The organism is Agrobacterium sp. 719_389 (assembly GCF_900188475.1).
GTDB lineage: Bacteria > Pseudomonadota > Alphaproteobacteria > Rhizobiales > Rhizobiaceae > Agrobacterium > Agrobacterium radiobacter.
Genome location: NZ_FYEM01000001.1, coordinates 284849 through 340047, shown reverse-complemented (window position 1 = coordinate 340047; position 55199 = coordinate 284849). Strand labels below are relative to the sequence as shown.

Sequence of the window (55199 nt, the reverse complement as noted above, 5' to 3'; positions counted from 1 at the left end):
AAGATTTCGGCCGACGACATCTATCTCGAAGGCATCACCAATATCTCCAGCGAGGACATTCAGGCGGCCGCCGAACTCGGTTACCGCATCAAGCTTCTCGGCGTGGCACAGGTGACCGAATCCGGCATCGAGCAGCGCGTGCATCCGACCATGGTGCCGCTCGATTCCGTTATCGCCCAGGTGGATGGCGTCACCAACGCGGTGGCGATCGAATCCGACATTCTCGGCGAGTTGCTGATGGTCGGCCCGGGTGCCGGCGGCAACGCCACGGCTTCCGCCGTGCTGGGTGACATCGCCGATATCGCCAAGAGCCGTCCGGGCGCCCAGCAGGTGCCTGTCCTCGGCCGTCCGGCGAAATCCCTGTCGGAGTATCGCCGCGCCAAGATGAAGAGCCATGAGGGCGGTTATTTCATCCGCCTGACGGTGAAGGACCAGGCGGGCGTCTTCGCCTCCATCGCCACCCGCATGGCTGACAATAACATCTCGCTGGAATCCATCGTGCAGCGCCAGCGCGTGCATGTGGAAGGCGCGCCGCAGACCATCATCCTTGTCACCCATGCGACGATGGAAGATGCGATCCGCAAGGCGGTAAAGGCGATCAAGAACGAGAAATATCTCGTCAGCGAGCCGCAGGTCATCCGCATCGAGCGGACCTGAGACGCTTCATTATTTTGATGACACCGAGAGCCGTGCTTCCATATGGAGGCGCGGTTTTTCGTTGCATGGCTGCCCGTATCGCGCCGGTGGTCCGGCGCCCATAAAATTTGAGGGGAAGGCGTCGGAAGCGCTGGAAAACAAGGCGATTCGGCACTATGGTTAATTCTGTTCACCAAGCGAGGGAGGCGTGGCCGTGACATCGATCATCCTGTTCAAGGACAATAAGCGCGCTGGCGTTGCGGCGGCCCATCACCGGGCGCGGCCTCACAATGCCAATGACAATATTCGCACCATGGAATTCGACATGGGGGAGCATGAGCGCAACTGGTGTTCGCTCGCCGTCTTCTCTTTGCTGCTGCTCGTTGGCGCTGTCTCCATCGTCAGTCCGTTTTTCTCGATTTTTTCGGTGTGAAACCTCATATGCGCGTTTTTGCTTGAAAAACGCGCCACCGCCATTTAGCCCGTCTTAAGAGCGCGATCAGGCGCATGACAGGACGAATGGACAGGATGGCAATGATGGAGCCGGCCGATACCGTGGCCCGCGCATTTTTAAGCGTGGAGCGGTCGGCGACAGAACAGCGCTGGGTATCGCGGCTGGATCAGGCCGGGCAGAACCGTGCGCTGGCCATGTCCCAGATTCACGCCATTCCTGAACTGATCGCACGCGTTCTTGCCGGGCGCGGCGTGGGTGTCGATGACGCCCTGGCATTCCTCGATCCGACCATTCGTTCCCTGATGCCCGATCCGCATGTGCTGACCGATTGCGAAAAGGCCGCCGAGCGGCTGGTGCGGGCCATCGAGACAGGCGAGAAGGTGGCGATCTTTGGCGACTACGACGTCGACGGCGCTGCTTCCTCCGCTTTGATGTGCCGGTTTCTCGCGCATTTCGGTCTGACACCGGAAATCTATATTCCCGACCGTATTTTCGAGGGCTACGGGCCGAACCCGGCGGCGATGCAGCAACTTGCCGCCAATGGCGCGACACTGATCGTGACGGTCGATTGCGGCTCAACCAGCCATGAATCGCTGCAGGCCGCCAGGGACGCGGGAACGGATGTGGTGGTGATCGACCACCACCAGGTCGGCACGGAGCTGCCGCCGGCCGTGGCGCTGGTCAATCCCAACCGCGAGGATGATCTTTCGGGGCAGGGGCATCTCTGTGCGGCCGGTGTGGTGTTCCTCGTGCTGGTCGCCACCCTGCGCCTATTGAAGGACAGGCGGAACCGGCAGGCCTTCACACTCGATCTGCTCTCCCTTCTCGATATCGTTGCGCTTGCCACCGTATGTGATGTGGTGCCGCTGAAGGGCCTCAACCGCGCCTATGTGGTCAAAGGGCTGATTGCCGCGCGCCACATGAACAATGCAGGTCTTGCCGCGCTGTTCAAGAAGGCCGGGCTCGGCGGACCTGTCACACCCTATCATTTCGGTTTCCTGATCGGGCCGCGCATCAATGCCGGCGGCCGCATCGGCGATGCGGCGCTCGGCAGCCGACTGCTGACGATAGATGATTCCTCGCAGGCCGAGGTGATCGCGGAGCGGCTGGACGAGCTGAATCGCGAGCGACAGGCCATGGAAGCGGCGATGCTCGCGGAAGCGGAAGCGGAGGCTCTGTTCGAATATGGTGACGGCTCGGGTGCGGGCGTTATCGTCACCGCGCGGGAAAACTGGCATCCCGGCATTGTCGGCCTGCTCGCCTCGCGTCTGAAGGACCGTTTCCGCCGCCCGGCTTTCGCCATCGCTTTTGATCCCTCCGGCAAGGGCACCGGCTCCGGCCGTTCGATCAACGGTTTCGATATGGGGCGCATGGTGCGCGCCGCCGTGGAGGCCGGTTTGCTGGTCAAGGGCGGTGGGCATGCCATGGCGGCCGGTCTGACGGTTGAGCGCGCCAATCTCGGCAAGCTCAGGACCTTCTTCGAGGAGGCGGCTGCAAAGACCGTGAATGAGCTGGTGGAAAGCAGCGTGCTGAAGATCGACGGCGCCATCGGCGCCTCGGGTGCGACATTGCAGCTTGTCGACCAATTGGAGCAGGCCGGTCCTTACGGATCAGGCCACTCGCAGCCGATCTTTGCCGTGCCGGCGCATCGCCTGCGCGATGTGCGGCTCGTGGGTACAGCTCACGTCAAGATCACGCTGGAGGCCATGGACGGCTCGCGGCTGGACGGTATAGCGTTTCGCGCCGCAGAAGCGCCTCTGGGGCAGATGCTGCTGAATGCGCGCGGCAGGAACATTCACGTCGCAGGCTCCGTGGGCGCCGATCTGTGGCAGGGCCAGAGGCGCGTGCAGCTGCGCGTTCTGGACGCGGCTTTCGCGCCCTGAGAGGGCCTTCGCACACTTACCCTGAATTTTATGGAACACTGTCTCTGGCGAATGGCCGAGACGCGCCAATGCGTCTTCACGCGACGCGTTAAGATTTTCGTGCAGACTACTGATTTTTATGGAGAAGCAAGTGGCACGCCCTAGGGGAGTCGAACCCCTCTTTTCAGAATGAAAATCTGACGTCCTAACCGATAGACGAAGGGCGCGTGCGCTTGTGGTGTGGCGCCCTTATAGTCAGGCTCCCGTTGCTCCGCAAGCGGAAAAATTGATTTTTTTCGCTTCCTGACGAGTTTTTTTATGGAAGCCGGAACGGCTGTGGAAAACTGCGCCGGGACTGGCCAAGGCCTTGAAATTTCGCCGCTATCGCTTTGCGCCGGCAACGCCTTCATGCCTCGTGGAAGGCCCGGGGCGTGCTTTCCCAACCCTTAGCTGGCATCTGCTGCCCGCCAGAAAGAACCGACGTTGTGATTTGGCTGGAAGGGGAAAGGCAAGCCGGTCGATTTGCCCGCTGGCGCTTCATCCGGCTTGCCTTCCATCGGGGGGACAGCACTCTAACGTGTCGCCCGGGAATCGGTTCCGGCGCATCGATCACGCGTGACGAATTCGCGATCTACGAATCTGCTTTATATTTTTGAAGGGGAAGAACATGAAGGCAAGTGGCACGCCCTAGGGGAGTCGAACCCCTCTTTTCAGAATGAAAATCTGACGTCCTAACCGATAGACGAAGGGCGCGTGCGCTTGTGGTGTGGCGCCCTTATAGTCAGGCTCCCGAAGGTCTGCAAGCGGAAAAATGCATGATTTGACAAAAAAATGACATGGGCCGCCAGAAGTCCTGAAAAACAAGGATTCTTGTTTCGTAACAAATGGTTAAATGGTCGGGTTATGGCTATTTTAGAGGCCTGTTGATTTGGATGTGGGCTGTGAAACGACGACTCGGCACAAGCGTTGGCCGGATTGGAACCTAACGGCGAGGCAGTGATAAGGTAGAACACATTTGCCATCATCCTCGCCCCTGAGGCGAGGATCCGCTCTCTAGTCACCCATGGATCCTCGCCCCAGGGGCGAGGATGACGTTGGGTGTCGCCAACTGTTTCTGCAATAAAAAACGGGGCCGAAACGGCCCCGTTGGATGATGCGTTGATGGCAAAAGGTCTCAGTGCAGAATCTGGCTGAGGAACAGCCGGGTGCGCTCGTGCTGCGGATTGTCGAAGAATTCGGCGGGCGAGTTCTGTTCGACGATCTGGCCCTGGTCCATGAAGATGACGCGGTTTGCCACCTGGCGGGCGAAGCCCATTTCGTGGGTCACGCACAGCATCGTCATGCCGTCTTCGGCAAGGCTGACCATGGTGTCGAGCACTTCCTTGACCATTTCCGGGTCAAGCGCCGAGGTGGGTTCGTCGAACAGCATGATCTTCGGCTTCATGCAGAGCGAACGGGCAATCGCCACGCGCTGCTGCTGGCCGCCGGAGAGCTGGCCGGGATATTTATGAGCCTGCTCGGGGATCTTGACGCGCTTCAGATAGTGCATCGCCACTTCTTCGGCTTCCTTCTTGGGCATCTTGCGAACCCAGATCGGCGCCAGCGTGCAGTTCTCGAGGATCGTCAGATGCGGGAAGAGATTGAAGTGCTGGAACACCATGCCAACCTCGCGACGCACCTCGTCGATCTTCTTCAGATCGTTGGTGAGCTCGATGCCATCGACATTGATCGTACCCGACTGATGTTCTTCCAGCCGGTTGATGCAGCGGATCATGGTCGACTTGCCCGACCCCGAAGGACCGGCGATGACGATGCGCTCGCCTTTCATGACCTTCAGGTTGATGTCGCGCAGCACGTGGAAGTCGCCATACCACTTGTTCATGCCGATGAGTTCGATCGCTACGTCCGTTGTCGAGACGGTCAGTTTTTTTGCTTGGGTTTCTGCCATTTGAGCGTCCCTTATCGTTTATGCCCGGTGTCGAGGTGCCGTTCCATGAACAGCGAATAACGCGACATGCCGAAGCAGAATATCCAGAATACGAAGCCTGCGAAAATATAGCCAGTCATGGCGGTGACGGGCGTCGCCCAGTTCGCATCCGACTGGTTGAGTGTGACAATACCGAGCAGGTCGAACATGCCGATGATCGAGACCAGCGACGTGTCCTTGAACAGCCCAATGAAGGTGTTGACGATGCCAGGAATGACCAGCTTCAGCGCCTGCGGCAGCACGATCAGCCGCGTCTTCTGCCAGTAGTTCAGGCCGAGCGAATCCGCACCTTCATATTGTCCCTTCGGAATGGCCTGCAGGCCGCCGCGGATCACCTCCGCCATATAGGCGGATGAGAAGAGCGACACGCCGACAAGCGCACGCAGGAACTTGTCGAAGGTCCAGCCGTCGGGCAGGAACAGCGGCAGCATGATGCTGGCGAAGAACAGCACGGTGATCAGCGGAATGCCTCTGATGACTTCAATGAAGAGCACGCAGAGCATCTTGATGACCGGCAGGTTCGACCGTCGGCCGAGCGCCAGGAGAATGCCGAAGGGGAGCGACACCGTGATCCCGAAGAAGGACAGGATGAGCGTCACCATCAGGCCGCCCCACAGCTGCGTTTCCACCTTCGGCAGGCCGAAGACGCCGCCGATGAGCAGGAAAAACGCAATGAAGGGCAGGATGATGAAAAGCGTCAGCGCGTTGAGGCGCTTGAATGGCGCTTTTGGAATCAGCATCGGTATCAGCAGGATGGCGAACGTCGCCATGACAAGGATGGGACGCCAGCGTTCGTCGATCGGATAGCGGCCGAAGACGAATTGTCCGAGCTTTGCCGAAACGAAAGCCCAGCACGCACCGGACTGGCCGTCCGGCAGCGCGCCGCCCTGCGAGGCGGTCAGGCAGGCGATACGATCGCTACCGGTCCACACCGCATCGATGAACAGCCACTTAATGACCGGCGGCACCAGATAGGCGAGCAGGGCAAGGGCGATCACCGTCAGGACCGTGTCCTTGGGCGTGGCGAAGAGTTTGGTGCGCAGCCAGTGACCGAAGCCGACGGCGCTCGAGGGCGCGGGTCTGGCGTCCTCGATGGTCTGCCGCACGAAAGCGTGATTGCTTGTTGTCATCGTCATCTCTCCACCAGCGCCATTTTCGCGTTGAACCAGTTCATGACCACGGCCGTGAGCAGGGACAGCGAGAGATAGATGACCAGCCAGATCGCAACGACTTCGACCGCCTGACCCGTCTGGTTCAGGATCGTGCCGCCGACGGAGACGATGTCGGCGAAGCCGACCGCGACCGCAAGCGATGAGTTCTTGGTCAGGTTGAGATATTGGCTTGTCAGCGGGGGGATGATGATGCGCATCGCCTGCGGAACGACGATCAGGCGCGTCGTGGTGCTGGAGCGAAGCCCGAGCGCATCCGCAGCTTCCGTCTGACCCTTCGCCACGGCCTTGATGCCGCCGCGAACGATCTCGGCGATGAAGGAGGCGGTGTAGAAGGAAAGCGCCAGAAACAGCGACATGAATTCAGGTGCGACCACCGCGCCGCCCGAAAGGTTGAACCGCCCGGCAATCGGGTAGTCGAAGGTCAGCGGTGAGCCGAGCGCGAGAAATGTCGCAGCCGGAAGGCCGATGATGAGAAGTGTGGCCGTGATCCCGGTGCGGAACTGCTGACCGGTCTTTTCCTGTCTCGCCTTTGCCCAGCGGTAAACGAAAAAGCTGATGACGATGGCGACCACAAGGGCGAGCGGTATCAGCCAGGTGCCTTCGCCCCAAAGGGGCTTCGGAAAGAAGAAGCCGCGATTGTTGAGGTAGCTTCCCAGCGGAAGCTCCAGCGAATCACGCGCCTGCGGCAGGACGGAAATGACGCCCTTGTACCAGAAGAAGATGACGAGCAGGGGCGGGATGTTGCGGAAGATTTCCACATAGGCCTGCGCGAGCTTTGAAATCAGCCAGTTGCTGGACAGCCGGGCGATACCGACGATGAAACCGATGATCGAGGCGGCGATGATGCCAAAAAACGCAACCTGGATCGTGTTGAGAATGCCAACGAGCAAAGCCCGGCCATAGGTCGCGTCGCTGGTATAAGCGATCAGCGACTGGCCGATATCAAAACCGGCTCTTCCGTTGAGGAAGCCGAAGCCGGACGAAATGTTTGACCGTTGAAGATTGGTGATCGTATTCGTCACGATGATCCAGACGAAGGCGGCCAGGATGACGACTGTCAGGACCTGATAGAAAATTCCGCGTATGCGTGGATCGTAGATAAGTGACGACGCGCTTTGCGCGCGCGATCGTTGCGAACTGACCGCGTTGCCTGCCATAGGCACCTTTCCCTTTTATGTGCTCTTTGCGAGCTTATTTATATAATTTTAAAATGGAGGCCGGGCATTGCCCAGCCTCCTGTCATGATCTAGCCGATGATGGGGCCGATCAACGGACCGGCGGTGCGTATTGCAGGCCGCCCTTGGTCCACAGCGCGTTCTGGCCACGCTCGATCTTCAGCGGAGAGCCCGCACCGACGTTGCGGTCGAAGACTTCGCCGTAGTTACCCACCAGCTTGATGATGTTGTAGGCCCAGTCGTTGGTCACGCCGAGATCGGTGCCGATCTTGGTGCCTTCTTCCGTGCCGAGCAGGCGCTTGATGTCGGGGTTGGCGCTGGTCTTCTGCTCATCGACGTTTTTCGAGGTGATGCCCAGTTCTTCGGCATTGACCATGGCGTAGTGAACCCAGGTCACGATGTCGAACCACTGGTCGTCGCCCTGGCGAACGGCCGGTCCAAGCGGCTCCTTGGAGATGACCTCAGGCAGAACGATGTTGTCGTCCGGGTTCTTCAGCTTGAGGCGGATGGCGTAAAGACCGGACTGGTCGGTGGTGTAGACGTCGCAACGGCCGGAATCATAGGCGGAGGTTGCGTCGGCTTCCTTTTCGAAAACGACCGGGTTGTACTGCAGATTGTTGGTCTTGAAGTAGTCGGCGAGATTGAGCTCGGTGGTCGTGCCGGTCTGAACGCAGACGGCGGCGCCGGAAAGCTCGAGCGCGGACTTAACATTCAAGCCCTTCTTGGCGATGAAGCCCTGACCGTCATAATAGTTGACGGTACGGAAGTTGAAGCCGAGCGACGTGTCGCGGCTGATCGTCCAGGTGGTGTTACGGGTCAGAACATCGACCTCGCCAGACTGGAGAGCCGGAAAACGGTCCTTGCTCGAAAGAGCGACAAATTTAGCCTTTGTAGGATCGCCGAAAACCGCTGTGGCAATACCACGGCAATAGTCCACGTCGATACCGGACCATTCGCCCTTGTCATCGGGATTGGAAAATCCCGGAATGCCGGCGCTGACGCCGCAGGTGACGAAACCCTTGCCCTTCACATCCTGAAGCGTCGCAGCCGAAGCGACCGAGGCTCCTCCCAAAACTGCTGCGCCGATGGCGGCTGACAGAATTGCCTTTTTCATTTTTCCCAACCTTTGTTTGTTATCGTCACTTGGAAGAGGACCGGCATATTGTCTTGCCCCAGCTCCCCCTTCAGCGAGACCTTTTCGATCCGCTTTTTCTATCACAATCGCAATTGGCAGCGGGGTCAAGACATGCGGGCAATAATTGTGCCTATAAAACGGAATTTTCCAAATTTTGGTCGGGAAGTGTGCAAAGGGTGAAAATATAAGCATATTTTTGCGAAAATTTGAACTTGCACAGTATTTGTATACTTGTTGTATGCTCGCTTTCGGCGGATCAATTCACCCTGTTTGACAGAACCCTGCGGGACTTGACCTTGCGGTCCGCTCTTAGCATTGTCGCACGCGTCAATGTTCCTTCGAAAGCTGATCTGAAATGACCAAGACAAATGACCTGCTTTCCGCCGCAGGTGTGAATACGCGCCTGACCCATGGCGGCAACGATCCCGCGGACTGTTTCGGTTTCGTCAATCCGCCCATCGTGCGTGGCTCTACCGTGCTTTTCCCTGATGCCGAGACGCTTTCGACCGAAAATCAGAAATACACCTATGGCACCCATGGCACGCCGACGACCGATGCGCTGTGCAGTCTCGTTGATGAACTGGAAGGGTCTGCCGGAACCATTCTCGTGCCGTCGGGCCTTGCGGCGATTACCGTGCCGTTCCTCGCCTATCTCGGCGCCGGCGATCATGCGTTGATCGTCGATTCCGTCTATTATCCCACGCGCCGCTTCTGCAACGTGATGCTGCGGAAGCTCGGTGTTGAGGTGGAATATTACGACCCGGCAATTGGCACGGGCATCGAGGCGCTGATCCGTCCGAATACGAAACTCGTGCATCTGGAAGCGCCGGGGTCCAATACCTTCGAGATTCAGGATGTCCGGCTGATCACCGATATCGCCCACAGGCATGATTGTGTGGTGACGATGGACAATACCTGGGCGACGCCGCTTTATTTCAGGCCGCTCGATTTCGGCGTCGATGTTTCAATTCACGCCGCCACCAAATATCCTTCGGGTCATTCCGATGTGCTGATGGGCTTTGTCTCGGCCAATGAAAAGCACTGGAAGACGCTTTATCAGGCCAATACCAATCTTGGCATCTGCGTTACCTCTGACGATGCCTATCAGATCCTGCGCGGCATGCGCACCATGGGAATCCGGCTGGCGCATCACCAGAAAAGCGCGCTTGAAATCGCCGCATGGCTGGAGAGCCGTGACGACGTCGTTCGCGTCCTGCATCCGGCCTTGCCGAGCTTTGCCGGGCACGAACTCTGGAAGCGCGATTTCAAGGGCGCAAGCGGCGTCTTCTCCTTCGTGCTGAAAGCGGAAGAGGGCAAATACAAGCAGACGGCGGCTGCCTTCCTTGATGCGCTGACCTTCTTCGGGCTTGGTTATTCCTGGGGCGGATACGAATCGCTTGCCGTTTCGGTCTCGCTTGTCGACAGGACCATCGCCAAGGGCCCCTCGGAAGGGCCGGTCATCCGCCTGCAGATCGGGCTGGAGGATGTCGCCGATCTCCAGAAGGACCTCGAAGCCGGGTTCGCGGCTGCAGCCGGGGTCTGATTTCAGACCCCGCAGCCTCAGCCTTTCGCGTGATAACCGTAGAGCCAGTCGAAATCCTTCAGGAAGGCTTCCGTCGGACGTGTGGAAAACACGAAGTCCCGCGCGGTGCGGACCGGGCCTCGGGCATGGTAAGCAAAACGATTGAGAGAGGCCCGCTTGCGGGCCTTTTCTATGCGTGGCAGGCGCAGGGCCTCGAAAGCGGCAAGGGCCTGCGGCAGGGGCAGGGGGGCTGCAACGTTGCTGCCTGCCATGGTTCCCGCAAGTTCAAACGCATCCTCGATCGCCATGGCCGCGCCCTGAGCGGCGAACGGCATCATGGCGTGCGCCGCGTCGCCGATCAGCACCGTGTCACGGCCATTGTGCCAGCGGCCGGGGCCAGCCTGATAGAGCGGCCAGAAGGTGGGGTTTTCAGACGAATCGAGCAATCGGACGATGTCAGGGCTGAAGCCGCGAAACTGTTCCAGCATGAGGGCTTTCTGCCGCCCGCTCGATTCCGCCCGCCATGTCGCGCCGGGATCGGCGCCGAGCGCGATCGCGACGATGTTGAAGCCGCCGACTTCCTTCAGCGGATAGGCGACGATATGGCCGCCCGGGCCGAGATAGGCCGTGACGGCGCTTTTGTTGATGGCTGACGGCACGTCATTTGCCGTGACCGTGAAGCGCCAGGCCACATTGCCGGAGAAGGTGGCGGTGGGAGCGGAAGGCACGGCGAAGCGGGCCGCCGACCAGACGCCATCCGCGCCGACGATCAGATCATGGTCGCGGAAAGTGGTTGCGGCAATGATATCCGCTGTCGCGTTTTCGATGCGTTTTCCGAGATGCAGCCGGCAGAGCGGGTTGCGTATCACCGCCTGGAGAAGTGCGTTTTGCAGCGTCGAGCGGTGCAGCACACCGTAAGGTGCGCCCCAGCGGCTGCGGGCCACTGCGCCCATCGGCAGGGAGAGCAGCGTGGCCAGCGATTTTCCGGAGGCGAGTTCGACGCTGAGAGGTTCGGTCCAGCGCGCCTCGATATCAGGCAGTACCCCGAGCGTGTCGAGAATGCGGGCGGCATTGGGGGAAAGCTGCAGGCCGGCGCCGACTTCCGCCAGTTCGCCGGCCTGTTCGATGATATCACAGTCGATACCGTGCCGGGCAAAAGAAAGGGCAGCGGTGAGACCGGCGATGCCGGCACCGACGATGGCTACGGATTTTATGGGCATGGTGCGCCCCGATCAGAAAAGGTGGAAGGTCAGGCAGCCTTCACATGGAAGACGCAGCCCGGAGGATTGGTCTGCTCTGCCTTCAGCGACGGATTGTAGCGATAAAGGGTCGAGCAGTAGGAACAGACCTTCTCATTATCGTCGCCCATATCGATGAAGATATGCGGATGATCGAAAGGCACGGAAGCGCCGGTGCACATGAATTCCTTGACGCCGATCTCGATCATGCGGTGTCCGCCATCGTTCTGGAAGTGGGGAATGGAATGGCCGGCCATGTTCGTCTCCAAATGCAACATCGTTATCAAGCCGCCGCTGGTTTGCGCGCATCGGCTCGTCGTTGCGGATATGTAGCCTCAAACGCATTGCATCTCCATAAAAATCGTCAGCAAAACATGTTCAACATTGCTAATTCCTGCCATATGGTCCGGCAAAAAGGATGTCCTTGATGAATCTCAACACGCCGCAGTTTTCCGATTTTTCCCATGACGGCCTTCGCCTTGCTTATTTCGACGAGGGTGATCCGGCGGGCGATCCGGTTTTGCTGATCCATGGCTTTGCCTCCAGCGCCAATGTCAACTGGGTGCATCCCGGCTGGCTGAAGACGCTGGGTGAAGCGGGCTACAGGGTGATCGCCATCGACAATCGTGGGCATGGCGCAAGCGACAAGCCGCATGATCCGGAAGCCTATTATCCGCCCGTCATGGCCGGGGATGCGGTGGCGCTGCTCAATCATCTCGGCATCGCCGAAGCGCATGTGATGGGGTATTCCATGGGCGCGCGCATTTCAGCCTTCCTTGCCATGGCCCATCCTGAGCGCGTGCGTTCGCTGGTTTTCGGCGGGCTCGGCATCGGCATGGTCGAGGGTGTCGGCGACTGGGATCCGATTGCCGAGGCGCTTCTGGCGCCTTCGCTCGATGTCGTGACGCACGAGCGCGGCCGTATGTTCCGCGCCTTTGCCGACCAGACGAAAAGCGACCGGCTGGCGCTTGCCGCCTGCATCGAGACATCGCGGGTTCTCGTCACCCGCGAACAGGCGGAAAAGATCGATGCCCCGACGCTGATCGCAGTCGGAACGAAAGACGACATCGCCGGATCGGGTGCCGAGCTTGCCGCGATCATGCCGCATGCGCGGGCAATCGACATTCCCGGCCGCGACCACATGCTGGCCGTTGGCGACCGGGTGTTCAAGGCGGCGGTGCTGGAATTTTACCGCTCGCTTTGACCGGGGGCGGCAAGAAACGGTTTTTCATGCTGCATGAAGAAAAACTGAAGCCTTGCCGCCTTTAAAGTCGTCATTCGAATCCCATTTCTAATGCACGTCTTTTTCTGTATAAAGAACGACCACTGCAAACGAGGAGACCATTCATGGTCGCACGTACCGAGGCCCGTCAGCCCGAACAGCTGGCGATCGTCGATCCGATCTGGGGCAGCCTGCTGCATGAGGCGCGAAGCGCCGCAGCGCAGGACCCGCTGCTTTCCGCTTTCCTTTATTCGACGATCCTCAATCACCGATCTCTTGAAGAATGTGTGATCTACCGTATCTGCGAACTCCTCGATCATCCCGATATGCAGGCCGTGCTTCTGCGCCAGACCTTCCAGGACATGCTGGATGACTGGCCGGAATGGGGCAGCGTGCTGCGCGTCGATATCCAGGCCGTTTACGACCGTGATCCCGCCTGCACGCGCTTCATGGAGCCGCTCCTCTATTTCAAGGGGTTCCAGGCCATCCAGACCCATCGCCTTGCTCATTGGCTGCTGCAGAAGGGCCGCAGGGATTTGGCGCTTTATCTGCAAAGCCGCTCGTCGAGCATTTTCCAGACGGATATCAACCCGGCCGCACGCATCGGCAAGGGCATCTTCCTTGACCACGCCACCGGGCTTGTGGTCGGCGAAACGGCTGTCATGGGTGACAACGTCTCCATTCTGCATGGCGTCACCCTCGGCGGCACCGGCAAGGAGGGGGCGGACCGTCACCCGAAGATCGGCAACGGCGTGATGATTGGGGCAGGCGCGAAAATCCTCGGCAATATCGAGATCGGCAGCTGCTCGCGCATCGCCGCCGGTTCGGTGGTGCTGAAAGCGGTCCCGCCGAAGACCACCGTTGCCGGCGTGCCGGCGCGCGTGGTGGGAGAAGCAGGGTGTTCGGAGCCCTCGCGTCTGATGGACCAGCTTATCGGAGCCGATATCTGACCGGCCCTGTCGCGCTCTGATGGGCCGGCGTTTTCACGGTCGTCCGTGTGGAAGACGCGGATGACTTGCCGCTTTCACTTTACTTTGGCCTTTGTCCCATGCCAAAAGCGGGCCAACGCGAACCGCACAGGAGAATAGTGGTGAAAGCCGACGAAATCAAAAAACTCGACGCCTATTTCAAGCGCACTTTCAATGAAAAGATGATTGTGAAGGCGCGTCCGCGCAAGGACGATTCCGCCGAAGTGTATCTTGGCGAAGAGTTTCTCGGCGTCGTTTATATCGATGACGAAGACGGCGACCGTTCCTACAACTTCTCCATGGCGATCCTCGACGTCGATCTTTGATCGTCACCATCCGGTGACGGATGGAGTTTCGCATTAGAACAGTCGCCCGTGGTGGTTACGCCGCGGGCGATTTGTTTTTTCGCGGGCTTACCTGCATCATCAGGCGGTTTTCCGGCCGCAAGGTGACCCGCATCAGCGGCTCCGTATTTGCCGGGCTTTTGTTCTTGAGGTGGACGTTCTGCAAAAGCACGGCAAGGATTGCGACAGCCTCCATCATGGCGAAGGCGTTGCCGATGCAGACGCGCGGGCCGGCGCCGAAGGGCATATAGGCGTAACGGTGGCGCGCCTTGACCTTTTCGGCCTCGAAACGTGACGGGTCGAAGCGGTCGGGCTCGTCCCACAGCCTGGTGTGCCGGTGGACGGCGTAGATTGGCACATAGAGAACGGTGCCCGCGGGAATATCGTGTTCGCCGAGCCTGAAGTCCTGCAATGCGGTGCGTGTCACGACAGGGGCGGGCGGGTAGAGCCGCATCGCTTCCGAAAACACCTGTCTGGTATAGGTCAGGCGGGCGATATGGTCCGCCGCGACCGGCTCACCGGCGGTAACGGTTTCAATCTCGTCGATGACCTTGCTTTCCACGTCGCTGTTTTGCGAAAGCAGATGGAAAGTCCAGGCAAGGCCGAGGGCCGTGGTTTCGTGACCGGCCGTGATGAATGTCAGCAGATTGTCGATGATTTCCGTGTCGCTCATCATGCGTCCGGTTTCCGGGTCTTTCGCTTCGAGCAGCATGGAAACCAGATCGTTCCTCTCGATCGGCTTCCGGCGCCTTTCGGAAATGACGGTCGCGAGGCTGGAGCGAAGATAGCCGACCGCCGCGCGGGCCTTGCGCCGGCCCGGATGCGGAAGCCATTCCGGTGCGCCCAGCATGGCGAGCGCAAAGGTCCAGCCCGTGGGTTTCAGATAATCGGTGATGCTTTGCTCGACACGTCCTATGTCGATGCCATGGCCGCCGGACATCATGGTTTCGACAATGATATCGAACGTCGTCCGCATCATCTCATGGCCGATATCGATGTCACCGGCAGGTGAGCGCCAGCGCCCTTGCGTGCGATGCGCGGCGTCGATCATGACCGGCAGCAATTCCAGCAGCTTCTCATGCCGAAAGGCCGCAGCGACGGATTGCCTTTGCCACTTCCAGTGATCGCCGTCGGCCGTCAGCAGGCCCTGGCCGAGTGCGGGGCCGAGGGCGCGGCGTACATCTTCGCCCTTGCCGAGCAGATGCGCGTTCTTGACCAGAGCTTCATGAATAAGCACGGGGTCGGCGAGATGAACCCGCATGACGCCGCCAAGGCGCGTAAAGACCGCCGGCTCGCTGAAAATTTCCGGCGGCAGAGCCTTCAGCGGGTTGCGGATGAGCGACAGGGCGACGCGTACCGTCGCGAATTTGGAGACGGGAGCGGTTCCGGGCGTATCGGGGGAGGCGGTGCGAATGTCGGTGCCGGTCATTTACAGGTCCTTTGTCCGCGTTGAACACTTACATTTCCTGTTAAGGTGTATACCTTATTTTTCGTATTTAAGGTGCATGCCTTAGGTTTCAATGGTTGGGTTCGACATCAATGAAAAAAATCAGTACCGGACGGACGTCCGCTCGTCCCACGCGCCAGAGAATTCTCGATGCCGCCCTTGTGCTGTTCAACGAGCGCGGGCCCGATCATGTGACGACGGCCGAAATCGCAAGGGCTGTGGAGATCAATGAGGGCAATCTCTATTACCACTTTCGCACCAAGGAAGCGTTGTTTCTGGCGCTGTTTGCACGATTCGAGGCCGATGCGCTGGCGATTGTCGGAAAGATTGACGGGGCGGATGAGGGTGCGGCGGCGACCTATGCCGGTTTTCTGCGGCTCTGGTTTTCGCTTGTATGGGACTATCGTTTCCTGTTTCGCGATCTGGTCGGCCTTATCTCTTCCGCCCCGGCGCTGGTGGAGCCCGTGCGAACCATAAGCGCCGCCATGCGCCTTGCCGTCGGCGATATCGTCTCCCGCATGGAGAAAGCGGGCCTGGCGGTTATTCCCGAGGAAGAACGGCCGGCCGTCCTCACAAATCTCTGGATCGTCTCCACCTATTGGGCGGCCTATCTCAACCTTCAGGAAGGTGTCACTGAATTTGGACCGCAGCAGCTGGACTGGGGGTTGAAGCAGGTCTCAAGCCTGTTCAGACCCTATCTCTCCCCGGAAGCGAAAGCCGAACTGGAAGCGATTCTGGTAGTGGAGCCGTAAATCTCACCGGATGGTGACATAGCCGGAAAACAAAAACACCCGCGACGATATCCGTCGCGGGTGTTTTTACGAGTATCAGCCGTCTACCGCTGAAGTATCAGGCAGCTTTCAGCAGATCGCCATGCGGGTCGAGGACGAACTTGGTGGCCGCACCCTGGTCGAAGCTTTCATAACCCTGCACGGCGTCATCAAGCGCGATGATCTTGGCGTTGACGATATCGGCAATCGGCAGGCGGTCATGCAGGATCGCCTGCATGAGCTGGCGGTTGTACTTCAGCACCGGCGTCTGGCCGGTGTGGAAGGATTGCGCCTTTGCCCAGCCGAGGCCGAAGCGCAGCGAAAGGGCGCCCTGTTTTGCCGCATTGTCAACCGCGCCTGGATCTTCTGTGACATAAAGCCCGGGGATGCCGATAGAGCCGGCAGCGCGGGTGATTTCCATCATCTGGTTGAGAACGATGGCTGGCTGTTCACCGCCGGAATGGCCGCGTGCCTCGAAACCGACGGCGTCGATTGCACTATCAACCTCGTTGGTGCCGACGATCTCGGCGATCATGTCGCCCAGCCGGTCGCCCTTGGAGAGATCGACGGGTTCGAAGCCGACTTTTGCCGCATGGGCAAGACGATCCTTGTTGAAATCCCCGATCATGACGACGGCGGCACCCAGAATGCGGGCGGAGGCGGCCGCGGCAAGACCGACCGGGCCGGCGCCTGCGACATAGACGGTGGAACCGACGCCGACGCCTGCCTTGACGGCGCCGTGGAAGCCGGTCGGCAGAATGTCCGACAGCATGGTGAGGTCGCGGATTTTCGACATCGCCTTGTCGCGGTCCGGGAACTTCAGCAGGTTGAAATCGGCATAGGGGATCGTGACATAGCGGGCCTGTCCGCCGATCCAGCCGCCCATATCGACATAACCGTAAGCACCGCCGGCGCGGGACGGGTTCACCGTCAGGCACACGCCGGTATCCTGCGACTTGCAGCAACGGCAACGGCCGCAGGCGACGTTGAACGGCACGGATACGATATCACCGACCTGCAGCATCTCGACGTCGATGCCTTTTTCAATGACTTCACCGGTGATCTCATGGCCAAGAACGAGGCCCGGCATCGCCGTGGTGCGGCCGCGCACCATGTGCTGGTCGGAGCCGCAGATATTGGTGGAAATCACCTTGAGAATCACGCCGTGCTCGATACGGCGGCCATCCGGCGCCTCAAGCTTCGGGTCGTCGATGTCGCGGACTTCGACCTGACCCGGCCGCATGTAGACGACGCCTCTGTTCCTGCTCATATCCATCTCCTCCGTGGGTTGAACACCGTGCCTGTCCGCTCCTCCGCGGGCAGATGACTCCATGGGTGCAGCAAACCATGCGAGGGGAGATGTGGCGTTCGGAAATACGACACGCGGTGTGGTCGTAACGACACCGCGTTTCGCCTGATGTCACGGTGGCGTTATCTGTCGAGCGGTTTTCTGAGGCGGCCGGCGGCGTCCTGAATATATTGCCAGGCAACGCGGCCCGAGCGGCCGCCGCGGGTCGTCGCCCATTCCAGCGCTTCGTGATGCAGGGTGTCGCGGTCCAGACCCAGATCGAAATGCGTGGCATAGCTGTCGATCATCGTCAGATAGTCTTCCTGGCCGCATTTGTGGAAACCGAGCCACAGGCCGAACCGGTCCGAAAGCGACACTTTTTCCTCAACTGCTTCGGAAGGGTTGATGGCGGTGGACTGCTCGTTTTCCATCATGTGGCGCGGCAGAAGATGGCGGCGGTTGGAGGTCGCATAAAACAGCACATTGTCCGGCCGTCCCTCGATGCCGCCGTCGAGTGCTGCTTTGAGCGATTTATAGGCCGTGTCGTCATGATCGAAGGAGAGGTCGTCGCAGAAAACGATGACGCGATGGCCGGATGTCTTCAAGGTGTCGAGCAAAGCGGGCAGGGTGTGAATGTCTTCGCGGTGCACTTCCACCAGCTTGAGCGAAACGCCGCTTGCCGCGCGCACATCTTCGTGAACGGCCTTGACCAGCGAGGACTTGCCCATGCCGCGCGCACCCCACAACAGCACGTTGTTGGCGGCAAAACCTTCCGCGAAACGCAGCGTGTTTTCGTGGAGAATGTCTCGGACATGGTCGACGCCGCGGATGAGCTTCAGGGCGATGCGGTTGGGGCGGGGAACCGGCTGGATAAAGGAGTTGGTCGGCACCCAGACGAAACAATCGGCCGCATCCCAGTCGTTCACGGCGGGGGCGGGGCCGGCCAGCCGCTCCACGGCGAGGGTGAGCCGGCGCAGTTCTGAAAGAAGCAGGGAGGCCGTTTCTTCTCGAATCATGGTGTTTCTTCCGCTTGTCTGGTGTTCAAAACTCTGTTTTGCGCCCGGCCTAGCATGGTGTTTGGCGCCCATAAAGGTTAAGAGGTCCGGAATCGGTACGGCGTGGGCCCTGCATCTGTTGCAATCCCGGCGTTCCCCACTATATTCCGGCGGCTTGAAAGCTGGGGCGGCATCCAAGGTCGTGCCGTAATTCTGAGGAGTTTTATATGTTCATTAGTCAAGCTTTTGCCCAGGACGCAGCAGGCGGCGCATCTGCCTTCGGTTCCGGCCTTGAAATGCTTTTCCTGTTTGCGCCGCTCATGGTGGTCTGGTACTTTTTCCTTATCCGCCCGCAGCGCGCGCAGATGAAAAAGCGTCAGGAAACGCTCACCAATATTCGCCGTGGCGATCAGGTCGTTCTTGGCGGCGGCATCGTTGGCAAGGTGACCAAGGTCATCGATGACAATGAACTCGAAGTCGAAATCGCCGAAGGCGTGAAAATCCGTGCCGCCCGTGCATATATTGCCGAAGTGCGCGTGAAGGGCGAAGTGGTCAAGACGGAAACCGCTTCCTGATCCTGCCGGACAACCGAATGCCCGATTGCGAATTTTGACGGGTTGCGCGGAGCGCGACCCCAACCCTGACCGAGATCGAAATGCTTCATTTTTCCCGTTGGAAAACAGTCTTCATCTGGCTGCTTGTGCTGGCAAGCGTCTTCATCGCCTCTCCCAACCTGTTTACGGACAAACAGCTGGAGGGCATGCCTGCCTGGTACAAGGACAACAAGGTAACGCTCGGTCTCGACCTTCAGGGCGGTTCGCACATCATGCTCAAGATCGAGCGTTCCGACATCGTCAAGGAACGGCTTGAAACGATCGTGGGCGATGTGCGCACCCAGCTTCGCGACGCCAACATCCGCTATTCGGGGCTCACCGGCAACGGCCAGCAAATTCAGGTTCGCATCAGTGACCCGGCACAATACGAAGCGGCTAAAACCGCGCTTCGCGACCTGACGCAGCCGGTGTCCGCCGGCACGCTGGTCGGCGGCTCCATCACCGAAGTGACGATGAATGACGGCGGCGACAATCTGCTGCGGCTCAACCTCACGGATGAAGGCATCGATTACCGCCTGTCTTCGGCCGTATCGCAGTCCATCGAAGTCGTGCGCCGCCGCGTTGACGAAGTCGGCACCACCGAGCCGCTCATCCAGCGTCAGGGTTCCGACCGCATCATCGTGCAGGTGCCTGGCCTTCAGGACCCGCAGCGCCTGAAGTCGCTCCTCAACCAGACGGCAAAGCTGTCCTTCCGCATGGTGGACACCACCATGCCGGTGCAGGAAGCCATGAACGGCCGTCCGCCCGCGACCTCTGAAGTTCTCTATTCGCAGGATGATCCGCCGGTTCCCTATCTGGTGGAACGCCGTGCGCTCGTTTCCGGCGACAATCTCGTCGACGCGCAAGCAAGCTTCAACCAGCAGACCAATGAACCGGTCGTCACCTTCCGCTTCGACAGCCGCGGCGCGCAGCGCTTTGCGCAGGCGACGCAGCAGAATGTCGGCAAGCCTTTCGCCATCGTGCTCGACAACCAGGTCATTTCCGCACCTGTTATCCGCGAGCCGATCATCGGCGGTTCGGGACAGATTTCCGGGAACTTCTCGGTTCAGGGCGCCAACGACCTTGCGGTGCTGCTGCGCGCCGGTGCGCTGCCGGCCACGCTGACCGTGGTAGAAGAACGCACCGTCGGCCCGAGCCTTGGTAACGACTCCATCACCGCCGGCCTGACGGCAAGCGCCATCGGCGCCGTCGGCGTCCTCATCTTCATGTTCGTCTTCTACGGCTTCTTCGGCCTGCTCGCGAATATTGCGCTCATCGTCAACGTGGTCATGCTGCTTGCGGTCCTCAGTGTGATTGGATCGACGCTGACCTTGCCCGGCATTGCCGGTATCGTCTTGACGATCGGCATGGCGGTGGATTCCAACGTTCTGATCTATGAGCGAATACGCGAAGAGGTGAAGAGCGGCAAACCGCTGATCCAGTCCCTGGATAACGGCTTCACCCGCGCCTTTGCGACCATTGTCGACGCCAACCTGACGACACTGATCGTGGCGAGCGTGTTGTTCTACATGGGCACAGGTCCGGTCAAGGGTTTTGCCGTTACGCTCGCCGTCGGCATCATCACCACCGTCTTCACGGCTTATACGCTGACGGCGTGGATGTTCGGCTACTGGGTTCGCCGCAGCCGTCCGAAACATCTGCCCAAGGGTGTGCGTACCGCCATGTTCGATGGCCGCGACATTCCCTTCATGCGCTATCGTCGCGTGGTGTTCATGATCACTGGCGTGATCATGCTCGCCTGTGTCGGCGGTTTCGTTGCCAAGGGCCTGAACCTCGGCATCGACTTCCAGGGCGGTTCGGTCATCGAAGTGCGCGCCAAGCAGGGTGAGGCCGATCTCGCCGATATTCGTGATCGTCTGAACCAGCTGAACCTCGGTGAAATCCAGGCGCAGAACTTTGGCACACCGCAGGATGTTCTCATCCGCATTCAGGCGCAGGACGGCGGTGAAAATGCCGAGCAGTCCGCCATCACCATGGTGCGCGGCGAGCTTGAGGACAAATATGACTTCCGCCGCGTGGAAGTCGTCGGTCCTGCCGTTTCCGGTGACCTGACCTTCACCTCCACGATCGGCGTTGTGCTCGCCATGGCGGCGATTATGGTCTACATCTGGGTTCGCTTCGAGTGGCAGTTTGCACTCGGCGCGGTCATCTCGATGGTTCATGACGTGGTCTTCACGATCGGCCTCTTCGTCTTCCTGGATATAGAGTTCAACCTCACCAGTATCGCGGCGATCCTGACGATCATTGGTTATTCGCTGAACGACACCGTCGTCATCTATGACCGTGTCCGTGAAAATTTGAGGCGGTACAAAAAGATGCCGCTGTCGATGATCATCGATGCGTCGCTGAACCAGACCCTGTCGCGCACGATCCTGACTGGTCTGACTGTCCTTCTGGCGCTTCTGGCACTCTACCTCTTCGGTGGCGAGGTCATCCGTTCCTTCACCTTCGCTATGCTGTTCGGCGTCGGTATCGGCGTGTTCTCCTCGGTCTATATCGCGGCTCCTGTGCTGATCGCCTTCAAGCTGCGTCCCGATAGCAAGGATGCGGAAGACGAGAAGGATGAGAAGTCCGGTAACGCCATCGGCGGCAAGCCTGCCGTCTGATGGCCGGCGGGATCGAAATACGCCCGGCCCATTTTCCCGGCCGGGCGCCCATCGATGCCTATGGCAATGGCGGTTTCCGTTTTGCCGACATGTCGCATCGCGGCTCGCTTCTGCTTCTGCCCTCGGGCATTTACGGGTGGGAGCCCGTTGATGCAAAAGAACTGACCGTCGGGCATTTCGAAAAGGTTCTGGCGGAAGCACAGGATATCGAAGTGCTGCTGATCGGCACCGGTGACGGCATGCGGGTTCTGCCGAAAGAACTGCGCGCCGCCTTTAAGGAGGCGGGCATTTCGGTTGACCCGATGAGTACGGGTGCTGCGGTGCGCACCTATAATATCATGCTTTCGGAATCGCGTGCCGTGGCTGCGGCGCTGATTGCCGTCGAAGGCTGACAGGCGTTTCGCGCGGGGAACCATGGCACCCACAGAAAATCTCGACGTCAGCCTCGCGACGCTGCGCGATACCGATCGCGACCGTTATCTTGCCTGCCTTCTGTCGCCTGCCGACAGGCGCAATGCCCTTGCTGCGCTTTATGCCTTCAACGCCGAAATCGCCCGCATCCGCGATTCCGTGCGCGAGGCGCTGCCCGGCGAAGTGCGCATGCAATGGTGGCGCGACCTTATCGATGGCAATCCGCACGGTGACAGCCAGTCCCACCCGGTGGCTGCAGCGCTTCTGACAACGATCGAGCAATATCGCCTGCCGCGCCCGGTTCTGGCCAACATGATCGAGGCGCGGATATTCGATCTCTATGACGACCTGTTCGAGGATCGCAATGCGCTTGAAGGTTATGCTGGCGAAACCGCATCCGCTTTGATCCAGCTTGCAAGTCTCGTGCTTTCCGCTGAGGATGCCGCATCCAGCGCGGAAGCGGCAGGTCACGCGGGCGTGGCGCAGGCCATGGCCGGCATGTTGCTGCTCATGCCGCTGCACCGGCGTCGCGGGCAGGTCTATATTCCCGCCGATATGCTTGCTGCGGCCGGGCTCGACCGCGAGACCTTTCTGGAAGGCAAGGACGGGCAGCGCATCGGCATTGCCATCGAGATTTTTGCGACCCATGCGCTGGATCATATGGAGAGGGCGCGACGCGCAAAGATCTCGAAAAATGTTTTTGCCGCCTATCTTCCCGTCGCCCTGTCCGGCCCTGTCATCGCTGCGGCGAGAAAGGCGGGGAGCGGCGTATTTGACGGCGACCTGCAACTGTCGCAGCTTCGCCGGCAATGGCTGCTGGCAAAGGCCTCCTTCCTCAAGCGTTTCTGATTGCGCAGACCGCGTAGCGCAGCGAAACGACGTCGATCCGGCAGAGCCACACTTCACACAAGCCTCGGTCTGTATGAACCTGAGCCGGGTTCGCGTCGTTTCGATTCGCGAATCGTGATGTTTCGATGCTGAGGGAGCGCCCCGGATGAGTATTGCGATCTGGATTATCGTTTTCGTGCTGCTTTCGGTCTTCGCTGTCTACGCATGGCGCATGACGCGGGCGACGGATGAGGATAACAGTCATGATGTGGGGCAGGCGATCATGGATTTCGCCCGGGCCTTTCCCAACGAGGCGATCAGAAGTCTGCACATGACGGCAGATGGTGGTGCCGCCTTCGTGCGGCTGCACGACAACAAGGCCGGCTTCATGCGCAATATGGGGTCGCATTATGTGTGTGTGATGATCGATCCCGAGCGCATCAGGGTCGAGAGTCTGGAAAGCGGTGACGGTTTCGTCGTCACCTTTTTCGACATGCCGAAATATAGCGGCTCATACCGGTTCAAATCGGCCGGAGAGGCGGCCGAGGTTTCGCTGTGGCTGCTTGGCAGCCTTGTGGAGGCGCAGGATCATCACGACGACGGGCCGCTGCCCTCGAATAGTTGAGGGACGGCTGGGCGGCGGCGGTCATTGCCCGTCAAGCGGCGGGGTCGCACCGGCCTGCTGGCGTTCGCGCCAGATAATGAACAGGCCGGATGCGACGATGATGAGGATGCCGAGCCATTTCGACGGCGTCGGGAAATCGGAAAACAGCGCATAACCGAGGATAGTCGCCGAGATGATCTCGAAATACTGGAACGGCGCCAGCAGAGAAAGCGGCGCCAGCCGGAAGGCCCTGACAATCAACAGGTGCATGTAGCCGGATATCGATCCCAACAGGATTAGCAGCGTGAGGGCAAAGCCGGATTGCGGGAGCGAGACGGCGAAATCCTTGTCGCCGAGTGCATCACCGGCAAGAAGGGCCGCTCCCATGAACACCGTGCCGGCGATGCCGGACATGGTCTGCATGACCAGCGGGCTGTCGGCATCGCCGATGGCGCGGTTCAGGAACAGGTAAAGTGTGTACAGGAAGGCGCAGGCGACCGGCAGAAGCGATGTCCAGCCGAAGATTTCGAAACTTGGCTGAATGACGATCAAGGCGCCGCCAAACCCGACTGCGATCGCCGTCCAGCGCTTCCAGCCAACCTTGTCGCCGAGGAAGATCGCCGACATCATCGTCAGCATGAATGGTTCGACGAAATAGATCGCAAAGACATCCGCAAGCGGCATGTATTTGACAGCGGCGAAGAACATCAGGCTGGCCGAGGCGTGCAGCACGCCGCGCAGGCAGTTCATCCATGGTCGTTTGGCGCTGAACAGCGCCCTGGGTGACACCGCAAGCAGTAGCGGCAGGGTGCAGAGCACCTGGAAAAAGAATCGGTAGAAGGTCACCTGCGCCGGCGACATGCCGCCGCTCACCGCCATGTATTTGGCGATCGCATCCATGACCGGCAGCACCAGCATGCAACCCGCCATGATGGTCATGCCCTTGGCGATATCGTTGAAACCGGTCTGGCTGGTCATGGATCGGGGAGACATGGATCAGGCTGCGCTTTCGACCAAAAGGTCCAACGGGAGAGGGGACGCCTGCAAGGTCGCCCCCCTTCCGGGGTCAGGCGGCCTTCTGGCGCGGCAGGCTCTTCATATCAATGACAAAGCGATAACGCACATCGCTTTTTATCATGCGTTCATAAGCGTCGTTGATCTGATCGATATCGATCATCTCGATCTCGGCGGCGATGCCTTTTTCGGCGCAGAAATCCAGCATTTCCTGCGTCTCGGCAATGCCGCCGATCATCGAGCCGGCAAAGGTCTTGCGGCCGGGGATAAGGCTGAAAGCCATCACCGAGAGCGGCTTTTCCGGCGCGCCTACCTGCACCAGTGCACCGTCACGTTTCAGCAGTGCGAGATAGGCGTTGATGTCGTGGTCGGCGGCCACAGCGTCGATGATGAGATCAAGGCTGGAAGCGGCCTTGTTCATCTGGTCGGCATCACGCGAGATGATGACCTCGTGGGCGCCAAGCTTTTTGGCGTCCTCCGCCTTGCCGGGCGAGGTCGTGATCATCACGACAGTCGCACCCATGGCATTGGCAAGCTTGACAGCCATATGGCCAAGGCCGCCGAGACCGACGACGCCGACACGCTTGCCGGGGCCGGCGTTCCAGTGCCGCAGCGGCGAGTAGGTGGTGATGCCCGCGCAGAGCAGGGGTGCGGCGGCGGCCGGGTCGAGGCCTTCGGGAATGTTGAGAACATAACGGTCATCGACGACCACATGGGCGGAATAACCACCAAGCGTATGCGCGCCGCCGCCCATCGCCTTGTCGGGGGAATTATAGGTGCCGGTCATGCCGTTTTCGCAATATTGCTCCAGACCTTCGGCGCAGCTCGCGCATTCACGGCAACTGTCGACGATGCAACCGACGCCGACGCGGTCACCCACCTTGAATTTGGTGACCTGCGCACCCACCCGGCCGACACGGCCGATGATTTCGTGGCCGGGAACGCAGGGGTAGAGGGACCCCGGCCATTCGCTGCGGGCCGTGTGGATATCGGAGTGGCAGACGCCACAGAATTCGATCTCGATTTCGACATCGCGCGGGCCGGGATCGCGACGCTTGATGGTCGCGAGCTTCATCGGCGAAGAACCGTCGTCGCAGGCATAGGCGGACGTTGTGAACATGGTCGTTCCTCCTCTTGTAGTGATCGATGCTGGAAACACCGGACTGCGGCAAAGGTTGCGCTGCAATCAGCCGCCAGCGCCGGTTTCGGGCACTGCAGGGCCAAAGACCTCCTCGAAGGCCTCGCGCAGCAGAACGTCGACGTCGCCGATCATAACCGGCAATCCGAGATCGACAAGGCTGGTGACGCCATAGGCGCTGATGCCGCAGGGAACGATACCGGAAAAATGCGTGAGGTCGGGATCGACATTGATCGAGAGCCCATGGAAGCTCACCCATTTGCGCAGGCGGATGCCGAGCGCGGCGATCTTGTCCTCGGCCATGCCGCCATCGGCAAGCAGGGGTTTTTCCGGCCGCCTGACCCAGACGCCGACGCGGTCCTCGCGTCGTTCGCCCCGGACATTCATCTTGTCGAGCGTGCGGATGATGACATCCTCCAGCGCCGCCACATAGGCGCGCACATCCTGCCGCCGCCGCTTCAGGTCGAGCATGACGTAGACGACCCGCTGTCCGGGCCCGTGATAGGTATATTCACCGCCGCGACCCGTGGCGAAGACCGGGAAACGCTCCGGCTCGATGAGATCGGCGACATCGGCGCTGGTGCCGGCGGTATAGAGCGGCGGATGTTCCAGAAGCCAGACGAGTTCGTCAGCCTCCCCGGCGGCGATGGCGGCGACCTCCCGCTCCATCTCCTCTATTGCCACCTCGTAAGGCACGAGACCTTCCGAGATTCGCCAGCGAACCGGCGGCGAACCTGCGGGGGCAAGCATATTTGTCTCGATATCGGTGCGTGTGAGCATGAAAAAGTCCTTTCCACAGCCTTCTCGCAAAATGGCGACGGGGCCGCAACCCCAGCATTTCCGGGCTTCCTGCATATAGGATGGTGCAGTGCGATTTTTAATTTCAAAAAACTGTCACGACGCTCTTGTGCACCGAAAATCCTTTTGCTACATGCACCCCCGTCGGCGCAAGTCGACGCCTACCACGATGCGGTCGTGGCGGAATTGGTAGACGCGCAGCGTTGAGGTCGCTGTGGGGCAACCCGTGGAAGTTCGAGTCTTCTCGACCGCACCAAAGAAACCCGCTTCGGCGGGTTTTTTCTTTTTTAGTCAACTGATTAGCCCTACGCCTTGGAAACCACGAAGGTTCGTTGGTGCGCACATCGGCCATGTCAATGTTTTCACGCGCAGCCGGAACGCTTTGATTGAAGGGCGGCAAATTACCACTTGCCGCCGTCCGGATTGAATGGACGAGGTGAACTAGCGTCGGTTGCGCTGCCCGTCACCGACACGGTAGGGATCGCCGTCCATGACCTGATCCATTCGCCACTCGTTTCCACGATATGGACTATGCCATGTCTGGCATCCGGCTAGAAAGACGGTTGCGGTCAACAATCCGAAAGTGATGGCGGTTCGCACCATGTTGAACTCCTTCGAAATATCATCTTAAGCCATGTAGGCGCAGGCAGGTGGTTTTGCGATGCCTTTTCAGAATTATCGTCCATCTCGGAACGCCATTTGGATTCGGTGATCAGCAGATTTCCGTGGATATCGATACACGCTGCAGTAGCCAGACGCTTCCCCCCATAAAAACGAGGGGTGGAATATTAGAGGTCTGATGTTAGCTTTTGTCAGGAAAAATGTCTGGGGGTTTTCGTGCTGGGGGACAAAACGGATTCAGACAATGCGCTCGGCTATTACATGTGGAGCATTTCCGACAACAGGCTGATCATGGATGCTGTAACGGCGGAATGCCATGGGTTTCCGGAACCCGTTGCGTCGCGCGGGGTGACGATCGAGGAAATTCTCGAAAGAATCGACGTCGAAATGCGCGATCAGGTGGCGCAGGCCATTTTTGAGAGTATCACCACCGGCGTGTTTTTCGACCAGCGCTACAAGGTCAATCTGCCTGATGGTTCGAGCCGCTGGATCGTGGCGAAGGGCAGGGCGATTTTTGACGCCGACAATACGCCGTTTCTCGGCATTGGCAGCGTTCGGGATATTACACTGAAAAAAGCCTATCAGTTCGAGCCTCGCCAATAGCGATCAGGCGGCTGGAAAAAAGCGCATAAAAGAGGCGGCTTTCGCCGCCTTTTTTGTCTGCACCGTGCCGGGACATCAGAACACGGCGAGATATTTCAGCAACGAAATAATGCCGATGATGATGACGATCACCTGAGCGATCTGCTTCGCACCGCCGCCGACCGGCAGTCGCGCGATAAGCCACAAGACAAGCACAATCACCAGGAAGGTGATCAGAATGCTGACGAGCGTAGATGTAACCATATGTCCCAGCTCCCTTTTTAATCAATATTCGACGGTCGTTCACCGTTGCGTGAGTAAAAGCGCGAGGCTAATTTTGGTTCCATCGGGTGAAATCGCGGTGTGAGGTCGGGTATGAATCAGTTCCGGGTTAAAAAGCGTCCGACGGGTGCTGTCGTTACACTTGGCCGTCTTGGGCATCCCGACGTCGTCACGGCCACCGGAGGCGCCCTGACGGTGGTGACGGGGGCCTCAGAGCCGGGTTTCAATCCGCTCGATCTTCTTTATTCGTCGCTTTCGGCCTGCCTGGCGCTTAGCGCCCGGATTGCGGCGAGCCGCATGGCTGTGCTCGACCGGTTCGAAAAGGTCACGGTGCATGTGTCGGGCGAAAAGGCCGATGAGGAGCCATCGCGGATCGTGCGTTTCGATGTCCGGATCGAGATAAAGGGGGATTTCGATGAGGCCACCCGCAGCGCCATCGCCCATACGGCCGAAGATATCTGCACCGTCAGCAACACGCTGAAGGGCGATGCGGAATTTATGCTGTCAGTTACCGGCTGACCGTCAGGGTTTTCGGGATTTTTCCCATTTTTTTACCAGCCGGTCGCGCTTGAGCTTCGAGAGGCGCTTCAGCCAGAAAATACCGTCCAGCTGGTCGATCTCGTGCTGGATGCAGATGGCGTGAAATCCTTGGGCGGTCTGCCGGTGTTCTGCCCCGGATATGTCCTGAAACCTCACCTCGATTTCCGAGGGCCGTTCCACCTCGTCGGTAAAGCCCGGCATGGAGACGCTACCCTCCACATGGCGCATTGTCTGCGACGACTGGCTGACGATTTCAGGGTTGACGTAAGTCAGGACAGTTCCCGGTGTCAGCTCCAGCACGAAAACTCGCTGTTTTTCGCCGATATGGGCGGCGGTGATGCCCACGCCGGGCGCGGCGCGCATCGTGTCGGTCAGGTCGGTGACCAGATCGTGCAGCTGTTCGCCGAAAACGGTGACCGGCGCGCAGATCTCGGACAGACCGGAATGGGGATAGGGCAGGATCGGCCTGATTGCCAAGGAATGCTCCGTTCTTTTTAAATTCGGGAGGAAGAGGCGGCGAGCGCCTGTCCTTCCTCCGTTGCCTCCATAAAGCTGCGCTGGGTGCGGGCATCGCGTTTTGTGACCCGCACGAAACGCGGCGACAGCAGAGTGATTTCGCGCAGAATGAGGGCGTGTGCAAGCCCAAGCCGGTTGGCGATGCTGCGGCTGTCGGCGGCAATGTTCAGATAAACCGCCAGAAGGATCGCCGCGCCCGTGGCCGTCAGCGCCTGTGAGGAACTTTCCTGAACCCGCTCCATCGCCGCCATGAACGCAGCGGCGGAGTGCGCCTCGTCCATCAGGAGGCGTCCGGGCGCAGGCGAACGGAGACGAGCACCGATTTCGATGTCGGCGTGAAGCTGCCTTCGCCATAGCTCGACAGCGGAACCAGCACGTTCAGTTCCGGATAATAACCGCCGACGCTGCCACGCGGGATATTATAGGGCACCAGCCGGAAATTTCTCGCGACCCGTTCCACACCATCGCCATATTCGCCGATGACATCGACGCGCTGGCGGGAATGGGCGCCAAGCGCTTCCATATCCCCTGGGTTCATGAAGATGACATGGCGCTCGCCATAGACGCCGCGATAGCGGTCATCCATGCCGTAGATCGTGGTGTTGTATTGATCATGGCTGCGGAAGGTCTGCAATACGAAGAGGTTGTCGCGCATCAGCGCCTGCTGGTGTTCGGTCTGTTCGGGCAGCGGGCCGCTATAGAAGGTGGCCTTTTTCGCCGGCGTGTTCCATTCCCGTTCGGCCGCGGCATTGCGCAGATGAAAACCGCGCGGCACACGGACGCGCTCGTTGAAATTATCGAAACCGGGAATGACGCGCTCGATCATGTCGCGGATGAGATCGTAATCATCGGCAAGCGCCTTCCAGTCGACATGCGCATTGCCAAGCGTTGCTTCGGCGATGCCGGCAACGATGGCGACTTCCGAACGCAGCTCCTCCGAGGCCGGCGGATTGATGCCGCCGGAGCCGTGCACCATGCTCATGGAATCTTCCACCGTGACGATCTGCGAGCGGCCGGCCGAATTGCGGTCGATTTCCGTTCGGCCAAGGCAGGGCAATACGAAGGAGGTTTCACCCGGCACCAGATGCGAATGGTTGAGCTTGGTGGCGATGTTGACGGTCAGCTTCTGCTTTTCGAAAGCCTTGATAATCAGCGGGCTGTCGGGTGTCGCGCGCATGAAATTGCCGCCAAGCGCGATGAAGGTCTGAGCCTTGCCGTCCAGCATCGCGGCGACGGCTTCCACGGTATTGTGGCCGGGTCTGCGCGGCATAGGCACACCAAGTTCCTTCTCCAGCGCGTCGAGAAGCGCCGGCGGTGCTTTTTCGTCGATGCCGACGGTGCGGTCACCCTGCACGTTGGAATGGCCGCGCACCGGGCAAAGGCCGGCGCCCGGACGGCCGACATTGCCGCGCAGCAGCATGAAATTGGTGATTTCACGAACGATGATGACGGAGTGACGGTGCTGGGTGACGCCCATGGCCCAGGTGGCGATGACGGACCCGGCATTCATGTAGATACGGGCGGCTTCCTCGATCTCCGCGCGGGTGAGGCCGGACTGGTCGAGGATGTTTTCCCAGCTCGTCGCTTCGACGGTGGCGCGATAGGCCTCGAACTCCGCCGCATGTTCGGCGATGAAGTCATAATCGATAATGGCGGGCTCACCGGCCGCCCTTGCGGCGTCGTCGGCGGCGAAGACCGCCTTGCTCATGCCTCGCACCGCCGCCATGTCTCCGCCCTGCCGGGGCTGGTAATAATTGGTGGCTATGCGGGTGCTGCCACCGGTAATCATCTCCACCTTGTCCTGCGGGTCTGCAAAGCGCTCCAGACCCTTTTCGCGGATGGGGTTGAAGACCGCGATCCGGGCGCCGCGAAGGGCGGCGCGGCGCAGGTCGCCCAGCATGCGGGGATGGTTTGTACCGGGATTTTGTCCGATGACGAAAATGGCGTCCGTCTGCTCGAAATCCTCAAGCAGCACGGTGCCCTTGCCGACGCCGATCGATTCCTTCAGGCCGACGCCGCTCGCTTCGTGACACATGTTGGAGCAGTCGGGGAAATTGTTGGTGCCGTAGAGCCTGACCATCAGCTGATAAAGGAAGGCCGCCTCGTTGGAGGCGCGGCCGGAGGTATAGAACTCCGCCCGGTCCGGACTGTCGAGACCCTTGAGGATGTCGCCGATTTCGGCGAAGGCATCGTCCCAGGAGACAGGCAGATATTTATCGCTATCCCGGTCATAACGCATGGGATGGGTGAGGCGGCCCTGTTTTTCCAGATCGTAGTCGGACCAGCTGCGCAATTCGGAGACGGTGCGGCTGGCGAAGAAATCCGGTGGTACGCGCGCTTCCGTCGCTTCCCATGACACCGCCTTGACGCCATTCTCGCAAAATTCGAAAGAGGAGCCGTGTTCGGGGTCGCCCCAGGCGCAGCCCGGGCAGTCGAACCCATCCGGCTGGTTGGTCTTCAAAAGTGTGCGGGCGCCGGAAATCGGTGCGCCGGATTCCAGAAGGCGTTTGCCGACGCTTTTCAGTGCGCCCCAGCCACCTGCGGCGGAGGATGCCTTGCCTATGAAATCCGTCTTGCTCATGTCTGTGATTCCCGGGATGTGTCTTCTTGCGCCTGCCCGAAGGCGCTTGCCGTTTGTCAAAAGCATCTTCAAAAGCGCTGATCCACACCGCCTGTCAATGTCTTAATTGTGCATTGCGGTAAAACCGTTATTTGCCAGTTCGACTTTTGAAACGGGAACGGCGTAAAGGGGCCGGACGTTGTCGTAAAACAAGCCGCGCAGATTGGCTAAACATGCTTATGGCCGCTGGCTGAGACCCTGCCGGCCAATAGGAAGAGGAATGTTGAATGGATTTTTCGCCGCAGTCGGAAAGCTTGTTCATTTGCCGCTATCCGGTTGTTGACAATATACCTTTTAACGCCATTCTGCCTGCGCATCCGTGCACTGCGGCATTTGAATACGAGGGGACGCCAGATGACAGACCGTGACGACGATCCTGTCGCGCCCGAGGACATGAAGCCGACGGAAGCGCTCTCCGATATCTACGCCGAAGACGGTTCGGTACGCTCCGATTTTCTGACGATGGTGGGTGCCGCGATCGCTGACCGCGATCTGCTTTTCCTGCGCAAGAATGTGGCGCGGCTGCATGAATCGGAACTCGGCGACCTTCTGGAATCCATCCTGCCAGAACAGCGCCATGCGCTGGTGCGGCTTCTCGGTTCCGATTTCGACATGACGGCGTTGACCGAGGTGGATGAGGGCATCCGTCTGGATATCGTCGACCAGATGTCGAACGAGCAGATTGCCGCCGGTATCGGCGAGCTGGATTCGGACGACGCCGTCTATATTCTCGAGGATCTCGACGACGAAGACCGCGAGGATATTCTCTCGCAACTGCCGTTCACCGAACGCGTGCGGCTGATGCGGGCGCTGGATTATCCGGAAAGTTCGGCCGGCCGCCGCATGCAGACGGAATTCGTCGCCGTGCCGCCGTTCTGGACCGTGGGGCAGACCATCGATTATCTGCGCGAAGAAGAAGAGCTGCCGGAATCCTTCTCGCAAATTTTCGTTATCGACCCCACCTTCAAGCTGGTCGGTGCGCTTGATCTCGACAAGGTGCTGCGCGCCAAGCGTCAGGTGAAGATCGAAACGATCATGCACGAGACCAACCATTCCATTCCGGCCGAGATGGACCAGGAAGAGGCCGCGCAGCTTTTCGAACAATACGACCTTCTCTCCGCCGCCGTGGTCGACGACAACGGCCGACTGGTGGGCGTGCTGACCATCGATGACGTGGTGGACGTCATTCAGGAAGAGGCCGAAGAGGATCTGCTGCGCCTTGGCGGTGTCGGTGACGAAGAGCTGTCGGACTCGATCGCCAGCACATCCCGGTCACGCGTGCCTTGGCTTGCGGTCAATCTCATCACCGCTTTTCTCTCCGCCTCCGTCATCAGCCTGTTCGATGCGACGATCCAGCAGATCGTCGCGCTGGCGATCCTGATGCCGGCGGTGGCCGGCATGGGCGGCAATGCCGGATCGCAGACCATGACGGTGTCGGTGCGGGCGCTCGCCACCAAAAGCCTCGATATTCACAACGCCGCCCGCATCATCAGGCGCGAGGCGGGTGTGGGTATCCTGAACGGCATGCTGTTCGGTTGCGCCATCGGCATTGTCGCCGGTGTCTGGTTTCAGGATATCCATATTGGCGGCATCATCGCCACGGCCATGTGTCTCAACATGCTGGCGGCGGCGCTGGCGGGCATTCTCATTCCGCTGGTGCTCGACAAGTTCGGAGCGGACCCGGCCGTCTCTTCGGCAGTCTTCGTTACGGCGGTGACCGATATTGTTGGCTTTTTCGCCTTTCTGGGTATCGCAACCTGGTGGTACGGTATTTCCGGATAGGGAGGCGGGCAAAAATTGACTTTTACGTGAAGGTCAAATAATATCATCCGGTTATGAATCGGATAGGCCCTTGGACAAGTATTATAGCATAACCGAACTGACACGCGAATTCGGTGTTTCCACCCGTACCTTGAGATTTTATGAGGACGAGGGGCTTATTCACCCTGAGCGTCGCGGGCGCACCCGGCTTTTCAGGGCTGCGGACCGCCGCCTCATTCAGGAAATCCTGCGCGGCCGCCGTATCGGTTTCACGATCTCCGAAATTCGCGAAATCATTCACGTCTACAAGGAGCCGCCCGGCGAATCGGGCCAACTGGTGCTTCTGATGAAGAAGGTCGATGAAAAGCGCGCCGATCTCAGGCAAAAACGCAAGGACATTGAAGAGACGCTGGCGGAACTCGACAATGTTGAAGAAGCCTGTCTGACGCGGCTTGCCGAAATCGGCGTGGGGACCTGAAACCCGCCCTGTAGCGGTTTGGCTATTCCGTCAACGTAACTGCCGAGAATCGCTCTGAAGCCTTTCCACTTTTGCTGCATATGGAACGAGCGGGTTTCGCTTGTCTCTTCTCCCCATGGGGGAGAAGGTCGCGGCAGCGGGATGAGGGGGCAAGGGTAGTGAGTTACGGCAACGTTGCCCCCTCATCCGACCCTTCGGGCCACCCTCTCCCCCATGGGGAGAAGAAAGGGTGCCAAGGCCTGACTCTCCTTACTGCGCCTCAGCCGTGCACTGCTGCGCCACTTCGCTGACCTTCGTCTGCTGATCGGCGCTGAGTTTACCTTCCATCATCATATCGAACAGGTTTTCCGCCTGCAGCTTCTCCAGCGTGCAGCCGCAGAAACGCTGGCACAGTTCCAGCCCGTTTGCCTGCTCGACGCAGCTCTTTTCACAGCTCGATTTGTACAGCTCGACCTGATCGACAGGCGGAGGCGGAGCGATGAGCGACAGGGTGTAAACGAGGCCGATCAGCACCGGCTGGTGGATGAGGTAGAAGGCAAGGCTGTGACGGCCGGCGCTGGCGATCAGGTTGCGAGGTGAACTCGGGTTTCGAAAGCGATCGAGCCAACCGCGCGGCGCGACAAATTGCGAAACCGCAAGCCCGGCGAGGAACGGCGCAAGCCAGGGCAGAAGCGGCACATAATCGTTAGAGCGGGGCGGCATGGTGGAAAAGCCGATCCAGGCCAGCCATTTTACGTTGAACAGTTCGGATTGCAGATATTGCGGCAGGATGAAAGCGATCACCGCGAAAAGCAGCGTCACGGCTGCAGGGGCTCGCAGGAACAGGAGCCCCACGAGGCTTGCGGCGGCGATATTGTGCAATATGCCGAAGAAGATGAAACTGTCCGGAAAGGCGAAATAGGTCGCGACGGTAATGAGCAGCGCCGAGCCGGCCACCATCGCAAAACGTTTGCCGAAAGACGGCCAGTTCACACCCCTGCCGTGGGCGAGAAACAGGCTGAAACCGGCCAGAAACAGGAACGAGCTGGCGATGGCGCGCGCATAGAGTTTCCACAGACCTGTTGTCGCCGTGCCGGGTTCGAGATAGCCGAAATATTCCAGGTTCCATGTGAAGTGGTAGGACGCCATGGCGATGAGGGCCAGCCCGCGCAGGGTGTCGAGACCGCCGATGCGGCCTTTGCGGCGGTTTTCGTTTACGGCTGCGTCTGTGTCCATGTTTCCCGCTTTTTTCAGCTTTTCGAGGGAGCTGACATTCACTTGGATTCGCTCGAAATGACCCGAGGGCTTGGCCCTTGAAGTGCGGCTATTTCAAGGCTGGTTTTCTTCCATGATCGCGCGCCGGGCCTCGGAAAAGAACTGGCGGCGCAACAGCGCCACGATGATGATGACCGTACTGGCAATGAAGACATAGGGGCTGATGAACCAGCCGAGATAACCGATGGACAGAAAGATCGTCCGCAGGCCGTCATTGAAGTTCTTAGCAGCGATGATGTTCATCTTTATGACGTTTTCGGCCGCTCGCTCCGCTGCCTCGCGATCCGCGTTGACATCGTGGACCATGGGGATGGCGCCGAAAAGGATCGTGCAATAGTTGAACAGGCGGTAGGACCAGCCGAATTTGAAGAAGGAATAACCGAAAAGACAGGTGAGCCCTATGACCTTCAGTTCGAAGGCCGTGCGCCCGGCATAATGCACGAAAGGCATGTCGCGAAACACCGATTCCACCTGCTCGGTCGCTCCCAGAAGGGCGAAACACCCACCGATGGCGAAAATGGAGGTGGAGGCGAAAAAGGCTGTACCGTTCTGCAGGCCGGCCATGATCTGCGTGTCGATCATTTTCAGGTCGCGTTTCAGCGAATTCATGATCCAGTGGCGACGGCGCTCGGCCATGGCCTGATTGAGGCTGGCTCTGGAAAACAGCCTCGTTCCCGTCGTTACATGGGTATAGACGGCCCAAAGCAGGATGAAAACGACGATCGAGATATAGTCCATGACGGTCATCACGGGCAGGCCACCCTGGTGTTAGCGAATCTTCGAAAGCATATTGATTTGAAGGCCATGGCAAGGCAATGGCGGTGACTGCCGTCACTCGATATTCTCCTTCGGCGTTGCGGTTTCATCATTCGGTTTTTCGCTAACTTTCCGGTAACCAAGTCGCATTATCAATCCACTTGCGGACGACAGGTCTGCCGGTTCCGGGTAAGGTTTTGCGTACCGGTTCCGCGTAAATCCCGGCACGGTCACCCGCCGATTGACAGGATGGCATTTCGCACCTAGCCTTTCATCAGGACCGGTGTTTCCGGTATCCGGGGTAATCAGGGCTTTCCATGTCCCGCATCGTGCGGGCGGGTCTTGTTTCTCCGGTCCGGTATCAGCGGCAGTCCGGCATGAACAACCGGGGGACGCCTTTTTCTACGAATCGTTCCCTTCATGACCGCCTGTCCCTGGCTTGCTTCACCGCAAAGATGCCGGTCCGCTTCATTCTTTTCCTTCAGGTTTCCCATGACAGATAAAAACCGCTCCGTTTTCATTCTTGGCGGCGCGCGCTCCGGCAAATCGCGTTTTGCCGAGGAACTCGCGGGAAAAGCCGGCGGACGCCTGCATTACCTCGCCACCGGGCGAGCATGGGATGACGAGATGCGCGACCGCATCAGCCATCATCAGGAGCGGCGCGGCGGGGAATGGACCACCCATGAAGCGCCGGTCGATATCGTCGCCGTTCTGCAGCGGCTCGACGACCCGGGAAATGTCATTCTTGTCGACTGCCTCACTCTGTGGCTTACCAATCTGATGATGGAGAATGCCGATATCGAGGCTGCCTTCACCGCGGTCGAGTCGGCGATTATATCGTCCCGGGCAACGCTGATATTCGTTTCCAATGAAGTGGGTCTCGGCATCGTGCCTGAAAACCGCATGGCGCGCGAATTCCGCGATCACGCCGGCCGCCTGCATCAGCGAATCGCGGCTACTGCCGGCGAGGTCTATTTTGTCGCCGCCGGGCTGCCACTGAAGATGAAGGGCTGAGACTGCGCCCGTCCAGACGGGTCGATATCTGCCCTTTTTTTGCTCTTGCGCAAATTTCTCTCGTAAAGCCGCGCCCTGTTTTGCCGGGGCTGCGACAGCTTTACATTCTTGATCTGGATCAAGGTGGGCTTCCCCGCGCGGTGGCAATGCTCCAACCGACGCAAAGGCGCGTTCCCGCTCTCCCAGGCGCGTGCCGTGCCTTTCGTCGGTCGGCTTGCACGTTGGGGGAAACCAACAATGAATTACACGTTAGAAACCGCGATCGTGGCCCTCGGGGCCTTTCTCGCGTTGCTCGGGGCGGCTTTCGCCCATGACAGTCTTTTCGCCGCCCATATGTGGGTGCTGTTCTTTACACTCCTGGTCAGCACGGTGCTTCTGCTGCGCCTCGTTTCCTTCGCGCCGGTCGATCAGGCTGCGCGCGTGCGACTCAAGTCGGAATATTTCGACGAGGTGGTGAAATACGGTGTCATCGCCACCGTGTTTTGGGGTGTCGTCGGCTTTCTGGTCGGGGTCGTGGTGGCGTTACAGCTCGCCTTTCCCGATTTCAACATCGCGCCCTATTTCAATTTCGGCCGCATGCGGCCGCTGCACACGTCAGCGGTGATCTTCGCTTTCGGGGGAAATGCGCTGATTGCCACGTCTTTCTACGTCGTGCAGAGAACCTGTCGCGCGCGCCTGTTCGGCGGCAATCTCGGCTGGTTCGTGTTCTGGGGTTATAACCTCTTCATCGTCATGGCTGCTACGGGTTATCTCCTTGGTATCACGCAGGGCCGCGAATATGCCGAGCCGGAATGGTATGTCGATATCTGGCTGACCATCGTCTGGGTCGCCTATCTCGTTGCCTTCCTTGGTACGATCCTGATGCGCAGGGAGCCGCATATCTATGTGGCGAACTGGTTCTACCTCGCCTTCATCGTCACCATCGCAATGCTGCACATCGTCAACAATCTGGCGGTGCCTGTGTCCTTCCTCGGGGTGAAGAGCTACTCGGCTTTCTCGGGCGTGCAGGATGCGCTGACGCAATGGTGGTACGGCCACAACGCCGTCGGGTTCTTCCTCACCGCCGGCTTCCTCGGCATGATGTATTATTTCATTCCCAAGCAGGTGAACCGCCCGGTCTATTCCTACCGGCTGTCGATCATCCACTTCTGGGCGCTGATCTTCATGTATATCTGGGCCGGCCCGCACCACCTGCATTATACGGCGCTGCCGGACTGGGCGCAGACGCTCGGCATGGTGTTCTCGATCATGCTGTGGATGCCGTCCTGGGGCGGGATGATCAACGGCCTGATGACGCTTTCGGGCGCATGGGACAAGATCCGCACCGATCCCATCGTGCGCATGATGGTGATGGCGGTGGCCTTCTACGGCATGGCGACCTTCGAGGGACCGATGATGTCGATCAAGGCCGTCAACTCGCTCAGCCACTATACCGACTGGACCATCGGCCACGTTCACTCCGGCGCTCTCGGCTGGAACGGCATGATCACCTTCGGCGCGATCTATTACCTGACGCCGAAACTCTGGGGCAGGGAGCGTCTCTACAGCCTGCAGCTGGTCAACTGGCACTTCTGGCTCGCCACGCTCGGCATCGTCATTTACGCCGCCGTCATGTGGGTGGCCGGCATCCAGCAGGCGCTGATGTGGCGCGAATACGATACCCAGGGCTTCCTCGTCTATTCCTTCGCGGAATCGGTCGCGGCGCTGTTCCCCTATTACGTGATGCGTGCACTGGGCGGCCTGATGTTCCTCAGCGGCGCACTCATCATGGCCTACAACGTCACGATGACCATCCTCGGTCATCAACGCGAGGAGGGCGTCCGCAAGGATGCGGCTCCTTCGCTGCAGCCTGCCGAATAAGGAGGGGCCGATGTCCATACTCGACAAACACGGCGTCATCGAACGCAACGCCACACTGCTTCTGGTCGGCTCGCTTCTGGTCGTCTCTATCGGCGGCATCGTAGAAATCGCACCGCTCTTTTATCTCGAAAACACCATCGAGAAGGTGGAGGGCATGCGGCCCTACACGCCGCTGGAGCTTGCCGGGCGCAACATCTACATCCGCGAGGGATGTTACGTCTGCCACAGCCAGATGATCCGGCCGTTCCGCGACGAGGTGGAGCGTTACGGGCATTACAGCCTGGCGGCGGAATCCATGTATGACCATCCGTTCCAGTGGGGTTCCAAGCGCACGGGGCCGGACCTCGCGCGCGTCGGGGATCGTTATTCGAACGAATGGCATGTGCAGCATCTGGCCGATCCGCGCTCGGTGGTGCCGGAATCGATCATGCCGTCCTATGCCTTCCTCAAGACCACGCCGCTGAAGATCACCGACGTTTCCATGGAGCTGAAGGCCAACCGCGCCGTTGGTGTGCCCTATAGCGACGAGATGATCGAGAAATCCGCGGCCGATCTTGCCGCCCAGGCCGACCCGAATGCGGATTCGTCGGAACTCTTGGCGCGTTATCCGAAGGCGAAGGTGGGTGATTTCGACGGCGATCCGGCCAAGCTTACCGAAATGGATGCGCTGGTCGCCTATCTGCAGATGCTCGGCACGCTGGTCGATTTTTCGACCTATGACGATGCCGCCGGATACCGGTGAGGAGGTGTAAGCCATGGAAACCTACACGGCCATGCGCCACTTCGCCGATAGCTGGGGCCTGCTTGCCATGACCCTGTTCTTCGCCGGCGTCGTCGTTTTCACCCTTCGCCCCGGCTCGAAGAAGGCCGCGGACGATGCCGCCAGCATTCCGCTCAAGGAGGACTAGGATATGTCCGAAAAACACATTGATGACATCAGCGGCGTCGAAACCACCGGCCATGAATGGGACGGTATCCGTGAGCTGAACAATCCCATGCCGCGCTGGTGGGTCTGGACCTTCTACTTCACGATCCTCTGGGCCATCGGTTATACCATCGCCTATCCGGCATGGCCGTTAATCAACGGGGCGACACAAGGGCTGCTCGGCTGGAGCAGCCGCGGTGAGATAGCCGCCGAAATCGCCGATGCAAAACAGTCGCAGAGCGTTTTTGTCGACAAGATCGCCAATTCGTCGCTTGCCGACATTCAGGCCGATCCGACCCTGATGCAATTTGCCCTTTCCGGTGGCGCAGCCGCTTTCAAGGTCAATTGCATTCAGTGTCACGGTTCCGGTGCGGAAGGCGGGCAGGGTTATCCCAACCTCAATGATGACGACTGGATGTGGGGCGGCAGCGTCGACGACATCTACACGACGGTGAAGCACGGCATCCGTTTTGCAGATGATGCTGATACGCGCGCGTCGGAAATGCCCGCCTTCGGCGACATTCTCAAGTCGGATGAAATCCGCGAGGTTGCGGCTTACGTCGTCAGCCTGACGGGAACGCCCGCCAACCCGGCGCTGGTGGAACCCGGCAAGCAGGTCTTTGCCGACAATTGCGCTTCGTGCCACGGCGAGGACGCCAAGGGTAACCGCGAGTTCGGCGCGCCGAATCTCGCCGATGCGATCTGGCTGAAGGCGCATGGAGAAGAGGGCATCGTTGCGCAAATCCGTTCGCCGAAACACGGCGTCATGCCCGCCTGGGGTGAGCGCCTTGGCGATACGACGGTCAAGCAGTTGGCGATCTTCGTGCATTCGCTTGGTGGGGGCGAGTGAAGCAAGCGGAATGTAAAGAAGGGGCGCCGGGGAGGCGCCCTTTTTATTGTTTAGATCAGGCGTTTTCCGCCCGTCCATCCGGATATTCGGCTGGTCCCTTCAACTCGATCTTGTTGCCGAAGGGGTCACGGAAATAGAACGAATGTCCCATTCCTCTCGCGCCACCGTGAAAGGCTTCCTGTTCTATCGTGACGTTAAATTTCGCCAGATGTGCGCGAAGCGCATCATGGTTTAGAGGACCGGTCGCTATGCAGATGTGATCGACATTACGTCCTCCGGCGACGGGCGGAGCAGCCTTTGTGCCACCGGGATGCGTGACATCCCACAGCACGATCAAGGCATTTCCGCACCAGACTTGTTCCATCCCGAGAGCAGGGTAAGAGTAACCATCCCTACACCCCAGCACGTTCCGGTAAAAATCGAGCGCCCGCATCATGTCGTCGACGATGAAGACGACATGATCGATGCCGACCAACGAAAAAGGCGGCGTTGTCAAAGTCATGACGGGCTCCTGCCAATCAGTTTTTCGACCAGACGGCCAGTTCGTATCCATCCGGATCGGTGAAATGAAAACGGCGTCCGCCGGGAAACTCGAAAAGCGCGACGCTGATCTGGCCGCCGGCGGCCTCGACGCGGCGCTGGGCATCCTCGATATCGGCGGCGTAGAGAATGACGAGCGGCCCGCCTTTCGCCGAAACGGGTGCCGTGGTGGTGAAACCGCCGGTCAGCCGGCCGTCGGAAAATTCGCAATATTGCGGACCGTAATCCTTGAAGGACCAGCCAAAGGCGCCGCCGTAAAATTCCTTGCTGCGCTCAATATCGGTGACGTTGAATTCGACATAGTCGATCCGCCGGTCGTTTGTATTCGTGGTCATCGTTCCTCCATCAATCCTTTTCGAGCAGCGTCTTCAGCGTTTCGAGATCGGCCGTGATCGCTTTTGCGTCCTGCTCGAAATCCTCGTCCGTCATATCCTGAAGGCGAAGGAGGGTGAAACTCACCTCCGTACCGCTGCCGTTCGGCGTCACCCGTAGCGCGTTATAAACCTTGATGCCATCCGGCAATGTCACGACATGGTCGATGACGCCGAATTCGTTTGCGGGCGCAAAATTGACGCGCACCTCGCCAAGCGGTCCGCCCTCGGCGATCCAGTCCTCGCCATCGGATTTGAGTCCGCCCGCAAGGCCTGCGGCCCAGCGGGGCATGTTCTGCGGGTCGGAGGCGAAGTCGTAGACCTGGGCCCAGGGTTTTTCGATCGACAGATGAATGATTCTCGACTGCATGACAGGCATTTCATCCTCCCTTGGCGGCGCGTTCCCATACTGCGCCACTTTGTCGTCACTTGATGTAAGTCAAGGATGTTTCACCGGGGAGATGGGAGAAAGCAAGGAGATAAAAACGGACATCTTACCATGAACATCTATCGCGCCGGACAGGACAGCCCGCAACAGCCCGTCGAAAGGCTGGAGGCGGAAGCCGTCAACTCCGCAAAAACGCGCAAACCGCTCTACGAAGCCCGCAAGAAGATTTTTCCCAAGCGCGCGGAAGGTCGGTTCCGGCGGTTCAAATGGCTGGTGATGCTCGTCACCCTCGGCATTTATTACCTGACGCCGTTCCTGCGCTGGGACAGGGGGCCTTATGCACCCGATCAGGCGGTGCTGATCGATATCGCCAACCGGCGCTTTTATTTCTTCTTCATCGAAATCTGGCCGCAGGAGTTCTTCTTCGTCGCCGGATTGCTGGTCATGGCGGGGCTGGGGCTGTTTCTCGTCACGTCCGCCGTGGGGCGTGCATGGTGTGGCTACACCTGTCCGCAGACCGTCTGGGTGGATCTGTTTCTGGTCGTAGAAAGGGCCATCGAGGGTGACAGGAACGCCCGCATGAAGCTCGACGCCGCGCCACTTACATTCGGCAAGCTGCGCAAGCGCGTGCTGAAACATGCGATCTGGCTGGTGATCGGCGTTCTGACCGGCGGCGCCTGGATCTTTTATTTTGCCGACGCGCCGACGCTGGCGATGGAGTTCATGACGGGGCGGGCGCCGATGATCGCCTATTCGACCGTCGCCATCCTTACCGCCACAACTTACGTTTTCGGCGGGCTGATGCGGGAGCAGGTCTGCACCTATATGTGTCCCTGGCCACGCATCCAGGCGGCGATGCTGGATGAGAATTCACTTGTCGTCACCTATAATGACTGGCGCGGCGAACCACGCTCGCGGCACGCCAAAAAAGCCGCTGCGGCGGGCGAGAGCATCGGCGATTGCGTCGATTGCAACGCCTGTGTCGCCGTCTGTCCCATGGGCATCGACATCAGGGACGGGCAGCAGCTGGAATGCATCACCTGCGCGCTCTGCATCGACGCCTGCGACGGGGTGATGGACAAGATCGGCAAACCGCGCGGGCTGATCGCCTATGCGACGCTTGCGGAATACCAGTCCAACATGGCGCTGGCGACCGGCAACGGTTCGCACGCCATCCGCCCCGCCAATGTGCGCGAGGAGGACGGCAGCTTCAGGAAGAGCATCCGCCACTTCAACTGGCGCATCGTCTTCCGTCCGCGCACGCTGCTTTACACGGCCATCTGGGCGGCGGTCGGCATCGGCATGCTGTTTGCGCTGGTGACGCGCGAGCGGCTGGCGCTCAACGTTCTGCACGACCGCAATCCGCAATATGTGCTGGAATCGAACGGTTCCATCCGCAACGGCTATACCGTGCGCATTCTCAACATGGTGCCGCAGCCGCGCACGATGAGCCTCACCATCGAGGGCATCCCGAATGCGGTGATGAAGATAAACGGCATGCCGGATACGGCCTCGCGCACTTTCGACGTCACGGTCGAACCGGATGAGGCGACGACGCTGAAGGTCTTCGTCACCCTGCCGGGCAAGGATGTCGCGCGCACGGCTGACAATTTCGAGTTCATCGTCAGCGATACGGGCGGCCATGAGACCGCCCGTTACGATGCTGTCTTCAACGCTCCGGGAGTGAAAAAATGACCGTGAACAATCGCCAGACATCCGGCTTCACTTTTACCGGCTGGCACATGCTCGGCGTCATGCTGCTGTTCTTCGGCACCATCATCACGGTCAACATGATCATGGCCTGGAATGCGGTGAACAGCTGGAGCGGGCTTGTCGTGCCCAATACCTATGTCGCCAGCCAGCAGTTCAACGCCAAGGCGGAAGCCGCCAAGGCACGGGCTGCGACCGGCATCAAGGGCAAGCTCGTGGTGGACGAACAGACCGTACGCTACGAGGTTTTCCATCCCGACACCGGCCCCGTCGATACGGATACGGTGACGGCGCATTTCCGCCGGCCGGTCGGTGAAAGCCAGAATTTCGACATGGAGCTCACCCCGCTGTCCACCGGCGTCTTCACCGGCGCGCATGACATGCTGCCGGGGCAATGGATCGTCGAGGTCACCGCCGTCAAGGATGGCCGGATCATCGTGCATGAGGGGACGCGGATCGCCGTCATCAGGGGGCGCAAATGAGCTGCTGCGCACCGGGAACGGAAGGTTCGCTTCAGCTTGGCGAACCGGTCAATCCACCATCGTCGGAGGAATTGCTGCTGGCGAGCCGCGATCTGGGGCAGGGGCTGCGGCAGACTGATCTCAGCGTGCCGGATGTCTATTGCGGCGCCTGCATCACCACCATCGAAACCGCGCTCGGCCGTCTCCGCCAGGTGGAGCGGGCGCGCGTGAACCTGTCGTCGAAACGCGTCGCAATCGTCTGGAAGGAAGAGGTCGATGGCGTCAGGACCGATCCTTCCGATCTCGCCCGCGCCATTCTTTCGACCGGATATCGCACGCATCTTTTCGCCAGCGGTCAGGATGCTTCCGACGCCTTGCGTTCACAGCTGATAAGGGCGGTGGCGCTGTGCGGTTTTGCCTCCGCCAATATCATGCTCCTTTCCGTCTCCGTCTGGTCAGGCGCGGATGCGGCGACGCGCGACATGTTCCACTGGATTTCGGCGATGATCGCCGCGCCGGCGCTGATCTATGGCGGCCGCTTCTTTTACCAGTCGGCCTGGAATGCGCTGAAACACGGCCGCACCAATATGGATGTGCCGATTGCGCTCGCCATCACGCTCTCCTATGCCGTCTCGCTGTGGGAAACGATCCATCACGGCGAACATGCGTGGTTCGACGCGACCGTGTCACTGCTGTTCTTCCTGCTGATCGGCCGCACGCTTGACCATATCATGCGCGACAAGGCGCGTTCGGCCATTGCGGGCTTGGCCCGGCTTTCGCCGCGCGGCGCAACCGTCATCGGTGAGGATGGAACGCGGGAATACCGCCAGCTTTCCGATGTCCAACCCGGAATGTCGATAGCGATTGCCGCCGGGGACCGTGTGGCGGTGGATGCCGTGGTCGTCTCCGGCAGCAGCGATCTCGACATGTCCATCGTCAACGGCGAAAGCGCACCGCGCCGCGTTACGGCAGGTGACAGCCTGCAGGCCGGTACGCTCAACCTCACCGGTTCGCTGATCGCGCGGGTAACCGCCTCGGCAAAGGAGTCCTTCCTGTCGGAGGTGATCGGGCTTATGGAGGCGGCAGAAGGCGGCCGGGCGCGGTATCGGCGCATCGCTGATCGCGCCGCGAGCTATTATTCGCCCGTCGTGCATCTTCTCGCGCTGGTGACATTTCTTGGCTGGGGCTTTTTCGGCGGCGACTGGAAACAGGCGATGCTGATCGCCATAGCGGTTCTCATCATAACCTGCCCCTGTGCGCTTGGCCTTGCCGTTCCCGTCGTGCAGGTGGTGGCGGCAGGAAGGCTCTTCCGGCACGGCGTCATGGTCAAGGAAGGCTCGGCCATGGAGCGGCTGGCCGAAATCGATACCGTGCTGTTCGACAAGACAGGCACCCTGACCGTTGGAAAGCCGAGACTGGTCGAGACAGGTGACGCGAAGCCGGCCACCATGGCGATTGCTGCGGGGCTTGCCGCCCATTCGCGCCACCCTCTCTCGAAAGCCCTGTATGCAGCCTATAACGGTGCCATGCCGACCTATGAGGCAGTGCTGGAAATTCCCGGCTCCGGCGTCGAGGCCGAGACGGAAGCCGGAACCTACCGGCTCGGCAATCGCCGTTTCGCCTGCCCGGATGACGACGCGGGCGTCGACAATGGCGATGCGCGGTCGGAAGTCGTGCTGTCCCTTGACGGCCGGCATCTGGCGAGCTTCGGCTTCGAGGACAATCCGCGCGCAGGTGCGGTTGCGGCATTGCGCAGCCTCTCAGTGCGGGGCCTTGCGCAGGAAATCGTCTCGGGTGACCGGGCGGCGGCTGTCAGCGCCATGGCGCAGCGGCTGGGGATCGGCAACTGGAGTGCAGACCTTTCGCCGAGGGACAAGGCGGCGCGCTGCGCTGCGCTTGCCGGCGAGGGTCGCAGGGTGCTGATGGTGGGAGACGGCATCAACGATGCGCCGGCGCTTGCCGCCGCCCATGTTTCCATGGCGCCCGCCACCGCCGCCGATATCGGCCGGCAGGCCGCTGATTTCGTGTTCATGCAGGAGGATCTCGATGCCGTGCCCTTCGCGATCGAGACGTCGCAGCGGGCCGGAAGGCTCATCCGGCAGAACTTCGCTCTCGCCATCGGCTATAATGTCATCGCCGTGCCGATTGCGATTGCCGGTTATGCGACGCCGATGATCGCGGCCATCGCCATGTCGACATCCTCGCTGATCGTCGTCGCCAATGCGTTGCGTCTTGCCGGCACGGCTGAAACCGTGCGTCCTCGGAACGACGTAAAAACAGGATATGCGGGAGAGGGGGCGCAACTGGCATGAACATGCTGATCTATCTCATTCCCGTCGCGCTTTTTCTGGGGGCGCTCGGCCTTTTCGCCTTCCTCTGGTCGGTGCGCTCTGGCCAGTATGAGGATATGGACGGGGCCGCGTGGCGTGCGCTGGATGACGGCGACGACCGACCCCGGCGATCATAGGAGGCGAGGTGGGCCTGTCGTTTCGAGCCGGCTCTGACCTGTCGCAAATATGCAAAGCTGATTTGCGTCATCAAAATTTAATCGTTTCAGTCGCGGCTAGCCTTGCCGTTTGTTCATTACAGTGCCACAACACGACCACCTAAAAGCAAGATGGAGGCACATCCGTGGAACAGGCAGAAATCGGTTTGATCGGTCTCGGCGTCATGGGCTCGAACCTGGCGTTGAACATCGCGGAAAAGGGCAACAAGATTGCCGTATTCAACCGAACCCCTGAAGCGACGAAAAAATTCTACGCTGAAGCCGGGGACTTGCAGGGACAGCTGATCCCCTGCGAAACCATCGAGGAATTCGTCGCCGCCATTCGTCCTCCGCGCCCGATCATCATCATGATCAAGGCCGGTGACCCTGTTGACCAGCAGATGGAAATCCTGAAGCCGCATCTTTCTAACGGCGACATCATGATCGATGCGGGCAATGCGAATTTCCGCGATACGATCCGCCGTTTCGACAATTTGAAGGATAGCGGCCTGACCTTTATCGGCATGGGCGTTTCCGGCGGCGAAGAAGGTGCGCGTCATGGACCGTCGATCATGGTCGGCGGCACCGAGGATAGCTGGAAGCGCGTCGAGAAGGTGCTGACCTCCATTTCCGCCAAGTACAATGACGATCCGTGCGTGGCCTGGCTCGGCAATGACGGCGCCGGCCATTTCGTCAAGACGATCCATAACGGCATCGAATATGCCGACATGCAGATGATCGCCGAAATCTACGGCATCCTGCGTGACGGCCTTGGTATGAGCGCAGTCGAAATCGCCGACGTGTTCGCCGAATGGAACAAGGGCCGCCTGAACTCCTACCTGATCGAAATCACCGAGAAGGTTCTGCGCGCCGCCGATCCGATTAGCGGCAAGCCGATGGTCGATCTGATCCTCGACAAGGCCGGCCAGAAGGGCACCGGCAAGTGGTCGGTCATCGAGGCGCAGAACATGGGCGTCGCCGCAACCGCTATCGAAGCGGCCGTGGCTGCGCGTATTCTCTCCTCGCAGAAGGACGAGCGTGAAGCTGCGGAGAAGATCTTCGGCCTGCCGACCCTCGCAGCGGCGCCGGCTGACAAGAAGGCGTTTATCGCCGATCTGGAAAGCGCGCTTCTGGCCGCCAAGGTTGGTGCTTACGCCCAGGGCTTCGCGATCATGTCGGCCGCATCGAAGGAGTTCAACTGGAACCTGCCGATGCCGACGATCGCCCGCATCTGGCGCGCCGGCTGCATCATCCGCTCGGAGTTCCTCGATGAGATCACCTCGGCCTTCACCAAGGATCCGCATGTGGCGAACCTCATCGTGACGCCTGCATTCTCCGGCATCGTCAAGGATACCGATGCGCCGCTGCGCCGTGTGGTTTCCTACGCCGTTCTGTCGGGCCTGCCGGTTTCGGCGCTGGCTTCGGCACTCGGTTATTTCGACGCCTATCGCCGCGGCCGCGGCAGCGCCAACCTCATCCAGGCGCAGCGCGACTTCTTTGGCGCGCATGGTTTCGAACGCACCGACGGTGTGGACAAGCCGCACGGCCCATGGGGCAGCGGCGCCGACATTTTCTGATCGGCTGAAACGATAAACGACAAAAGGCCCGCGCAAGCGGGCCTTTTCATTTCATCCGATGACTTCAATCAGCGAGCGGCAGCGAGGCCGACGATCAGGCCGCTGACGGCGTTGATGAGCAGGAACTGGTTGTCGACGCGCACCCAGCGCTGGTCGCGGCGTGGTTCGGCGAGGCGATAACGGCGATAGTCGCGGCGGTCGACGGTGTGACGGCGTTCGCCTGCAGACAGGCGCTGGCCGCGATCCCAGCGGTGCTTCTTGACGATGACCTTTTTCGTGGTGATCTGGCGCTCGACGGTAACGCCACGGTGGCGATCGTCATGACGGCTCTGCGCCTGCGCCATTGGAGCAGCGAGAACGGTGGCGGCCAGAAGAATGGTGACGAACTTTTTCATGAATGTTTCCTCTCGTGTTTCGATGAGGAGAACTTACGAATAAACGAATGAACGGAAACTGAATTTAAAATTACATTTATGTAATGGTTGTTAATGGTTAGGAGCGTGAGTTAATCTTTTATTTTGAGTTTTTGAGGGCAACCAGACCGCCCGGAGGAACCGGGCGGTCTGTTCCGCATCAGACGCGTTCGGCGGACTTTGCCCAGAGGTTGATATCCGCTTCCTTGGCATAACGGTCGATTTCCGCAAGCTCTTCGGCCGTGAAATCCGGCCGGTCGAGTGCCTTCACGCAATCCTCGACCTGTTCGACGCGGCTTGCCCCGATCAGCGCCGAGGTGATGCGGCCGCCGCGCAGAACCCAGGCAATCGCCATCTGCGCCAGCGTCTGGCCGCGCCGCTCGGCAATGCTGTTGAGCGCCCGGATGTTCTCGACGTTGCGTTCGTTGAGGAAGGCCGGGTTCAGCGACTTGCTCTGCGCTGCGCGGCTGCCATCAGGCACGCCGCCCAGATATTTCGTCGTCAGCATGCCCTGCGCCAGCGGCGAAAAGACGATGGAGCCGATGCCCAGTTCTTCCAGCGTATCGACGAGACCATCCTCCTCGATCCAGCGGTTGATCATCGAATAGCTCGGCTGGTGGATGATGCAGGGCGTGCCGAGGTCCTTGAGGATGGCGGCGGCCTCACGGGTGCGCTTCGAGTTGTAGGACGAGATGCCGACATAAAGCGCCTTGCCCGAGCGTACGATCTGGTCGAGCGCGCCGCAGGTTTCCTCAAGCGGCGTGTTGGGGTCGAAACGGTGGGAGTAGAAGATATCGACGTAGTCCAGCCCCATGCGCTTCAGGCTCTGGTCGCAGGAGGCGATGACGTATTTGCGGCTGCCCCATTCGCCATAGGGGCCGGGCCACATGTTGTAACCGGCCTTGGAGGAGATGATCATCTCATCGCGATAACCCCTGAAATCCGTCTTCAGGATTTCACCGAAGGCGGTTTCGGCGCTGCCGGGCGGCGGGCCGTAATTATTGGCGAGATCGAAATGGGTGATGCCGAGATCGAAGGCGCGGCGGCAGATGGCCTGTTTGGTCTGGTGCGGCGTGTCGTTGCCGAAATTGTGCCAGAGGCCGAGCGAGATCGCCGGCAGTTTCAGGCCGGTCTTGCCGCAATGATTATATTTCATGGATGCGTATCGGCTTTCGGCCGGTTGCCAAACCATGGGTCTTCCTCCACTTGCTGATGACTGGCTGCCGGAGAACCCGGCAGCCTTTTGAAGCGATGAAACAGGCGCGGGTTCACCTGTCATTCCCGAGAGGGATGGTTATGCCTTTCTCCGCATGGTTTCAATGCGAGGATTGGCAGGTATGAAGATCGAAGATGCGGAAATGCGGCTGGGGGCCGCCCGCCTTCGGCGTGAAGATGATACGGCGCGTTTCGCCGGTGGCCAGATCGAAGAGATTGTCGGAATAACGGCCGGGCTGATCTGCCTCCAGCATGACGAAGAGCGCGAGACCGGCAGCGGTGACATCGATTTCGTACTGGCCGTTTTTTAACGGGCCCACGGAAAATTCGAGCCCGGCAGGCTGAAGCTCCAGCGCCTTGTAAGTGTCGCGCACATGGTGGCCTTCACCTGTCATGCCGTTGGAGGCGATGAAGCTCCAGGCGAGGATGGCGCCATCCGGCAGGCTATCCATGTCGATCTCGGTGAGCGTCGCAGCCTTGTCCGTTGCGCAGGTGCCGTTGGCGGATTTCAGCGGCACGCGGTTACCGTCCATGGTCAGCGCAACGATGTTCATGTCGATTTCGACGTCTTCCGCGGTGTCGTTGACCATGGAGAAGCTCACTCGGCGTCCATCCTCGGAGGGAATGGCCGAGACGGTCACCGCCTGGAAGAAGCGGCGGGCGGCATAATGCAGCGCTTTCCAGCCGCCGCCATAATCGAGGCTGGACCATGAGGCGACGGGCCAGGTGTCATTGAGCTGCCAATAAAGCGTTCCCATGCAATGGGGCTTCAGCGAACGCCAGTAATCCACAGCAGTGCGGATGGCCAGCGCCTGCTGGACCTGGCTCAGATAAACGAAATTCTCGAAATCCTTGGGGAAGCGGAAATAGCGGAACATGGTGCCGGCGATCCGTTCATTGCCGCCGACATTCTTCTGGTGCAGCTCAATGACCGGGGAGGCGATGTTCATGTCCTTTTCTTCCGCATAGGTGCGGATGACGGGCATGGATGTGTAGGACTGGAAACCGAATTCGGAGCAGAAACGCGGCTTGACCGATCGGTAATTGTCGAACGACTTGTTTTCGTGCCAGACGGACCAGTAGTGCATGTCACCGGAACCATCCGCATGCCAGGCGTCGCCATAATCGAGATAACCGGAGGCCGGGCTGGAGGGCCACCAGAGCGCTTCCGGTGCTGCTTTTTTCAGTGCTCTTTCGATCGTGCGGTTCAGGCGGTCGTAAGCCACGAGATAACGGTCGCGATTGTTGCGGGATTCCTCGAACCAGGTCAGCGCACCCACCAGCTCGTTATCACCGCACCAGAGCGCGATGGACGGATGCGAGGAGAGGCGTTTCACCTGATAGTCGACCTCGTGTTCGACGTTGTCGAGAAAGTCCTCGCTGCAGGGATAAAGATTGCAGGCAAACATGAAGTCCTGCCAGACCAGCAGGCCAAGCCGGTCGCAGAGATCGTAGAACCAGTCTTCCTCATAAAAGCCGCCGCCCCAGACGCGGATCATGTTCATATTTGCCTCCACCGCAGAGCAGAGGAGATCTTCGGTCTTTTCCCGGCTGGCGAGCGAATAGAGCGCATCTGCGGGAATCCAGTTGGCGCCGCGGCAGAATATCTCGCGGCCGTTGATGCGGAAGGCGAAGCGGCTGCCGGCCTCGTCCTTGTCCGTCAGAAGCTCGATCGTCCTGAAGCCGATCTGGCGGGTGACGGTCTCATCAGGCAGTTCCACCGTCAGCTTGTAGAGCGTCTGTTCGCCACTGCCGGCCGGCCACCAGAGCTCCGGATTTTCGACGAAGAAGACGTGGCGCACCACCGTCTCGCCGGCGCCGACGCCGCAATCGAGTCTCAGTGTTTCATCGTTGAGGGAGAGGTAGACCGGCAGGCTCGCCGGACCCTCGGCAAACAGCGTGACGGCCACATGCAGCTCGACTCCGCCTTCGACATGGTGCTGCGAGGTGACGATATGTTCAATGCGGGCCGTATCGAGGCGCTTCAGCAGGATTTTGCCGTAAAGGCCGAGCGGCGCAATCGCGATGTTCCAGTCCCAGCCGAAATGGCATTGCGGCTTGCGCAGCATGTTGCCATTGGCAATGGGTGAATTACCGGGGTGATAGGGAATGTAAAAAGGCTGCCGCGCCTGCCGCTCCGCACCGGCCACGATGTTGGAATGGAAATGGATGCGGATGGTGTTTTCACCCGGACGGACAGCGCGGGAAATATCCGGGCGGTAGCGGCGGAAGCAATTGTCGGCGGTCAATACCGGGACGTCGTTGACGAAGACGATGGCGACGGTGTCGAGGTAGTCGATATCGAGATACCAGCTGGCATCCGCCTCATCGAGAATGAATGTGCGCTCGATGACCCAGTCGCGCTCAGCCACCCATTGCACCACCTTTTCATTGGCGCCGTGATAGGGATCGGGAATGATGCCCGCATTTTTGAGCGCGCTGTGAATATCACCCGGTACGGAAAGCTGGGTGGTATGGTCTCCTTCCACCGAGGTCAGGCGCCAGGGCCCGGCCAGATCAATGACGGTTTCGGGCGAGGAAGAAGAAATCATAATCGGACCCTGCATAGTATGAATTCGAAGAGGACTGGCCGGCATTATGGTGCAGGCTTGTGTCAGAATCTGGGGGAGCGGATGCCCGCAAAGCGGCTGCGATACGCTTATCCGGCTTTGCGATTTCCTCCCTCCGGCAACGTTACCGTAAAACAATCGTTTCGTCATTCCTTTGAGTGACAACGAGCGACATGAATAATGACGGGCACCTCCGCGTCGGGCTGGCGAAGTCACTTCTTGGAATAAATCGTATACTTTATATTTTTATATCAGTTATTTGTATCAAGATATTAATATTTGAAATTAAGATATGTATCCGTGGATTTCTGGAAATTCCGTGCCGGAAGAAGGGGGAAGTGTCGGGAAATATTTTCCGGACCTATATCGTTTTAGCTGAATTGGCAGATAGTCGCAAAGGACCGGCGTTTGACCGCAGACCTTTGCCTTTGCAACAGAGCAAAAGCTATCTATGATTATCGTTCGGTAAAGCGTGGCGAAATGAAATGAACGATACTGGCAAATCCGGCAGGGATGACATACCCGCGACGACGGGCGAGCGTCCGACCTTGAAGACGATCGCCTATATGACGGGTCTTGGCATCACCACCGTCTCGCGCGCGCTGAAGGATGCGCCAGACATCGGCGCTGAAACCAAGGAGCGTGTGCGGCTGATAGCCCGGCAGATCGGTTACCAGCCAAACCGCGCCGGCGTGCGCCTTCGCACCGGCAAGACCAATGTGATTGCCCTTGTGCTGAGTGTCGATGAAGAACTGATGGGTTTCACCAGTCAGATGGTATTTGGCATCACCGAGGTTCTTTCCACGACACAATATCATCTGGTCGTGACGCCCCATATCCACGCCAAGGATTCGATGGTGCCGATCCGCTATATTCTCGATACCGGTTCGGCGGATGGGGTCATTATTTCGAAGATCGAGCCCAACGATCCGCGCGTCCGTTTCATGACTGAGCGCAACATGCCCTTCGTCACCCATGGGCGGTCGGATATGGGCATCGAACACGCCTTTCATGATTTTGACAATGAGGCCTATGCCTATGAGGCGGTTGAACGGCTGGCGCAATGCGGACGTAAAAGGATCGCCGTCATCGTGCCGCCATCGCGGTTTTCGTTCCACGATCACGCCCGCAAGGGGTTTATGAGGGGGATCAGGGATTTCGGCCTTAGCGAATTTCCGCTGGATGCCATCACCATCGAAACGCCGCTTGAGAAAATCCGCGATTTCGGCCAGCGGCTGATGCAGTCGGATGATCGTCCCGACGGTATCGTTTCGATCAGCGGCAGCAGCACCATCGCGCTGGTGGCGGGTTTCGAGGCGGCGGGTGTGAGAATCGGCGAGGATATCGATATCGTCTCGAAGCAGTCCGCTGAGTTCCTGAACTGGATCAAACCGCAGATCCACACCGTCAATGAGGATATCAAGCTGGCGGGCAGGGAGCTTGCAAAGGCCCTTCTGGCGCGTATCAACGGCGCGCCGCCGGAGACCTTGCAGAGCATCAGCAGCCCGGTCTGGTCTTCGATGGCGCCGAAGCCCTAGGCAGCCGCTTCGCGACCGGCGTAACTCGCCGTCACGCAGTTGTGTTCGTCTTTTTTTGATAAATCACTTCAATTTTTTATCCCAAGCCTTTGGGATAAAATGATCTTTATTTCATATTTTGAGCTGATCCCGGCTCAGGGCCGGAAAGGCGGCGGCGTGTCAGCGCGCGACAATGCGCATCAGGACAGGCAATCCTTCAGAGAACCGGCAATACCACGCATCAGCTTGAAATAGAGATCGGGACCGGGCTCCAGCGTCGCCGCCTCCGGGTCGAGCGTCGCGGATTTTGCTGCAGTACCTTCGGTAATGACCGAAATCAGCTTCGGCTCGAATTGCGGTTCCGCGAAGACGCAGGTTGCGCCGAGCTGGCGAACCTTTTCCTGCATCTGTTTGACGCGGTCAGCACCTGGCAGGGTTTCGGGGCTGACGGTGATCGATCCCGCCGTCTTCACGCCGTAACGATGCTCGAAATACTGATAGGCATCGTGGAAGACGATGAAGGGTTTGTCCTTCACCGGCTTGACCGTTTCCTTCAGTTCAGCATCAAGCGCATCGAGATCGTCGATCAGTTTTTTGGTGTTGGCCTGATAGGTCGCGGCATTGCCGGCATCGGCCGCGATCAGCGCGGTTTCGATCGTCTGCGCCATGGCCTTGGCATTGGCGGGATCGAGCCAGAGATGGGTGTCGTATGCGCCGTGGTCATGGTCCTCGTGACCCTCCGCATGGTCATGTCCATGATCGTGTGCGCCTTCCTCTTCGGCGTGGCCGTCATGCGCATCATGGCCTTCGTCGCCGTGGTCGTGTGCTTCAAAGGGGCCTCCTTCGCGGAAGGGCAGCTTCTCCAGCCCCTTGGCGTCTTCCAGTTCAACCACGGTCGCCTTGCTGGCAAGCGCCTCCAGCGGCTTTTCCAGGAATGCTTCCAGTCCCGGGCCAACCCAGAAGACCACATCCGCCTTTTCCAGCTTGCGCGCATTGGACGGTCTGAGATTATAGGTGTGCGGCGAGGCCGCGCCGTCGACAATGAGCTGCGGTTCGCCGACGCCCCGCATGATTGCGGCGACGAGGGAATGGACCGGCTTGATCGAGACCACGACATCGGGCGCTGCTGTGGCGCCGGAAGCGACGGCTGCGATAGCCACCGATGCCATGAGCGGGACCAGGAACGATTTCATGAAATGCACTCCACTTGAAGAAGTATAGTTATGTTATTACATTTATTGCGTTACTCTATAACGTATGCAATAGCGGTAAGCAACATCGCCGAACGGACAATCCCATGCTTCATTCCGCCCATCGGGGCAACGAGATACTGGTTTCCCTTGCCAATGCCGGCGTGCAGCGCAACGGCCGCTGGCTGGTGCGCGGTGTGGAGTTTTCCGTCAGCAAAGGTGAGATCGTCACGCTGATCGGGCCGAACGGTTCCGGCAAGTCAACGAGCGCGAAAATGGCGATCGGTGTGGTGAAGCCGACTGAGGGCGAGGTCTCGCGCATTGCCGGTCTGAGGGTCGGTTATGTGCCGCAGAAGCTTTCCGTTGATTGGACCATGCCGCTTTCGGTGCGCCGGCTGATGACGCTGACCGGGCCGCTGCCAGCCCGTGAAATCGACGCGGCGCTGAATGCGACTGGCATTGCGCATCTCGCCAA

The 55199-nt window shown here is 59.6% G+C and carries 54 protein-coding genes and 3 tRNA genes (2 of these 57 running past the window's edge); 30 read left to right on the top strand and 27 right to left on the bottom strand.

All coding sequences use genetic code 11. From position 1 onward, the window contains the following. From CFB10_RS01745 to recJ, 3 genes are all read left to right on the top strand, one after another. Positions 1-657, top strand: partial view of a homoserine dehydrogenase gene (locus CFB10_RS01745; protein WP_020012584.1) — the 3' portion only. It extends 654 nt beyond the left edge of the window; only the last 657 of its 1311 coding nucleotides appear in the window; the start codon falls outside the window, past its left edge; the stop codon is at positions 655-657. Between the two features lie 187 nt (positions 658-844). Next, complete coding sequence (locus tag CFB10_RS23930; protein WP_020012583.1) at positions 845-1069, top strand: hypothetical protein; 225 nt, start codon at positions 845-847, stop codon at positions 1067-1069. A gap of 95 nt (positions 1070-1164) precedes the next feature. Then, entirely contained in the window at positions 1165-2973 is a 1809-nt protein-coding gene (gene recJ, locus CFB10_RS01735; RefSeq protein ID WP_020012582.1) for a single-stranded-DNA-specific exonuclease RecJ, read from the top strand. A gap of 131 nt (positions 2974-3104) precedes the next feature. Here recJ and CFB10_RS01730 read toward each other — a convergent pair. From CFB10_RS01730 to CFB10_RS01705, 6 genes are all read right to left on the bottom strand, one after another. Next, a tRNA-Glu gene (locus CFB10_RS01730) sits at positions 3105-3179 on the bottom strand. A gap of 451 nt (positions 3180-3630) precedes the next feature. Beyond that, positions 3631-3705: transfer RNA gene (locus CFB10_RS01725), tRNA-Glu, on the bottom strand. Positions 3706-4126: 421 nt separating this feature from the next. After that, the gene (locus CFB10_RS01720) at positions 4127-4900 is read right to left on the bottom strand and encodes an amino acid ABC transporter ATP-binding protein (RefSeq protein WP_020012580.1); all 774 of its coding nucleotides are present in this window, start codon (positions 4898-4900) and stop codon (positions 4127-4129) included. A gap of 11 nt (positions 4901-4911) precedes the next feature. Beyond that, entirely contained in the window at positions 4912-6069 is a 1158-nt protein-coding gene (locus CFB10_RS01715) for an amino acid ABC transporter permease (protein WP_026364108.1), read from the bottom strand. 2 nt (positions 6070-6071) lie between these two features. Next, a complete protein-coding gene (locus CFB10_RS01710; RefSeq protein ID WP_020012578.1) occupies positions 6072-7268 on the bottom strand; it encodes an amino acid ABC transporter permease in 1197 nt (398 codons plus the stop codon). 109 nt (positions 7269-7377) lie between these two features. Continuing rightward, positions 7378-8400 (bottom strand): amino acid ABC transporter substrate-binding protein, encoded by a 1023-nt coding sequence (locus tag CFB10_RS01705; RefSeq protein WP_020012577.1) that lies wholly within the window; start codon positions 8398-8400, stop codon positions 7378-7380. Positions 8401-8776: 376 nt separating this feature from the next. Between CFB10_RS01705 and CFB10_RS01700 the strand changes: the two genes are divergently transcribed. After that, on the top strand, positions 8777-9964 hold the full coding sequence (locus CFB10_RS01700; RefSeq protein WP_020012576.1) for a cystathionine beta-lyase: 1188 nt from the start codon (positions 8777-8779) through the stop codon (positions 9962-9964). Positions 9965-9981: 17 nt separating this feature from the next. Here the strand turns inward: CFB10_RS01700 and CFB10_RS01695 are convergent, their stop codons facing one another. Then, positions 9982-11163 (bottom strand): FAD-dependent monooxygenase, encoded by a 1182-nt coding sequence (locus tag CFB10_RS01695; RefSeq protein WP_020012575.1) that lies wholly within the window; start codon positions 11161-11163, stop codon positions 9982-9984. Between the two features lie 29 nt (positions 11164-11192). Continuing rightward, entirely contained in the window at positions 11193-11438 is a 246-nt protein-coding gene (locus CFB10_RS01690; protein WP_003502857.1) for a zinc-finger domain-containing protein, read from the bottom strand. Between the two features lie 170 nt (positions 11439-11608). Here CFB10_RS01690 and CFB10_RS01685 point away from each other — a divergent pair, with 170 nt between their 5' ends. From CFB10_RS01685 to CFB10_RS01675, 3 genes are all read left to right on the top strand, one after another. Then, on the top strand, positions 11609-12385 hold the full coding sequence (locus CFB10_RS01685; protein ID WP_026364107.1) for an alpha/beta fold hydrolase: 777 nt from the start codon (positions 11609-11611) through the stop codon (positions 12383-12385). A 143-nt stretch (positions 12386-12528) separates the two neighbouring features. Beyond that, positions 12529-13353 (top strand): serine O-acetyltransferase, encoded by an 825-nt coding sequence (cysE, locus tag CFB10_RS01680; RefSeq protein WP_020012571.1) that lies wholly within the window; start codon positions 12529-12531, stop codon positions 13351-13353. 140 nt (positions 13354-13493) lie between these two features. Beyond that, positions 13494-13697: a DUF3126 family protein gene (locus tag CFB10_RS01675; RefSeq protein WP_003502851.1), complete on the top strand. Its 204-nt coding sequence runs from the start codon at positions 13494-13496 to the stop codon at positions 13695-13697. 55 nt (positions 13698-13752) lie between these two features. On the opposite strand, the gene CFB10_RS01670 is transcribed toward CFB10_RS01675, so the two are convergent. After that, complete coding sequence (locus CFB10_RS01670; RefSeq protein WP_020012569.1) at positions 13753-15144, bottom strand: cytochrome P450; 1392 nt, start codon at positions 15142-15144, stop codon at positions 13753-13755. Between the two features lie 110 nt (positions 15145-15254). Between CFB10_RS01670 and CFB10_RS01665 the strand changes: the two genes are divergently transcribed. Beyond that, a complete protein-coding gene (locus tag CFB10_RS01665) occupies positions 15255-15914 on the top strand; it encodes a TetR/AcrR family transcriptional regulator (protein WP_020012568.1) in 660 nt (219 codons plus the stop codon). A 97-nt stretch (positions 15915-16011) separates the two neighbouring features. On the opposite strand, the gene fdhA is transcribed toward CFB10_RS01665, so the two are convergent. Both fdhA and CFB10_RS01655 read right to left on the bottom strand, forming a co-directional pair. Then, positions 16012-17202 carry a formaldehyde dehydrogenase, glutathione-independent gene (fdhA, locus tag CFB10_RS01660; protein ID WP_003502846.1) on the bottom strand — a complete coding sequence of 397 codons (1191 nt, stop codon included), beginning with the start codon at positions 17200-17202 and terminating at the stop codon, positions 16012-16014. Between the two features lie 161 nt (positions 17203-17363). Further along, positions 17364-18236, bottom strand: coding sequence for an ATP-binding protein (locus CFB10_RS01655; RefSeq protein ID WP_020012566.1), 873 nt, complete (start codon positions 18234-18236; stop codon positions 17364-17366). Positions 18237-18442: 206 nt separating this feature from the next. On the opposite strand from CFB10_RS01655, the gene yajC reads away from it, so the two are divergent. The 5 genes from yajC (at position 18443) to CFB10_RS01630 (ending at position 23299) form a co-directional block, all read left to right on the top strand. Beyond that, positions 18443-18790, top strand: coding sequence for a preprotein translocase subunit YajC (gene yajC / locus CFB10_RS01650; RefSeq protein WP_020012565.1), 348 nt, complete (start codon positions 18443-18445; stop codon positions 18788-18790). Between the two features lie 80 nt (positions 18791-18870). Further along, on the top strand, positions 18871-21435 hold the full coding sequence (secDF, locus tag CFB10_RS01645; RefSeq protein WP_020012564.1) for a protein translocase subunit SecDF: 2565 nt from the start codon (positions 18871-18873) through the stop codon (positions 21433-21435). Next, entirely contained in the window at positions 21435-21827 is a 393-nt protein-coding gene (locus tag CFB10_RS01640; protein WP_003524967.1) for an Mth938-like domain-containing protein, read from the top strand. The genes secDF and CFB10_RS01640 overlap by 1 nt, the downstream gene beginning before the upstream one ends. Before the next feature lie 22 nt (positions 21828-21849). Then, the gene (locus CFB10_RS01635; protein ID WP_020012563.1) at positions 21850-22695 is read left to right on the top strand and encodes a phytoene/squalene synthase family protein; all 846 of its coding nucleotides are present in this window, start codon (positions 21850-21852) and stop codon (positions 22693-22695) included. A gap of 145 nt (positions 22696-22840) precedes the next feature. After that, positions 22841-23299: a hypothetical protein gene (locus tag CFB10_RS01630; RefSeq protein WP_020012562.1), complete on the top strand. Its 459-nt coding sequence runs from the start codon at positions 22841-22843 to the stop codon at positions 23297-23299. 21 nt (positions 23300-23320) lie between these two features. On the opposite strand, the gene CFB10_RS01625 is transcribed toward CFB10_RS01630, so the two are convergent. The 3 genes from CFB10_RS01625 to lipB all read right to left on the bottom strand — a co-directional run bounded on the left by CFB10_RS01625 (position 23321) and on the right by lipB (position 26210). After that, entirely contained in the window at positions 23321-24256 is a 936-nt protein-coding gene (locus CFB10_RS01625) for a DMT family transporter (protein WP_020012561.1), read from the bottom strand. 88 nt (positions 24257-24344) lie between these two features. Next, positions 24345-25412, bottom strand: a complete 1068-nt coding sequence (locus tag CFB10_RS01620; RefSeq protein WP_020012560.1) for an NAD(P)-dependent alcohol dehydrogenase — start codon at positions 25410-25412, stop codon at positions 24345-24347. A 66-nt stretch (positions 25413-25478) separates the two neighbouring features. Further along, entirely contained in the window at positions 25479-26210 is a 732-nt protein-coding gene (lipB, locus tag CFB10_RS01615; protein WP_020012559.1) for a lipoyl(octanoyl) transferase LipB, read from the bottom strand. A 189-nt stretch (positions 26211-26399) separates the two neighbouring features. On the opposite strand from lipB, the gene CFB10_RS01610 reads away from it, so the two are divergent. Both CFB10_RS01610 and CFB10_RS01600 read left to right on the top strand, forming a co-directional pair. Then, positions 26400-26484, top strand: a tRNA-Leu gene (locus CFB10_RS01610). A 581-nt stretch (positions 26485-27065) separates the two neighbouring features. Further along, positions 27066-27452, top strand: coding sequence for a PAS domain-containing protein (locus tag CFB10_RS01600; protein WP_020012558.1), 387 nt, complete (start codon positions 27066-27068; stop codon positions 27450-27452). Between the two features lie 75 nt (positions 27453-27527). On the opposite strand, the gene CFB10_RS01595 is transcribed toward CFB10_RS01600, so the two are convergent. Then, positions 27528-27695, bottom strand: a complete 168-nt coding sequence (locus CFB10_RS01595) for a Thivi_2564 family membrane protein (RefSeq protein ID WP_003502827.1) — start codon at positions 27693-27695, stop codon at positions 27528-27530. Positions 27696-27806: 111 nt separating this feature from the next. Between CFB10_RS01595 and CFB10_RS01590 the strand changes: the two genes are divergently transcribed. After that, complete coding sequence (locus CFB10_RS01590; protein ID WP_020012557.1) at positions 27807-28232, top strand: OsmC family protein; 426 nt, start codon at positions 27807-27809, stop codon at positions 28230-28232. Between the two features lie 3 nt (positions 28233-28235). Here the strand turns inward: CFB10_RS01590 and CFB10_RS01585 are convergent, their stop codons facing one another. The 3 genes from CFB10_RS01585 to CFB10_RS01575 are packed head-to-tail and all read right to left on the bottom strand — an operon-like array spanning position 28236 to position 31350. Continuing rightward, positions 28236-28730, bottom strand: coding sequence for a peptide deformylase (locus tag CFB10_RS01585; protein ID WP_020012556.1), 495 nt, complete (start codon positions 28728-28730; stop codon positions 28236-28238). A gap of 17 nt (positions 28731-28747) precedes the next feature. Next, positions 28748-29050: a hypothetical protein gene (locus CFB10_RS01580; protein WP_020012555.1), complete on the bottom strand. Its 303-nt coding sequence runs from the start codon at positions 29048-29050 to the stop codon at positions 28748-28750. Beyond that, positions 29050-31350, bottom strand: coding sequence for an FdhF/YdeP family oxidoreductase (locus CFB10_RS01575; protein WP_020012554.1), 2301 nt, complete (start codon positions 31348-31350; stop codon positions 29050-29052). Before CFB10_RS01575 ends, CFB10_RS01580 begins: the two co-directional genes overlap by 1 nt. A 393-nt stretch (positions 31351-31743) precedes the next feature. On the opposite strand from CFB10_RS01575, the gene mgtE reads away from it, so the two are divergent. Further along, complete coding sequence (gene mgtE / locus CFB10_RS01570) at positions 31744-33171, top strand: magnesium transporter (RefSeq protein ID WP_020012553.1); 1428 nt, start codon at positions 31744-31746, stop codon at positions 33169-33171. Positions 33172-33241: 70 nt separating this feature from the next. After that, on the top strand, positions 33242-33628 hold the full coding sequence (locus CFB10_RS01565) for a MerR family DNA-binding transcriptional regulator (protein WP_003495942.1): 387 nt from the start codon (positions 33242-33244) through the stop codon (positions 33626-33628). Between the two features lie 249 nt (positions 33629-33877). On the opposite strand, the gene CFB10_RS01560 is transcribed toward CFB10_RS01565, so the two are convergent. Together CFB10_RS01560 and CFB10_RS01555 are read right to left on the bottom strand one after the other, a co-directional pair. Then, positions 33878-34843 carry a heparan-alpha-glucosaminide N-acetyltransferase gene (locus CFB10_RS01560; protein WP_026364105.1) on the bottom strand — a complete coding sequence of 322 codons (966 nt, stop codon included), beginning with the start codon at positions 34841-34843 and terminating at the stop codon, positions 33878-33880. 93 nt (positions 34844-34936) lie between these two features. Further along, positions 34937-35629 (bottom strand): DUF599 domain-containing protein, encoded by a 693-nt coding sequence (locus CFB10_RS01555; protein WP_020012551.1) that lies wholly within the window; start codon positions 35627-35629, stop codon positions 34937-34939. Positions 35630-36130: 501 nt separating this feature from the next. Between CFB10_RS01555 and cobU the strand changes: the two genes are divergently transcribed. The 5 genes from cobU (at position 36131) to ccoP (ending at position 40287) form a co-directional block, all read left to right on the top strand. Beyond that, positions 36131-36652 carry a bifunctional adenosylcobinamide kinase/adenosylcobinamide-phosphate guanylyltransferase gene (cobU, locus tag CFB10_RS01545; RefSeq protein ID WP_020012549.1) on the top strand — a complete coding sequence of 174 codons (522 nt, stop codon included), beginning with the start codon at positions 36131-36133 and terminating at the stop codon, positions 36650-36652. Between the two features lie 237 nt (positions 36653-36889). After that, entirely contained in the window at positions 36890-38512 is a 1623-nt protein-coding gene (gene ccoN, locus CFB10_RS01540; RefSeq protein ID WP_020012548.1) for a cytochrome-c oxidase, cbb3-type subunit I, read from the top strand. A gap of 10 nt (positions 38513-38522) precedes the next feature. Further along, positions 38523-39254, top strand: a complete 732-nt coding sequence (gene ccoO / locus CFB10_RS01535; protein ID WP_026364104.1) for a cytochrome-c oxidase, cbb3-type subunit II — start codon at positions 38523-38525, stop codon at positions 39252-39254. A gap of 13 nt (positions 39255-39267) precedes the next feature. Next, complete coding sequence (locus CFB10_RS01530; RefSeq protein WP_003502810.1) at positions 39268-39420, top strand: CcoQ/FixQ family Cbb3-type cytochrome c oxidase assembly chaperone; 153 nt, start codon at positions 39268-39270, stop codon at positions 39418-39420. A gap of 3 nt (positions 39421-39423) precedes the next feature. Next, positions 39424-40287 (top strand): cytochrome-c oxidase, cbb3-type subunit III, encoded by an 864-nt coding sequence (gene ccoP / locus CFB10_RS01525; RefSeq protein WP_020012546.1) that lies wholly within the window; start codon positions 39424-39426, stop codon positions 40285-40287. A 55-nt stretch (positions 40288-40342) separates the two neighbouring features. On the opposite strand, the gene CFB10_RS01520 is transcribed toward ccoP, so the two are convergent. The 3 genes from CFB10_RS01520 to CFB10_RS01510 are packed head-to-tail and all read right to left on the bottom strand — an operon-like array spanning position 40343 to position 41577. Beyond that, positions 40343-40789: a VOC family protein gene (locus tag CFB10_RS01520; RefSeq protein WP_026364103.1), complete on the bottom strand. Its 447-nt coding sequence runs from the start codon at positions 40787-40789 to the stop codon at positions 40343-40345. 16 nt (positions 40790-40805) lie between these two features. Further along, positions 40806-41162 carry a VOC family protein gene (locus CFB10_RS01515; RefSeq protein WP_003502804.1) on the bottom strand — a complete coding sequence of 119 codons (357 nt, stop codon included), beginning with the start codon at positions 41160-41162 and terminating at the stop codon, positions 40806-40808. A 10-nt stretch (positions 41163-41172) separates the two neighbouring features. Beyond that, entirely contained in the window at positions 41173-41577 is a 405-nt protein-coding gene (locus CFB10_RS01510) for an SRPBCC family protein (RefSeq protein ID WP_020012544.1), read from the bottom strand. 120 nt (positions 41578-41697) lie between these two features. Here CFB10_RS01510 and ccoG point away from each other — a divergent pair, with 120 nt between their 5' ends. The 5 genes from ccoG (at position 41698) to gndA (ending at position 47819) form a co-directional block, all read left to right on the top strand. After that, complete coding sequence (gene ccoG / locus CFB10_RS01505) at positions 41698-43281, top strand: cytochrome c oxidase accessory protein CcoG (protein WP_020012543.1); 1584 nt, start codon at positions 41698-41700, stop codon at positions 43279-43281. Then, positions 43278-43778 carry a FixH family protein gene (locus tag CFB10_RS01500; RefSeq protein WP_020012542.1) on the top strand — a complete coding sequence of 167 codons (501 nt, stop codon included), beginning with the start codon at positions 43278-43280 and terminating at the stop codon, positions 43776-43778. Before ccoG ends, CFB10_RS01500 begins: the two co-directional genes overlap by 4 nt. Continuing rightward, positions 43775-46069 carry a cation-translocating P-type ATPase gene (locus tag CFB10_RS01495; RefSeq protein ID WP_020012541.1) on the top strand — a complete coding sequence of 765 codons (2295 nt, stop codon included), beginning with the start codon at positions 43775-43777 and terminating at the stop codon, positions 46067-46069. The genes CFB10_RS01500 and CFB10_RS01495 overlap by 4 nt, the downstream gene beginning before the upstream one ends. After that, entirely contained in the window at positions 46066-46224 is a 159-nt protein-coding gene (ccoS, locus tag CFB10_RS01490) for a cbb3-type cytochrome oxidase assembly protein CcoS (protein WP_003502794.1), read from the top strand. The genes CFB10_RS01495 and ccoS overlap by 4 nt, the downstream gene beginning before the upstream one ends. 164 nt (positions 46225-46388) lie before the next feature. Continuing rightward, positions 46389-47819 (top strand): NADP-dependent phosphogluconate dehydrogenase, encoded by a 1431-nt coding sequence (gene gndA / locus CFB10_RS01485; RefSeq protein WP_020012540.1) that lies wholly within the window; start codon positions 46389-46391, stop codon positions 47817-47819. 68 nt (positions 47820-47887) lie between these two features. Here gndA and CFB10_RS01480 read toward each other — a convergent pair whose 3' ends face one another. The 3 genes from CFB10_RS01480 to CFB10_RS01470 form a co-directional block, all read right to left on the bottom strand. Continuing rightward, positions 47888-48214, bottom strand: a complete 327-nt coding sequence (locus CFB10_RS01480) for an RcnB family protein (protein ID WP_020012539.1) — start codon at positions 48212-48214, stop codon at positions 47888-47890. A gap of 178 nt (positions 48215-48392) precedes the next feature. After that, on the bottom strand, positions 48393-49424 hold the full coding sequence (gene mgrA / locus CFB10_RS01475) for an L-glyceraldehyde 3-phosphate reductase (RefSeq protein WP_020012538.1): 1032 nt from the start codon (positions 49422-49424) through the stop codon (positions 48393-48395). Between the two features lie 124 nt (positions 49425-49548). After that, complete coding sequence (locus CFB10_RS01470) at positions 49549-52014, bottom strand: glycoside hydrolase family 2 protein (RefSeq protein WP_020012537.1); 2466 nt, start codon at positions 52012-52014, stop codon at positions 49549-49551. Positions 52015-52502: 488 nt separating this feature from the next. On the opposite strand from CFB10_RS01470, the gene CFB10_RS01465 reads away from it, so the two are divergent. After that, positions 52503-53555, top strand: a complete 1053-nt coding sequence (locus CFB10_RS01465) for a LacI family transcriptional regulator (protein ID WP_020012536.1) — start codon at positions 52503-52505, stop codon at positions 53553-53555. Between the two features lie 179 nt (positions 53556-53734). On the opposite strand, the gene znuA is transcribed toward CFB10_RS01465, so the two are convergent. After that, entirely contained in the window at positions 53735-54727 is a 993-nt protein-coding gene (gene znuA / locus CFB10_RS01460) for a zinc ABC transporter substrate-binding protein ZnuA (protein ID WP_020012535.1), read from the bottom strand. A 104-nt stretch (positions 54728-54831) separates the two neighbouring features. Here znuA and znuC point away from each other — a divergent pair, with 104 nt between their 5' ends. Beyond that, positions 54832-55199, top strand: partial view of a zinc ABC transporter ATP-binding protein ZnuC gene (znuC, locus tag CFB10_RS01455; protein WP_020012534.1) — the start only. Its footprint extends 559 nt past the window's final position; only the first 368 of its 927 coding nucleotides appear in the window; its start codon is at positions 54832-54834; the stop codon falls past the right edge of the window.

What these genes read in the sequence shown, in the direction of transcription:
- CFB10_RS01575 (WP_020012554.1), bottom strand. Translation starts at nt 31,350, where the DNA reads ATGAGCAAGACGGATTTCATAGGCAAGGCATCCTCCGCCGCAGGTGGC.
- CFB10_RS01465 (WP_020012536.1), top strand. Translation starts at nt 52,503, where the DNA reads ATGAACGATACTGGCAAATCCGGCAGGGATGACATACCCGCGACGACG.
- CFB10_RS01705 (WP_020012577.1), bottom strand. Translation starts at nt 8,400, where the DNA reads ATGAAAAAGGCAATTCTGTCAGCCGCCATCGGCGCAGCAGTTTTGGGA.
- ccoO (WP_026364104.1), top strand. Translation starts at nt 38,523, where the DNA reads ATGTCCATACTCGACAAACACGGCGTCATCGAACGCAACGCCACACTG.
- ccoN (WP_020012548.1), top strand. Translation starts at nt 36,890, where the DNA reads ATGAATTACACGTTAGAAACCGCGATCGTGGCCCTCGGGGCCTTTCTC.
- ccoG (WP_020012543.1), top strand. Translation starts at nt 41,698, where the DNA reads ATGAACATCTATCGCGCCGGACAGGACAGCCCGCAACAGCCCGTCGAA.
- CFB10_RS01470 (WP_020012537.1), bottom strand. Translation starts at nt 52,014, where the DNA reads ATGCAGGGTCCGATTATGATTTCTTCTTCCTCGCCCGAAACCGTCATT.
- CFB10_RS01640 (WP_003524967.1), top strand. Translation starts at nt 21,435, where the DNA reads ATGGCCGGCGGGATCGAAATACGCCCGGCCCATTTTCCCGGCCGGGCG.
- CFB10_RS01560 (WP_026364105.1), bottom strand. Translation starts at nt 34,843, where the DNA reads ATGGACACAGACGCAGCCGTAAACGAAAACCGCCGCAAAGGCCGCATC.
- CFB10_RS01630 (WP_020012562.1), top strand. Translation starts at nt 22,841, where the DNA reads ATGAGTATTGCGATCTGGATTATCGTTTTCGTGCTGCTTTCGGTCTTC.
- CFB10_RS01685 (WP_026364107.1), top strand. Translation starts at nt 11,609, where the DNA reads ATGAATCTCAACACGCCGCAGTTTTCCGATTTTTCCCATGACGGCCTT.
- CFB10_RS01695 (WP_020012575.1), bottom strand. Translation starts at nt 11,163, where the DNA reads ATGCCCATAAAATCCGTAGCCATCGTCGGTGCCGGCATCGCCGGTCTC.
- mgtE (WP_020012553.1), top strand. Translation starts at nt 31,744, where the DNA reads ATGACAGACCGTGACGACGATCCTGTCGCGCCCGAGGACATGAAGCCG.
- CFB10_RS01590 (WP_020012557.1), top strand. Translation starts at nt 27,807, where the DNA reads ATGAATCAGTTCCGGGTTAAAAAGCGTCCGACGGGTGCTGTCGTTACA.
- CFB10_RS01625 (WP_020012561.1), bottom strand. Translation starts at nt 24,256, where the DNA reads ATGACCAGCCAGACCGGTTTCAACGATATCGCCAAGGGCATGACCATC.
- CFB10_RS01665 (WP_020012568.1), top strand. Translation starts at nt 15,255, where the DNA reads ATGAAAAAAATCAGTACCGGACGGACGTCCGCTCGTCCCACGCGCCAG.
- znuA (WP_020012535.1), bottom strand. Translation starts at nt 54,727, where the DNA reads ATGAAATCGTTCCTGGTCCCGCTCATGGCATCGGTGGCTATCGCAGCC.
- CFB10_RS01580 (WP_020012555.1), bottom strand. Translation starts at nt 29,050, where the DNA reads ATGGACGAGGCGCACTCCGCCGCTGCGTTCATGGCGGCGATGGAGCGG.
- CFB10_RS01520 (WP_026364103.1), bottom strand. Translation starts at nt 40,789, where the DNA reads ATGACTTTGACAACGCCGCCTTTTTCGTTGGTCGGCATCGATCATGTC.
- mgrA (WP_020012538.1), bottom strand. Translation starts at nt 49,424, where the DNA reads ATGGTTTGGCAACCGGCCGAAAGCCGATACGCATCCATGAAATATAAT.
- CFB10_RS01500 (WP_020012542.1), top strand. Translation starts at nt 43,278, where the DNA reads ATGACCGTGAACAATCGCCAGACATCCGGCTTCACTTTTACCGGCTGG.
- CFB10_RS01670 (WP_020012569.1), bottom strand. Translation starts at nt 15,144, where the DNA reads ATGACCGGCACCGACATTCGCACCGCCTCCCCCGATACGCCCGGAACC.
- lipB (WP_020012559.1), bottom strand. Translation starts at nt 26,210, where the DNA reads ATGCTCACACGCACCGATATCGAGACAAATATGCTTGCCCCCGCAGGT.
- CFB10_RS01690 (WP_003502857.1), bottom strand. Translation starts at nt 11,438, where the DNA reads ATGGCCGGCCATTCCATTCCCCACTTCCAGAACGATGGCGGACACCGC.
- cysE (WP_020012571.1), top strand. Translation starts at nt 12,529, where the DNA reads ATGGTCGCACGTACCGAGGCCCGTCAGCCCGAACAGCTGGCGATCGTC.
- CFB10_RS01700 (WP_020012576.1), top strand. Translation starts at nt 8,777, where the DNA reads ATGACCAAGACAAATGACCTGCTTTCCGCCGCAGGTGTGAATACGCGC.
- CFB10_RS01655 (WP_020012566.1), bottom strand. Translation starts at nt 18,236, where the DNA reads ATGATTCGAGAAGAAACGGCCTCCCTGCTTCTTTCAGAACTGCGCCGG.
- fdhA (WP_003502846.1), bottom strand. Translation starts at nt 17,202, where the DNA reads ATGAGCAGGAACAGAGGCGTCGTCTACATGCGGCCGGGTCAGGTCGAA.
- cobU (WP_020012549.1), top strand. Translation starts at nt 36,131, where the DNA reads ATGACAGATAAAAACCGCTCCGTTTTCATTCTTGGCGGCGCGCGCTCC.
- CFB10_RS01530 (WP_003502810.1), top strand. Translation starts at nt 39,268, where the DNA reads ATGGAAACCTACACGGCCATGCGCCACTTCGCCGATAGCTGGGGCCTG.
- CFB10_RS01595 (WP_003502827.1), bottom strand. Translation starts at nt 27,695, where the DNA reads ATGGTTACATCTACGCTCGTCAGCATTCTGATCACCTTCCTGGTGATT.
- CFB10_RS01715 (WP_026364108.1), bottom strand. Translation starts at nt 6,069, where the DNA reads ATGACAACAAGCAATCACGCTTTCGTGCGGCAGACCATCGAGGACGCC.
- CFB10_RS01515 (WP_003502804.1), bottom strand. Translation starts at nt 41,162, where the DNA reads ATGACCACGAATACAAACGACCGGCGGATCGACTATGTCGAATTCAAC.
- ccoS (WP_003502794.1), top strand. Translation starts at nt 46,066, where the DNA reads ATGAACATGCTGATCTATCTCATTCCCGTCGCGCTTTTTCTGGGGGCG.
- CFB10_RS01480 (WP_020012539.1), bottom strand. Translation starts at nt 48,214, where the DNA reads ATGAAAAAGTTCGTCACCATTCTTCTGGCCGCCACCGTTCTCGCTGCT.
- ccoP (WP_020012546.1), top strand. Translation starts at nt 39,424, where the DNA reads ATGTCCGAAAAACACATTGATGACATCAGCGGCGTCGAAACCACCGGC.
- CFB10_RS01495 (WP_020012541.1), top strand. Translation starts at nt 43,775, where the DNA reads ATGAGCTGCTGCGCACCGGGAACGGAAGGTTCGCTTCAGCTTGGCGAA.
- CFB10_RS01510 (WP_020012544.1), bottom strand. Translation starts at nt 41,577, where the DNA reads ATGCCTGTCATGCAGTCGAGAATCATTCATCTGTCGATCGAAAAACCC.
- CFB10_RS01620 (WP_020012560.1), bottom strand. Translation starts at nt 25,412, where the DNA reads ATGTTCACAACGTCCGCCTATGCCTGCGACGACGGTTCTTCGCCGATG.
- CFB10_RS01720 (WP_020012580.1), bottom strand. Translation starts at nt 4,900, where the DNA reads ATGGCAGAAACCCAAGCAAAAAAACTGACCGTCTCGACAACGGACGTA.
- CFB10_RS01635 (WP_020012563.1), top strand. Translation starts at nt 21,850, where the DNA reads ATGGCACCCACAGAAAATCTCGACGTCAGCCTCGCGACGCTGCGCGAT.
- recJ (WP_020012582.1), top strand. Translation starts at nt 1,165, where the DNA reads ATGGCAATGATGGAGCCGGCCGATACCGTGGCCCGCGCATTTTTAAGC.
- secDF (WP_020012564.1), top strand. Translation starts at nt 18,871, where the DNA reads ATGCTTCATTTTTCCCGTTGGAAAACAGTCTTCATCTGGCTGCTTGTG.
- CFB10_RS01555 (WP_020012551.1), bottom strand. Translation starts at nt 35,629, where the DNA reads ATGACCGTCATGGACTATATCTCGATCGTCGTTTTCATCCTGCTTTGG.
- yajC (WP_020012565.1), top strand. Translation starts at nt 18,443, where the DNA reads ATGTTCATTAGTCAAGCTTTTGCCCAGGACGCAGCAGGCGGCGCATCT.
- CFB10_RS01710 (WP_020012578.1), bottom strand. Translation starts at nt 7,268, where the DNA reads ATGGCAGGCAACGCGGTCAGTTCGCAACGATCGCGCGCGCAAAGCGCG.